Here is a 53,080-nt window from a genome sequence, read left to right as displayed (position 1 = left end):
TTAATAAACCTAGACCAAACTCTAGCTGCTTCAAGAAATCTAGAGTATTTCCTAGAAGTAGGAAGGACTCTAGATACAGCAATAGATCATGTCTCAAACTTAGAGAATAAAGCATCAACACTTCATACACTCACACTATCAATGGAGAGTGCAAAACTAAATCGCCTAGCAAGAGTAGCTAGCATTCATGGGAGTGCTAGTAGCTATATAGCTATGCAAAACTATCAAAAGAATTTAGAAGCAGCATTAAAAGAAGCAGAGAAACTAAAACTAGCAAGTCTAGATTCTAATACAAACACAAGAATAGTAGCTATTAATAACATAGTAAGTGGTAATACAAATAGTAATGCCGTATATAGAAGCAGTGTAGCTACTCTAGCAAGTAGCTCAAATCCTAATGGGGCAACAGATATACAAACGGACACAGGGCATGGGGTGCAAAATAATACACAATATGCTATGCAAAACACACAAAATGCAAACAATGGAGTAACAGATATACAAAGTGATATAACAAGTGATAACAACTCAAATGAAGTATGGTTTGATACCTTAGCAGATTTAATCATGAGATTTAATAATAGAGAAGAATATCCAAATCATGCTTGGGTTAATATGCTAGGTAATCTTAACTTCTCTAAAACAGGGACGGCTCAACTCTATGGATTTAATGCAGGGTATGATTATTTTGTAGATAGTCTGCAAACTGCATTTGGTGCGTATGGTGGTTATGGCTATGGCACATTCAATGGAAACAATAATGGCTTTACTTCAAATAACTCAAACAATATGTTTGCTGGAATCTATACAAGAACTTTCATTGAGAACCATGAAATAGATGTAACGCTTAATACTGCCTTTAGCTTTACAAACGAGAGACAAGGATCTCCAATTAAGAATATGGATTTACTTGCTCTCTTTGGTGATGAGTATAGCTATACACTCTCTAATATAGATTTAAATGCAACTTATGGTTATGCCTTTTTAATGAAAAAGGGCTATATAGTAAAACCTTTTGCAGGATTATCTTATTATGTATTAGGTTCAAGTGGCTTTAAAAGAAAAGATAATGGCAATCCTATATTTGCTATGAATACAGATGATAATATAAGACAAACTATAAGTGTAAATATAGGCATAGATGGTCGTAAATACTTTGCAAATCAAAGCTATATCTTTATAGTCGCTCAATTAAAACAAGATGCAATCATTTTACAAAATAATGTAGATTCTAGTGGGACTACAACTACAAGTATAGGTAATATAGGTGATTCTGTAAATAACTTTAATATGAGATATAAAGCTCAAGGTTATAAGTCTTATGTATTCCTTACAGGTGGTGGAGAATATAGCTTTGGTAGATGGTATTTAAATGGCAGTCTTAGCTTACAAAGCAGTGTATTTGATAAAAACTTTGGCTTAGGATTTAATATTGGTGGTAGGGTTGTGTTTTAGGGGATATCTTAGAATCTAAACTTTGAAATATAGGGGAGGATAGGGGTAGAAACTAAGTGTGGTAAGACTAAAACTTCTTTTTTAGAGTTTATAATTCTACATGAGATTCTATATAAGGAGTAAATATGAGACTTTATATCCTTGTGCTTTTATCGCTTACGCAGTTTATATACGCACAAAACAAGCAAAACTGGAGTTATAAAGATAATACTGCACCGCAGTATTGGGCAAATCTTAATCCACTCTATTTGGGCTGTGCGGAGGGCAATCAGCAATCACCCATAAATATCGTTACAAAAAATGTAAGCAAGGGTGCAGCACAATTTGAGCTTAAATACAGCGTGGCAAAGGGGGTAAATCTCATGCTTTCTAATCACGCTTTTAAAATGATTTATCCGCAAGGAAACTTTTTAGAAATGAATGGCAATCGCTATCAGCTAAAAGAAATATATTTTAAAACACCCGGTGAAAATGCAATCGATTCACTTCGCGGCATACTTGAAGCACAATTTTTGCATGAAGATTCTAAAGGACATAAGGTAATACTTGCCGTCTTTTTTGTGGAAGGGCGATCTAATCCTATCATTGAATCTTTAGTGAAAAACCTACCCACACAACCAGATAAAGCAAACTTTATCGCAAATATTGATATTCATAAGCTACTACCAAGCGATCTTACTTCATATCAGTTTGATGGCTCACTCACAACACCACCATGCTCACAAGGTGTGCGATGGATTGTGCTTAAGCAAACGATGACCATAACACAAAGTCAAGTTGATTTTATGCGTGATATTACAGGCTCAAATGCGCGTCCATCTCAAGAGATTTTTAATCGTTTGATTGTGAATTAATGCTATTTTTAGTCGCCTTGCAAGGTGGTTATGGAAACTTTAGATTCTGTTTTATATGTCAAGATTTGTCATTGTTTGAGAAGCCAGTTTTATAATACCATTAAATCTAGCATAAAATAGACTATAATTACACACATGAAACTAGAAGGAATACTATGCAGACCTTACCACATACAGCAAACGATGCCTATACAATCGCACATAGCCCCGATGCTGATGATATTTTTATGTATTATGCGATTGCTTTTGGCTGGGTAGATACGCCTTATAAACTCATTAATAGTGCGCTTGATATTGAAACTCTTAATGTTGCATGTTTGCAAGGTTTATATGATATTAGTGCCATATCATTTTCACTTTATCCGCATATTTGCAATGAATATGCGCTATTACGCACAGGCATGAGCTTTGGTGAGGGCTATGGACCAAAAATGGTAAAACGCAAAAATGCGAAACTAAAACGCAATTTTAAAGTAGCCTTAAGCGGAGAGCATACTACAAATGCCATGCTTTTTAGAATCCATTATCCAAATGCACGCGTTGTATATAAAAACTTTTTAGAGATTGAGCAAAGTGTGCTATCTGGCGAGGTAGATGCCGGGGTGTTAATCCATGAATCAATCCTTAATTTCTCTAATGAGCTTGAAGTAGAAAGCTACATTTGGGATATATGGCAGGATTTATGCAAAGATGATTTGCCCTTGCCACTTGGTGGCATGGCTCTGCGTAGGTCCATACCGCTAAATCGTGCGATTATGCTAGAAGAAGTTTTAACTCGTGCGATACAAATAGGGCTAAAACACAAAGATATTTTAACAAAAATGCTGCTTGAAAATAACCTTGTAAGAATTAATGCTAAAGAACTTGATATATATTTGCAACTCTATGCAAATGAAAACTCACATACTTTAAGCACAAAACAGACACAAGCATTAGAAAGATTATATGAAATAGGCTATAATCACGGAATCTATAAAAATCTAATCAAACTTGAAAAATACCTTATCCCAAAAGAATACACACAAGTGCGGTATGGTTAGAGTATCATTTCAAATATTAGGTGGTTGTAGGGTTTATGGGATAGAACAGAAACTAGTTTTTACGCTTAACTTTAGGTAAATTTTAAATCTTAGTGAAACAAACACGCATGTTCTAGATTTCAACAACTTCAAATGAAGTTAATCCACAATAAACAACCTTAGAATCTAAACTCATAGTTAAAGAGAAGTCGGGGTTTGTCGCCATATATTTTTGAGTGTCTTATACCAAGTTCGAGTGCATTATAGCGGTTTAGTAGGAATGTTACTCCATAGCCAAATGCCATGCCTTTATCTGCATAGATGACTTCTTCCTTTGAGCTTGGGAGAAAATCATTGCCAACAGAGAGCATTTCATAGCCAATATTTATATGTGGTAAGACATATTTGTATCCCGCATGGATTTGGAAAAATGCCCCACCACTGCGAAATGCCATCGTATTTTCACCAAGAGATTTCACGCCGACTTCATAGGATAGCTGTATTTTATAGCCTATATTTACACCTAACATATAATATTGCTGTTGAAAGCCTACGCCAATCATAAATGTCGGGATAGTAGATTCTGTAATTGTGCTATTTTTTTGTGCTATTTTTTCTGTATTAGCCGCACCCATGCCAACTTGTGCATGAAAATAGGGCAATATATAAAGATCGTGATTAAATACTTCTATTTTCCTATCATCTTCTGGTATGCCTATTAAGCCATTTGCCTCTGTAATTTTTTCTTGTGAATTTTTAAGCCCTTTTTCAGTATCCTTTGCATATATAGATGAAAAAGTGCTTAAGAGTAATATGAAGAGTAGGGCAAGTATTTGAGAGATTTTATTCAAGACTCTATAAAAAGCATTTGAAAAAGCATTTAACTGAAAGCAATAGCTTTTATAGAATCTTAGATGATTAAAAGATTGTGTAAAGAAATATGATAGCTTCATATTTGCTCCTCATCGTAATTAGATTCTAATATGGTTGTATGTGTAAAATCTTCTATATGTCCTAGTTTATAGGCTTTGTTTCGAATCTTTTGTAGCAAGCCTTTTTGAGTTAAATCTTTAAAGCATTGTGCCACAGTTTGTCGTGTCGTATTTAAATGTTCGGCAATCTCATCATGTGTGCCATAAAAGATTTGTTCATTATCACAATGTGTGAAGAGATACTGCACGATTTCTACCTTTTTACCACCAAAAAGTGTATTTAGGGCTAGAAGTAATTGATTTTGCATTTCAATAATTTTATTTTGTGCAAAGGGCAATACCGCATTATGCAGCGTATCTGTCAGCTCATCTATTTTTATAGGTTTTAATAAATAGCCATTGCAACCAAGCTTAATCGCCTCAAGAAAGTAATGCGTCTCTGTTAAAGCACTAATAAGCACGATAGGTATATCTTTCTTTGCATTGTAGCGAATCTGTCGCATAAGTTTTATACCATCAAAGCGTGGCATGACAATATCTGTCAAAACAATATCAATATGATTTGCCTGAAATATCTCCCATGCTTCTAACCCATCTTTTGCAACCATAACATTGCCAAAATAATCCTCCAATATTGAAGCAAGTGTCTGCCTTGCTGTATAGTCATCTTCTGCATAAAGGATTGTGAGCTGTTTTAGAATCTCAATCTCTTTTAATCTCTCGTTCATTGCCGACTTCTCCCTCCATCGTGTCACTAAGCTGCAATTCTAGCACAAATAATGCCCCTTTACAATACTCGCCATTATAATTAAAGGTGATGTTTTTAGCATGGATATTGCCTTGTAAATATTTTGTTAGCATTTCTTTTGCCATATAGAGTCCTATGCCTGTTCCCATCTTTTTTGTTGTAACATAAATATCAAAGATTCTATCAATAATATGTGGATTAATCCCACCCGCATTATCATATATATCTAAACGCAGGATAGAATCTTTTTTTCCAAGTGTGATAAAGCAATATGGATTTTTTATCTTTCTTTCAGCAAATACATCTTTTATATTGCCAAGTAGCACAAGCACAATCTGCATAAACGCATGTTTATTGCCAAAGATTCTATATTCTTCTTGTGTATCATATTCGATATGTATCTGTATGTTTAAGGCTTGTAATAATGGCTCATAAATAATGACTACTTCATGAATTGCGTCTTTTATGTCAAAGTGCTCAAAACTATTATCTAAGCGGAAGAAATTGTGAAAAATATCAATGGTATTACTCATATTATCTGCGAGTGCTAGAGAGGTTGTTATATGCTTATTTAATATCTCTTTTGTAAGAGAGTTTCTATTAAATTTTTGTTGTATATCCTGCATGACTAAGCCTAGCGAGTTTAGCGGATTTCTCCATTGATGTGCGATATTTTGCACCATTTCTCCCATTGCTGCAAGTTTTGATTGCGCATAGATTGCTATATCTTTTTTGCGTATATCTTCTACTTTTTTTGCGATTTCATTTTGCAAATGTGCGTTTAGACAGCGTAAATCTGCCGTTGCATTATTAAACTGCTCTTCTAAATACTGATTTAATCGGCGGATAAAACCAATCACAACAATATCAATACATACAACAATAATAAATACAAGCAGCGTTATCATACACAATAGTCCTATTGTTGCATTATGAAAATGATCTGTTACCTCTTTCTCAAGTGTATGCAGGGCAACTTGTGTATTAATGATATTTGCACTAATGCTATTTACCTTTTTTGCATGTTCGTATAAGAGATCTCTATCTGCTTTTAGGATATTTGCTGCTTCAAGAGTAATGGTTTTTTCTACTTCTTCCACTAATTGTTGTTTTTTTCTTTCGAGTGATAGAATCATGTCGTTTTGCTTTGTTAAAAAAGTAGTTTTATAAATATGTCTTAAAAAGCTAAACACACCCCTTTGCTCATTTAAAGATTGTGAGAGATTTTTATAAAGACTCCATTGATAAAAGCTTGTAGCATAGGTTTTAGTCCCTTTTGGATTATCTTGTAGTATATCAATTGTTTCAAGCATATATTGACTTTGAAAGTCATTTAATAGGCTTAATTCACTCAATGGTTCTGGCACACTCCCATCAAAATCATCTTTTAACCCCTTAATCGACAAATATGCGACAAGAAATAATGTAAAAAGCCCGATAGAAAAAACAAAAGGCAGAAACTTCGCATAAAAGGTAAAACCCAAACGGCTATTATCCATATTATTTGCTATACCAAATTGATTATGACTTTGCATATTGCAACCCTATTTTAAGCTAAAACAAAACTATAACATATTATAATGTAGATTATGAGATTTTACTAAAAGGGTATGGCTATGGCAAAAGATTCCATGAATAATAAGGAAAGCACAGAAACTAAGGACAAAGGCACAAAAGAGATTCTAAAAAAAGAAAAAGTAGCACCAAATGAGTTAGGTAAGGATAAAAAAGACTTAAAATCCCCAAAAGATAAAAAGCAAGATTGTAAAGTTAAAGATTCTAAAATCAGTGATAAAAAGACAAAAATTGTTGAAAAAAAGGCTTTACCAAAAACACTTGATTTTGATTTAAACGCACTTTTTAAAGATGAAGAATCTTTAGAATCTTTCGCAAAAGAGCTTGATAAAAAACTGCAAAATTTTAATGATAACTATGCAGGGAAGCTATCTACACTAAAGACTGAAGAGTTTTCTAAAGCATTGCAAACTTATGATTCACTTAGTGAAGGCTTAGGCTCTATTATGACATATGTCTTTTTAAAATTTGCCATAGATAGTAAGAAATACGGGGCATTATATGCTGATTATGAAATGAAATGCAATGCTATGTATGCAAAGGTTATGTTTTTTGAGCTTGAGTTTGCTGACTTAGATTCTACTAAAATGAATGAATTTATAAAAGCAAATGAAAATTACGCCTTTTTCTTACAAACCATTGAAGCAAATAAAAAGTATAAGCTAAGCTTAAAAGAAGAGCAAATATTGCTGAATGTATCGCCTGTTGGCGTTGATGCTTTCTCAAGATTATTTGATGAAAGTTTTGCAAATATGCGTTTTAAAGGCGTATTAAATGATGAAGAGATAGGCGAAGAAGAGATACTAGGATTCCTACATGTAAGGAATAGAAAGCTAAGAAAACTCGCGCAAAAAAACTTTACAAAAGGCTTGCGTAAAAACTCGCATTTATTAACTTACATTTTAAATATGGTGCGTAAAGATGTAGCTATAACACAGAATCTAAGGGGCTATGAAAAGCCAGAATCTTTCCGCCATATTAGCAATCAAACGACACAAGAAAGCGTTGATAGCATGATTGATTGTGTCAATGCGAATATGAATCTCGTGCATGGATACTATCGTGTAAAATCCCAACTCTTAGGACATAAGCTTAAAGATTATGATCGCTATGCACCATTAGGACTTACTAAGGAAAACTCTAAAAAAGCGGAAGTCGAGTTTCAAGACGCCTTGTATGATACATTAGAATCTTTTTATAAATTTAGTCCAAGATTCTATGAGATTGCAAAAGAAGCTATCTTTAATGGCTGGATAGATTCTCACCCAAAACCCGCAAAAAGAGGCGGTGCATTTAGTCATGGAAGTGTGCCAAGTGCCCACCCCTATGTTATGCTAAACTTCACAGGCAATAGACGCGATGCTTTTACAATCGCACATGAATTAGGACATGCAATCCATCAGGAACTAAGCAAGATTCAAGGCACACTCAATCACGACACACCGCTTACAACCGCAGAGACTGCTTCAGTATTTGCTGAAATGCTTTTATTTGATAGCATGAAAAAGACCTTAAAAGGCAGAGAATTGCTTGATATATATGCAGGTAAAATTGAAGATATTTTTTCAACCTTATTTAGACAAATTGTAATGACAAATTTTGAAAGGGCAATCCATGAAAGAGAGGGAGAGCTAAAAAGTGAAGATTTTGATAGAATCTGGCTTGATGAAAATAAAAAAATGTTTGGGGATAGCGTGCATTTGACAAAAAAATACGCAAAATGGTGGAGCTATATCCCGCATTTTATCCACTCACCCTTTTATTGCTATGCCTATTCTTACGGACAGCTTTTAGTTCTAGCTCTTTTTGGACTTTATAAAAGAAGTGAAGATAAAGAAAAGTTTATACAAACCTACATAGATTTCTTAAGTGCTGGTGGCAGTAAAAGCCCAAGAGATTTAATCCTTACCTTTGGATTTGATGTCAATGAAAGTGCATTTTGGGAAATTGGTATGAATGAAGTAAAAAATCTTTTAAGTGAATTTGAAGATTTACTCAATAGCACGAGACTATAACATATAAGGGAGTATTATGCTTGTTGTTTTTGATTTTGATTCAACGCTTATGGATGGCGAGAGTATTGACATTTTTGCAAAGCGATATAAGGTAGAATCTGCTGTTGCCTATATCACTAGAGAGGCTATGGAGGGCAGACTTGACTTTTTTGAAAGTCTGTTAAAACGAGTGGCACTTTTAGAGAATATGCCTTTAAGTTTGGTGCAAGAGAGTGTAGAAAAGGATTTTCATCTCATGTGCGGGGCTATTGAATGCGTAAAAGAGCTAAGAAAAAGGGGGCATATTGTCGTTTGCTTTAGCGGTGGATTTCGCATTGTTACAGAATATTTTAAGCCAATTTTGGGACTAAATGCTACTTTTAGCAATATCTTGCACCATAAAGATTCTAAGCTTACAGGAAGAGTTGGCGGGGATATGATGTTTGCAGATTCTAAGGGCAATATGTTGCAGAACTTGCAAGGTGTTTTAGGCTTAACTTCTAAAGATTGTGCGGTCATTGGCGATGGTGCAAACGACTTATCTATGTTTGCCTATGCTGATACAAAGATTGCATTCTGTGCGAAAGATATATTAAAAAAGAGTGCTACACATTGCATTGACACAAAAGACTTAAGAGAAGTGCTAGAGATTATAGACTAGATTCTATCCTGCATTTCTAGTAACTTGCGATGCTTAAATGGTTATGCTTGTAGAATCTGGAGCGACTCGTCCATTCTTGCTTAAACGCAGAATGATAAAGCGTGTTGTTTATGCTTCTTTTTTATTCAACTCTTTTCTTAATTCCTTAATTCTTGCGGCTTTACCTCTTCTATTACGCAAATAATAAAGTTTTGCACGGCGGACTCGCCCAATACGCAACACTTCTATTTTCTCTAAGCTATCGCTATAAAGTGGAAAAATCTTTTCAACACCTATATTGTTAGCACCCATTTTACGCACGGTAAAAGTCCTATCCACGCCATTACCGCGTATAGCTATACATACACCCTCAAAGTTTTGCACTCTCGTTTTATCACCCTCTTTTATCTTAATCCCAACACGCAGAGTATCACCTGCTTTAAATTGTGGCACAGACTTATTCTCAAGTTGTGCTTTTTCAAATTGCTCGATATATCGATTTTTCATGATTTCCTCACTTATGATGTTAATAAATCCGGTCTAAAATATTGCGTTTTCATCTTAGACATGGTAAGTTTTAAATCGCTGATTATAGCGTGATTTCCATTTAAATATGCTGAAGTTGGTAAATTTTCTTGATTTTTTTTAGCAAACTGCTTTGATTTTGTGAAATTTGGTGCTTCAAGCAAACCAGATTCAAAGCTTTCACCCTGCAAAGATAGCTCATTGCCAAGCACACCATGTATGTGCCTAGCAATAGAATCTGCCATACATAATGCCCCCAACTCGCCACCACTTAAGATAAAATCGCCTATGCTAAAAATCTCTGTCGCATGTAGCTCAATACTTCGCTCATCAAAGCCCTCATATCGCCCACACACAAAGCTAATATGGCTATATTTGCTAAGGCGGACAGAATCTTTATGACTAAATTTCGCACCACAAGGGCTAAGAAATATAATGCGTGAATCTCTTGCCTGTTGTAAAGCACAATCAAGCACAAATGGATCAAGTAGCATTCCTGCTCCACCGCCAATAAGGGCATTATCCACTTTTTTATGCTTATTGAAAGCATAATCGCGGATATTTATACATTCTACTTCAATCTTTTTATTATGTATAGCATTTCGCATAATGCTATACCCAAAATAAGGCATAATTAAATCTGGAAAAAGGGTAAAAAAACTAAAACGCATAGGTTACAGATGACATAAGATAGCTTCTATCAAGGACATGACGACCATTTAGGGCAATATCTTGCTCATTCCACGCATCATTTTGCATGATATGTGTGTAATAGTTAGCAATTAAGCCCAAACTTACAGAATCTATAATCTGCCAATCGATAATAAATTTCAATGAATACTCTGTCGCACTCGGGGCAGTGGTATATCGCCCATCAAGCCCGAAGGCTAGAGATTCTATAAATTTTGCTAATTTTTCATATCTAGCTTCTGTGAAAAGCAAAACGCTAAGGGCATCAGGGGCTACAGAAGCATTAAGCGATCTGCCTGTGCCATACACACTATTATCCCAAATATCTATGCCGATAGGATTACCAAACATACCCATTCTAGCATTTGCGTTACCTATATTTTTATAGACTCCAAGTGCGATTTTATAAGTATCATAAATGTCAATATCTTGTCTCACAAGAATGCTTGAAGTAAAGCCGGTGGGATCTTTAAAGTCAGCGAAAAAGTGATTACCTATATCAAGAATGCTTTTACTATGTATAGGGAAAAGTGCGACTAGCTTTGTAGTATAGCTAACACTCTCTTTATCGCCAAAACTAGCACTCACACTAAGCCCCGGTGCAACATACTCTTTTGCACCATAATACACATAAGCCTTTGCATCTAAAAAGTCGTTATTATAGCCGACTTCAGCATTTAAGATTCCATAAGTAGAATAAGTAGTGCTAAAATCTGTAAGCCAACCATTACCTACAAGTGCCACTGTGCTTGAGCCAAAAAGCTTTACATGAAAGTTATCCGCAAATTTATACACCGCATTTATACCTTCAGCATAGCTATCAAACCAATCATCATCTTCTTGCTCAAATCTCCCTGCTTTAATATTTAGAGAATCTGTTTGATAGTGTATATAAGCATTATGCACGAACGCATTATGGGTATTGTCCGCTGTTGCGTCTTTGTCATTGAGATAGCCCGGATATGCCCCCACATAGTTATAACCTAAACCTTTTGTAGAATCATAAGTAAGCCCAGCAGCAACCGCTCCAATCATAACCTGAAAATCATTATATTTATACCCCACGCCTAATTGCCCTAAGGCGTAACCATAGCTATTATTTGGCAATGCTTGTTTCGTGCTAAATGCAGTCTTATTAAACACTTCTAAACCACCATGTAGAAATACACCATTTTCTTGCTCTATTGTAGATTCTGTGTTTTTATGCTCTTGCTCCATGATTGCAATCTCATTCTGCCTTGCATACAGCATAGAAAGGCTGAGTGCAGAAAATATGAGAATCTTATGTAATCGCATGATAACTCCTTGTGCTATTTTGTCCTAATAAGACATTGTGAAAAATAATGAAAATTATATGATATTTATGTTTGTTTTTGTAGATATTTTTGTATGTGATTCTATAAATATTTCATGTTTTTAGCGTGTATTTGGTGTAAAAATACATTTCAATGCCACATATAACAAAAGATAAATGAAGTATCCTAGAATCAAAGCAAGAAAATTAACGCCCTAAGAGTTAGTTGTAGCAATAATTTACAAATATTTTACAATCTAGTTGTGCGATTTTACATACATTTTTTACACTTTCAAGCAAATTTTCTAATGATTAATAAGGGATAAAGATGAGAAGAGATGGGCTATCTAGTCTATTGTTTTGGTGTATGCGACTATCTATTTTTAGCACACTTGCTATATTTTGTATTTTAATTGGCTTTATTTTTATAAAAGGTGTTGTCTATCTCACACCAAGCCTTTTTGAATGGGAATATAATAGCGAAAATGTCTCTATGATGCCAGCTATTATAAATACCATTAATATGATACTTTTCTCCCTTGCTATTGCCATGCCTTTTGGAATCTTTGGGGCGATTTTTCTCACAGAATATAGCAGTAGTAAAAATAAACTCATCGCTGTCATTACAACCGCAGCTGAAACGCTTGTAGGTATCCCATCAATCGTATATGGGCTTTTTGGCTTCCTTGCATTTGTCGTATTTTTTCAATTAAAGTTTAGCTTTTTAGCAGGTAGCCTTACCATTACTATTATGATTTTACCTGTAATTTTGCGTAGCGCACAAGAGGCATTAAAGTCTGTGCCTTTAATGTATAGAGAGGCAAGTTTTGCACTTGGGGCAGGGAAACTTAGAACTATTTTTGCGATTATTCTACCTGCTGCTACACCCGGAATCTTAGCAGGAATAATCCTTAGTATTGGTAAGATTGTAGGTGAAAGTGCCGCATTGCTTTATACCTTTGGCGGATTTGCTCAAGTTTCTGGACTATTTGATTCTGGTAGGACTCTTAGTATGCACATGTATCTTATATCAAATGAAGGGCATCATATCAATGAGGCATATAGCACGGCAATGATTCTCATTGTGATTGTGCTAATCATCAATCTTTTATCAAACTACATAGCAAAAACTCTCACAAAGGCATAAAATGGATAAAAAAGTATGTTTTAGTATTAAGGATATGAATCTTTACTATAATGATTTTCATGCGTTAAAAAATATTAATATGCAGATTCTAAAAGGCAAAGTAACTGCCTTTATCGGTCCTAGTGGTTGTGGTAAATCCACTTTTCTAAAAAGCCTTAATCGTATGAATGACTTAGTAGAAGGCTGTAAAATTAAAGGCAAGATTCTATTAGATGAAGTTAATATCTATAAAAAATATGATGTAAATATATTGCGTAAAAAGGTTGGCATGGTCTTTCAAAAACCAAACCCATTTCCTATGAGTATTTATGATAACATGGTATTTGGTCCAAAAACACATGGGATAAAGCATAAGGATAAGCTTGATTCTATCGTAGAAGAATGCTTAAAAGATGTTGGCTTATGGGGAGATCTTAAAGATAGATTAAAGCAATCTGCCCTAAGCCTTAGTGGCGGACAGCAACAAAGACTATGTATCGCAAGGACATTAGCCGTAAATCCTGAAGTAATCCTAATGGACGAACCTACAAGCGCACTTGATCCTATCTCAACACTAAAGATAGAAGAACTCATTAATAAACTCAAAAAAGAATATACGATTATTATCGTTACGCACAATATGCAGCAAGCTATGCGTATATCTGATAAAACTGCTTTCTTTTTGCTTGGTGAAGTGATAGAGTTTGATGACACTGAAAAGATCTTTTCAAAACCAAAGGATAAGAAAACACAAGATTATATTGCGGGAAGATTTGGGTGATTTTTATTCCATTGCATTTAGATTCTGTTTTTGAAGTATGAGTGTAGGCGTTTTCTTATTGTATAACAAGATTTAGACAATCTTTTTCAATCTTAGATTCCCACAAGCAATTTGTAATTATATAGTGTTTGTGGAGTTGCTGTAGATTTTGCCATTTACTTAATTTATATTTTTGTTACACCTGTCTTTAGTGAATCTTTTGTTTGCAAATCTTTTATAGCATAACCGATTATAGAATCTTATTTACAAAATCCCAAGCAAAGATTCTAAGATATTTGCGCTGCTATATTCTGTCCTTATGAGTCCATCTCGCTTTATTAATTCTAACTTATTTTCAGCAAGTCTCTTACCTACAATTAAGGCATATTCAAAGCCGATTAACTCAAAATCAGCGATTTTACTCCCAAACCTCTCATTCCTATCATCAAGTATGACTTCAATGCCCTTCTCTTGTAGTTGTGTGTAAAGATTTGTAGCAAAAAGCACCTCTTCTTCATTTTTCATATTTGAGATGATAATATCAAGCTTAAATGGTGCGACAGCTCCCCACACACAGCCTTTTTCATCTGCCTTTTGCTCTAAAATCGCTGATATTAGTCTGCTTACACCAAGCCCATAGCAACCCATAGTAAAAGGCATGCTAGAGCCATTTGAAAGAAGAAAATTAGCCTGCATAGGCTTTGAATACTTATCCTCTAGTTTAAAAATATGCCCCACTTCAATGCCCTTGCTATAACGCAAAGTCCCACCGCACTTAGCACAAGAATCTCCCTCTTGCACAGCCACTAAATCACGATAATATAAATCATCAAATTCTTCTAATTGCACGCCAACATAATGATAGCCATGCTCATTTGCCCCACATATCAAATCCTCTCCGTTTTCTAATTCCTTATCAAAAACAATAAAACGAGAATTTGTCAAAGTACGCAAATGTATAGGACCAATAGAGCCTTGTGGCAACTTATAAGATTCTAAAAATGGCGTATCCGCATCGGCTATATCAAGCACAGAGGCATCGATTGCCTGAAGTGCATTTAACGCCTTAGTATCCTCTAGCATATCTTGACCGCGCATAAAAAATATAGCAATATCGATGCTATCTTTAAAAATCACTTTTTTTACAACCGCTTTCATAAGATAGAATGGATTGACTTTAAAAAACTTGCTTAACTCATCAATGGTTTTTACATTTGGCGTTTCAAATTTATGATAATTGCTTGTAGCTTGTGGGGCAATCTCATCGCATGTTTTTGGCTTACGCACTGCTGCTTCAATATTTGAAGCATAATCACATTTAGCACAAGTTACGATCGTGTCTTCACCGCATTCAGCAAGCACCATAAACTCACGACTACCACTCCCGCCAATCGCACCAGAATCCGCCTCAACAATGCGAAAATCAAGCCCTAAACGACTAAAGATTCTCACATAAGTATCACGCATATTTATAAACTCTTTATTCAAAGATTCTAAAGAATCATGAAAACTATACGCATCCTTCATAACAAACTCTCTAGCGCGTAAAAGCCCAAATCTAGGACGCAACTCATCTCTAAATTTTAAATGGATTTGATAGAGATTAAGTGGCAGTTGCTTATAGCTTTTGATATAGGTTTTTGCTATCTCTGTTACACACTCTTCATGTGTTGGACCAAGCACAAAGGAAGCCCCTTTTTTATCGGTAAAAAGGGCTAATTCGCTATATTTTTCATATCTTCCACTTTGCTCCCAAAGGCTTGTTGGCGTTAGAAATCCCATAGTGATTTCATTTGCCCCGGCTCTATTCATCTCTTCTCTTACTATGGTTTTGATTTTATCCATTACAATTTGTGCCAATGGCAAGAAGTTGTAAATACCGCTGCCTATTTGATGAATGTAGCCTGCCCTAAGCAAATAGATATGGCTTTTTAATACTGCATCTTTTGGTGCTTCTTTAAGTGTTGGTGCAAAGAAAGTTGAAAAACGCATGATTTTCCTTTTTTATGAGTGATGGTTATAAATTCTGTATAAATATCTTACAGAATCTTGTATATTACACAATCAAAGAGCGCAAGTCTCTTTGAGCCTAAAAGTGCTTATTATAGCCTAAGTTGTTGAAGATTAGATTCTAAATGTTTGGTGTATATGCAAACAATAGGCATTAAATATGCTCCTCTCTTAAATTGTAAATTTTACCCCTGTTTCAAGCATAAGCAAATGTTTCTTAATATCAAGTCCTGCACGATAACCGCCCATATTTCCATTACTATTTATAACGCGATGACAAGGGATAAAAAACAATATTGGATTCTTTTTACATGCACTACCAACAGCGCGCATAGCATTTGGCTTTCCAATCTCTTTGGCAATATCTTTGTAACTCCTTGTTTCACCATAGGGAATGCGTAAGAGTGCATTCCATACATCTTTTTGAAACACACTTCCATTGAGAAATAATTGCAATGAAATATTACTTTTATGCTGCATATCAAGTGGAATCTTACCTGATAGATAAAGTGTTAAAGCCTTGATTGTTTGTTTGCTTATGGGATTTTCTTTTAAATTCTTATATGTTTCAATGCTATGCAGCGGTTTTGCGTCTTTAGCAAAAATCTCTATATTCACAATCCTATCTTTATATATCATAATGCCTATATCGCCAATTAAGCTTTTATATAGTCCGCCATAGTGATTTAGCATACTCTGTCCTTTTACGCTACAATTACATTTTAGATTCTAAATAATAGGTAATATATGCAAACAATTAATAATATCGGCATTTTTGATAGTGGTGCGGGGGGGCTAACCGTGCTAAAAAGTCTCATTGAAGAAGTTGGCTTTAATCACATCGTATATTATGGCGATACGGCGCGTGTGCCTTATGGTAATAAGGATACAGAGACTATCCGCCGCTTTTCGCTGGAGGCTTTGGAGTTTTTTTCAAATTTTGGGCTTGATTTACTTGTGGTGGCGTGTAATACCGCTTCAGCCCATGCCCTGCATGCGATGCAGGAATGCTCTAAAATCCCCATTATAGGCGTTATAGAATCTGGCATTGCCGCACTCACGCAGCAGCACATAGCAAAGGATAAGCACATACTTGTAATAGCCACAGAAGCCACGATAAAATCAGATAATTACGCGAAAAGTCTGCGGAATCTAGGCTACACAAATATCACAAGCCTTGCGACAAATCTTTTTGTAAGCTTAGTTGAAGAGCATGTATTTAGCGGTGAGGTTGTAGATTCTGTATTAAGACATTATTTCCCACCGACTTTAAAGCCTGATGTGGTGATACTAGGTTGCACGCATTTTCCACTTTTATTGCTGCCCATGCAAAAATATTTTGGCAGTGATGTGAAGTTTATCCACTCTGGTGAGGCGATCGCATGTTATGTAAGAGAGCATTTCAAAATAGAGAAAAACTCAAAAAATCTCATTGACTTTTTTGCAAGTGATAATGTAGCAAGGCTAAAAAGCACTGCAAAACTATGGCTTAAAGAAGGCACATATATAATGAATGAGAGATAATCAAGTAGCAATGAAAAGGCGATTAAAAATCTATCAAATAGCAGAGGGCTATTGCTATAATAGCGATAGTTTGTTTTTATGGGATTTTATACTGCCACACATAAAATCTAGGGCAAAAGTGCTTGAGCTTGGGAGTGGCAGCGGTATAATCGGGCTGCTTTGTACGAGATCAAAAGCTATAACGCTGTATTAAATTGAGAAGCAAAGAGAATATGCACTTATGAATGCTAAAAATGCACAGATAAATCATATAGATTCTATCGTTATCCATGCTGATTGCAATATGCTTATCCAATCTAAAGATCTATTAAAAGAACTGCATGAAAATATGCTTTACAATAATAAAAAGTCAGAATCTATGCTAGTAGAAACTCAGTTTAAAGAAGTTTTATCGTTAGATTCTTTATCTTTAGAAACACCGCTTTTATGTTCTAAGATTAAGGATTCTAAAGCTTGTCATGTTGAACGAAATAAAACATCAAATATGGAATCTAAAAGAGATTTTTCAACAATAACTCAAAATAAGAATAATCTAAATCCCACTCAAAGTCAAGTAAGCCACCATAATGAAGACACAAAACATGTAGCACCACAATATGCAGATATCACTTCACTGCCTTATTTTGATCTTATTATAAGTAATCCACCCTTTTATCACACACAGACTTTGCAATCAAACAATCCCTTTAAAGCACAAGCCACACAAAGCCACTTTTTACCGCTTTCTACAATGTTAAAACTCGCAAAAAGAGTGTTAAAACCACACGCTAAATTTATCTTTTGTTATGCTCCTGCTATGCTTCCAGAGGTTTTAGAATCTTTAAGGGCTTTTGGTTTTGGAGTTGAATCTTTGCGTTTTGTATATCCTCGCATGGAAAAGGATTCTACCCTTGTGCTTATTTGTGCAAGGCATAATAGCAAAGCCCAAACACGCATTTTACCCCCATTAATCACACACAAAGGACTAGCCCAGCAAGATAATACAGATGAAGTGTTGTCTATTTACAAAGCTGCACATACACAAAGCATTAAGGTTGCTTATGATGATATTGTATGGGAAAATTTATTGCGTTATATATAGATAAATAGAATCGCCGCATTGCAAGTATGTATGGTTTTTAGAATTTAAAAAGCATGAAAGACTAAAGCTTAAAGAGATTCTATAAACATAAAATCTCTTTAAGCTTTAAGCAATTCTTAGTTTGCTTTTTGTGCTATGGATTGAAGTGGGTTAGAATCTAAAATTCACCCCTAAATGAAAGCTAAAGGGGCTGTTTAATTCTACCGTATGATATTTCGTTTGTTGTCCCATAATGTTTGGTAGATAGTTTGAGCTTTTCTCTGGTATATCATAGATTAAATAGCGGATTCTAAATTCAAACTCAAGAAAGGATAAGGCATAAGCCACCCCAGCATTAATGCTACCACCAAAGGCATTCATATTGCCAAGGTGTTGAGTATGAATAATATTATGAGCTAGTCCTGCCCCAGCAAACGCACTTAGTCCCCCTGTGATAACAAAGCGATAATCCGCATTAAGTCCAATTGTGTGCATGTTATATGAACCAAGTGTCCTTTCATTGCTATTAAAGTATGAGTTCATATAATCAATATAGATTCTTACACCATGACGAGTGAGAAAATACATATCATAGCCAACTTTTGCTCCATAGCTTGCCCCAAACAAGCTTTTATCATGATCGCCGGGTAAATCATCATAGGGGCGAGTTGTGTTGTAATATTCTGATGACATTTGCATAAGACTACCACCACCAAAGATCCCTAGCACAATTTTATTTTGATTTTCTCCGTTAGTATCAGTAGAATCATTGCTTTCATCTGCATAGGTTAGCATTGATAAACACGCACATATACTCAATGAAGCAAGAAGCTTTTTCAAGGTATTTACACTTACAAGTGGTTTTGTATCACAAACCTTCATATCACTCTCCCAAATGTTAAAAATGTTAATGAAAATACGGCGGTGATTCTACCATATCATAATAAATAACATATTAATGACAATTTTTATATAGTTTTATTACACAACATATTGTAGTAAAGATTCCAAATTTCTACAAATTCTACTCATTATCATTTTTAATAGTAAAATAAATTTTAGCTAAAACGAGATAAAAAACAATAATTACATATCGTATTTATAAAAATATGCTATTATTCCAGCTTTTATTTATTGTATTTAAGACCCTATAAAAATAGATTAGAGCGATTAAGGCACAAAGTGATTATACTAAAAGATATTACAAAGACTTATGCGAATGGATTCCAAGCGATTAAACCCTTAAATCTTCAAGTAAAAAAGGGGGATATTATGGGGATTATCGGCTATTCTGGTGCGGGGAAATCCACACTCGTGCGTCTTATAAATAAGCTAGAGACACCAAGCACAGGCGAAGTAATAATCGATGGGACAAATATCTTAACGCTAAAAGAATCTAGTCTGCAAAAAGCAAGGCAAAAAATAGGCATGATTTTTCAGCATTTTAATCTTTTAGATTCTAGAAATGTATTTGGCAATGTAGCCTTTGCCTTAGAGATAGCGAAGTGGAAAAAGACTGATATTAGATCGCGTGTGAGTGAGCTTTTAGAGTTAGTGGGCTTAGAAGATAAAGCAGACTTTTATCCAAATCAGCTAAGTGGCGGACAGAAGCAAAGGATAGCGATAGCAAGGGCATTAGCAAATCACCCAAAGATTCTATTATGCGATGAGGCTACAAGCGCACTTGATACTAAAACTACACAATCCATTCTGCAACTTTTACAGGATATACAAAGGAAGCTTGGATTAACCATTGTTATGATTACGCACCAAATAGAAGTGGTGCGATCAATTTGTAATAGCATGTGTGTGATGAGTAATGGCGTGATTGTAGAAGAAGGGCAAGTCGAACAAATCTTTGCAAATCCAAAGCATGAAGTAACAAAAGAATTAATCTCTTTTCTCCCTGCATTATCACAAGAAGAAATCTTGCAAAAATCACATAAGAATGCGTATAAAATCTCATTTGTTGGCGAATATATCCACGAGCCTTTAATTGCTGAAATTATTAGAAAATTTAATGTAAATGTAAATATTTTAGCAGGTAATATTGAAGCACTTGCAACGGCTGAAGTGGGGCATTTAATCGTTGATTTTGGTGATGACCTACAAGCAAGAGAGAGAGCGATTGAGTATCTAAGAAGTAAGGGCTTAATTATAGAATCTTTGCAGGATTTAGTTAAGAGTAAGGCTAAAGATATACAAGATTCTATAATAAAAGACTAAAATATAAGGGATTACTATGCAAGAAGCACAACCATGGATTCTAAACTTTTTTCAACTACCACAAGCCTTAAGTGATGATGAAGTCAGCTCATCACTACAAGTGCTTTGCTATCTACTTTTTAGTGATGAAGATACTGCGGCAAGAATATTTGATGTGATAGATTTACTTATGGAAGGCACATTTGAGACATTATATATGGTGTTTTTATCAAGCTTTTTTACAATCTTATTTGGGCTTCCTTTAGGTGTGATTCTTACTATTACCAAAAAAAACTCTCTTTTAAGTGCGCCAACTTTTAATAAGATTCTAGGCATGATAGTAAATACTATACGATCGTTTCCTTTTATTGTGCTAATCGTTGCCTTGCTGCCTATCTCAAAAATGCTAATTGGGACTAGTATAGGACCTGATGCGGCTTCTTTTGCCTTATCTATTGCTGCTATACCATTTGTAGCGAGACTTTTTGAGGGGGCATTAGAGGAAGTCAATCATGGCATAATAGAGGCGACTTTAAGCATGGGAGCGAGTAAGCTAGAAGTAATCTTTATGATGATAGCAGAATCTCTTCCTTCACTCATTAATGCTGCTACAATCGCAATTATTGCGATTATCGGCTTTTCTGCTATGGCTGGTAGCGTTGGTGGTGGTGGTTTAGGCGACTTGGCTATTAAGTATGGCTTTTATGATTCTAGACTTGATGTATTGTATTCCTGCGTGATTGTGCTAATTATCATGGTGCAATGTGTGCAAAGCATAGGCGATTATCTCTCACGCATTTTACGCACTCATCAATATGGAATCTTAACGCCTATCGTGCATTTTGTATATAGGATATGTGGTAGAACGCAAAAATAATGTGTTTAGTCTTAATATGTATTTTATATAACTTCATTTGGTTATATAGAGTTTCTAACCACTCAAGGACTCCATAAGAAAGATTTTATTCATATTTTTAATCATGTTTCTGCGTTATACATTCACTTTAGATTCTGTATAAATGTTACTTATTGTATTTAATCCACTTTTTTCGAAGACAAATAGAAACAGATTTAACAACTTATACTATTATGAAGTCTTAATGCCATGAAAATTAACTTTATATAGGAGATATTATGAATACACTTGAAGTGCAAAGTCTAGGCTTCCCTATTTTTGCTACTTTTGGCTTATATGCTGTGGTAATGATAGGTATTGGATTATATTTTTGGCGAAAGACAAAAAATCCTGAAGAATTTTTCCTTGGTGGAAGAAGTATGGGTCCAGCGGTGAGTGCCTTATCTGCTGGGGCGTCTGATATGAGTAGTTGGCTACTTATGGGTCTGCCCGGGGCATTGTATGTTGCAGGGCTTTTAAACGCATGGATTGCCATTGGGCTTAGCATTGGCATGTTTTTAAACTGGCTTTTTGTGGCAAAAAGACTTAGAATCTATACAGAAGTCATTGATAATTCAATCACTATCCCGGATTATTTTGAGACAAGATTCTCTGATGATAAGCATATTTTGCGACTTATTTCAGCGATTGTTATCCTTGTGTTTTTTGTGTTTTATATCTCATCTGGGCTTATTGCTGGGGCAAAACTTTTTGAGCAAACTTTCCATATTGATTATCAAATATCACTTATGATTGGTGCTGGAATTATCGTTATTTATACTTTTTTTGGTGGATATTTGGCGGTTTGCTGGACTGATCTTTTGCAAGGTGTGCTTATGATGTTAGCCTTAATTGTAGTGCCTATTGTTATGCTAAATCAAATCGGTGGCTTAAGTGAGGCAAAAAGCTATATACAAAAAAGTGATGAAGTCCATAATGAAAAAGTATTAAAGACACAGCAATACCTTGATACCGATGTCAATACAATTTTAGATGAAATCAAACAAGCACAAACCAATAAAGATATTGATACTATCAAGCAGAATCTACCCATGCTTATAGAATCTTTAAATACTCTAAGCGAAATCAGCAATAACTCTAAAGACTTTAGCACACTTGCAAATGAAGCTAGTGAAATCAATGCAACTCTCTCAAATCCACCAAAAGATGTTGATAAAAAGATTCAATCCTTGCTTTCTAGCATAGATTCTGCTATTACTGCCTCTATGGAAGAAAAAGCACACTTTTCTTTTTTTCAAGGGGTTACGCTGCTTAGTGTAATATCTGCTATTGCTTGGGGGCTTGGCTATTTTGGACAGCCACATATTATTGTGCGTTTCATGTCTATCCGCTCTACAAAGGACATTCCAACAGCGACTATCATAGGTATGTCATGGATGATTATAAGCCTTATTGGTGCGTGTTTTGTGGGTATGTTGGGCTTAGCTTATGCTACAAAGTTTGATATAAGCTTTAGCGATCCTGAAAAGATATTTATCATTATGTCCCAAACGCTTTTTAATCCATGGGTTACTGGAATCTTACTTTCTGCCTTGCTTGCTGCGATTATGAGCACAGCGAGTAGTCAGCTTTTAGTATCTGCTTCAACTGTGGCAGAAGATTTTTACAAAAAGATTCTAAAGACTGATGCGACACCAAAGCAGGTTATGTTTTTTAGTAGAGCAAGTGTTTTAGTCGTGTCATTTGTTGCGTTTTTCATCTCTACAAATAAAGATTCTAGCATTCTTAGCATTGTGGCGTATGCCTGGGCTGGATTTGGTGCGAGTTTTGGTAGTGTTGTGCTATTTTCTCTATTTTGGCGGCGAATGACTAGAATGGGTGCTATTGCTGGTATGATAACTGGTGCGGTAGTCGTGGTATTGCATAATAACTTCTTTTACACATATTTTCCTATTTATGAGATTGTGCCGGGCTTTGTATGTGCGAGTATTGCTATCATTCTTGTGAGTTTAATGCAGCCTGTGAGACCGGGGACTAAAGAAGCATTTGATAAAATGATGGTAGAAATGAAAGCAGGGAATATTTAAGCTTAAGTATCGTTCTTAGCATATTTTTTGTATAATCTTAGGCTATTGCAAATAAAGGAAGTCAATGCAAAATAAAGATTTAAAACCCATGCTTGCAAAACATGCAAGAGAAATTATACAACTACTTATCAGTCAAAATATCCACTTTTCTGTGCAATGTAGTCGGCATAGAGTGCAGTTTGACCCGGAATTACCCGAAGAGATTTCAAGTCAGTTTCACCCTATTATAGATTTTATACTTGCAGGTTTTACCTTTGAAAGCATTGAAATATGGCAAGATGATATGTCATTTGAAGCAGGTTTTGGTAAAGATAACTTTCCAAGCCTTGTTGTTATCCCTTTTGCAAGTATTATACAGATTACTATCCCGGTAAATAATAGTGCTGTGCGTGATATATGCGTATTTATGAATGCGATGAATGTGCTAGAGTTAAATATCTTTGGGCAATCAAATGCAATGCAAGATTTTGATGAAACCAAAACACAAGAGATAAAATCAAACGAAGAAGACGCATTATTAGAAAGCTCTAGAAATGCTATCCTATCAAACCCAAATAATAGATTCTAAAACAATATAAAGAGATTAACCCAAATTATGTAGAATCTAGTCATTATACATTCCAAAAAGATTCTATAACACAAGCTATAAGCTAACATATTTTGAGCACTTGTCAAGTTACAATATTTTTCAAAGTTTCATAGTAATTTATATAAAGTCTTAAAAGTTTGGTTAGAATACATTTTTCAATAATACACAGCAAGACGAAAGGGCATAAATGGGAAACAAGCAAGGCATTGTTATCGCTATCACTTCAGGTAAAGGTGGTGTTGGCAAATCTACTGCTACTGCAAATATCGGTGTTGGTTTAAGTGAGAGTGGTAAAAAAGTCATTGCAGTAGATTTTGATATTGGCTTGCGGAATCTTGACATGATACTTGGACTTGAACGCCGCATTGTCTATGATGTGATCGATGTGATGGAGAATAAATGCAATCTTTCTCAAGCCATAGTCAATCACAAAAGGGCAAAAAATCTCTACTTTCTACCCGCAAGCCAAACAAAAGATAAAACAATACTTGATAAAGATAAGGTCAAAGAGTTGCTTGAGAAGCTGAAACTAGAGTTTGATTATATTTTGCTTGATAGCCCTGCAGGTATTGAGAGTGGTTTTGAGCATACGATATTTTGGGCTGATAGGGCGATCATTGTGGTAACACCTGAAGTTAGCTCAGTAAGAGATAGCGATCGTGTTGTTGGAATCATAGATTCTAAAAGTGATAAGGCAAAGCAAGGCAGTGAGCTAGAAAAACATATTATTGTAAATCGTTTGCGACCAGAATTAGTCGCAAAACAAGACATGCTATCATGCGATGATGTTTTGCAGATCTTAGCCTTGCCTTTGATTGGTATCGTGCCAGAAGATGAAAAAGTGATTGGGGCTACAAATAGCGGTGAGCCGACTATTTTTTCAAAAACAGAGAGTGGTTTAGCCTATGAGAGAATCTCGCGTAGAATCTTAGGGGAAGAAGTGCCATTTGAGACCTTTAAGCAATCAAATGGTTTTATCAGTAATTTAAAGAAATTTTTTGGTTTTTAGGGGGCTATTATGTTATTTCTTTTTAGAAACAAAAGTGAAAGTAGTGGCACCGCCACACTTGCAAAAAATAGACTAAATAATGTGTTAATGAATGAAAGAGGTTTGCAGATTACCTATCTTGATAATCTCAAAAAAGATATTGCAAACCTCATGAAACAATATGCCAAAACACCACATATCGTAGTCAATGCAACAGCACATAGGGATAATACCCTTGATGTTAAAATTTACATTGGAAAAACGGAGTAATAAGAATCTTCGTGGTAAAATTTTCATGAGATGATGCAACATCTTAATAGCCATAGCTTATGCAAAGTGCATATTTTGTTTGATCAAATTGTGCTATCTTGTCGTTTGTTTGCGTGATTATGACTCTATTTGTATTGCCACTCATTATTATTTCTAGGAATTTTATCTTTATCATAAGTTTCAATTTTTGTCCCATTGACATAAAGATGAAATAAAAAAACGCAGGAAAAGTGCAATTGCAATGCCCTGTGGTAATTTATCTATTTTAGAGGTTTTGGTATTTTTTACCCTATCTTTCACTCAATACGCTCATCACTTAGATTTAATACAACTTGTTAAAGCAATATTTTTAGACCACAAGAAACACGGAAACTTTACACATAAGGCACACATTTTGCTTTACTGCATGTTGATAAAACGCATATATGGAACTTATATGAAGAACAAATATCTTTTAAAATCAAATATCAATAACGCACACAGAGTGATTTGTCAAGATAATCATGAAGTCATCTTAGAGAAAATAGATTCTGTGTTTGCAAAAATGCTTTATCCACAGACTAATACAAGCGGTGAGCAAAATCAAGGGCTATTTGCTTCTCATGTGAAAGGATTGAATCTTTTAAGCAAAAAAAGTTTATCAATGAACTATGCAGATGATGAAGCCATAAAAAAATACAATCAAAAAGCAAATGTGCAAACCACACAAAAAGATATTAATGACGCTATTTTACACACACAAAAGCAAAACACACAAATACTATCAAAGCATCTAAAAGCAAAGCATAATAATACAACACAGCATAATGATGATTTCTTTAATGCAGCTGCCTTGCGAGAGCAAAAAAATTGCTTACTAGAAGATAAACTAGCTCTAAACTCAAATTTAGATAGCCTAAAAAATCTCATCGCACCCATGCAGATAAAACAAGATAGAGAGACAACACAAACAAAAGAAAAAGCAAAAGAGAGTGAGCCTATGGTATTAGCCCTTGTGAATCCTTATAAATTACGCGATTATTCCTTTATGATACCAGAGTATTTAACGCTTATTTTACATATCACAAAAAAAAGCAAGTTGCTTGTGTATTGTCCGCTTGATTTAAATAGCCCTTTAGAATCTTCAGAAATCAACTATCTTTTTCCTATTATATTTAATACAGAGACAAAGTTTGCCGCACAGATTCCATTATCAATTATGGATTATCCGGATTTTAATAAGCAGAAATTAAGGGATTTTCTATAAAGGATTTTTATGCAGCAGACTTCACATTTAAATAAAAAGCTTTTAGAGAGAATTTTTACAAGTGCATCTATTAGAAGGTGGAATGATAAAGCCGTGCCGCTTGACTTTGTAGAGCTAGATAAACAAGCACATAAGGTAATCCTTGCCTATATCTTTGCAAAGTATGAAGAAAATGAAGGCAGAAGTATTAATTACACAAAGCTAATACGACAATTTTTATTTGAGTTTTTTGAACGCATTGTGCTAACAGATATTAAACCACCTGTATTTCATAAGCTAAAGAGTGCGCATGGCAAAGAGTTAGCAGCATTTGTAGCACAAAGCCTTGCAAATGAATTGCAGGGTTTTGACTTTTTTCACTCAATGCAGAGTTATCTTGCTGAAAAAAATGATGATTTAGAGACAAAGATTTTACAAGCAGCGCATTTTTATGCGTCTAAATGGGAGTTTGATATTATCTATCATTTTAATCCAAAACTCTATGATATTGAGAATATTAAGGCAATTATAGATTCCCAAACAGAGGGCTTTTATGATTTAGTCGGTATGAAAAATCTCTATCTCTATCAAGATATAAAAGAGCTTGTTGGCATGTTTGCAGAGCTTAGATTCCAAAAGAGATGGAGTCAAACACCGCGTATCCCGCAGACTTCAGTCTTAGGACACATGCTAATGGTGGCAATCTGTGCGTATCTTTTGAGTGTGAATCTTAATGTATGTGAGAAAATGCAGATAAATCACTTTTTTGGTGGGCTTTTCCATGATTTGCCTGAAGTTTTGACAAGGGATATTATCTCGCCGATAAAGCGGTCTGTAAAAGGGCTTGACTCTTTTATTAAAGGTATTGAAAAAGAAGAAATGGAGGCAAAGATTCTAAGCAAACTCCCGCATTTTATCCGCAATGACCTTATCTATTGGACTGAAGATGAGTTTGCAAATCGCTATAAAGAACATAATAAAGTGGTATTTGCTAGTGATATAAATCAGCTATTGATTCAATTTAATCACGATAAATACATGCCTGTATGCGGAGAATTGCTAAAATTTTGCGATAAATTAACCGCCTTTCTTGAAGCAAGAATTTCTATCGCACATGGTGTAAGTAGCCCTGATTTAGTCAATGGAGCAAAAGCATTATATGGAGATTTACTGCAAAAAGAGATTCTGGGTGTAAATATTGGGCTTATTGTGCAGGATTTTATGTAAAAGTGGTTTAGAAGCGTGTATCAAAAATTTATGATAATAAAAATATAAAGGACTTGCGTAGTCATATCTTTAGGTCAGAATCTAGTGTTATTGAGATTCTATAATTTTACAAGTGAGTTTAAAAGAAACATATTTTATTGCATATAGTTACCATTTGGTATATAAAAACATAATGATTATAATTTTCTTAAAAAATGTTCGTTATAATCGTGCTTCACATTGTTTTACAAAAGGGAGATTCTATGAGTAGTTGGGTTGTCATGCTGATGCTTGGCGTATCACTATGTATGGGATTTTTAGGCTTAATTGCTTTTTTATGGGGGCTAAGAAGTGGGCAGTTTGATGATAAAGAAAAAATGATGCGTGGTGTGCTTTTTGATAATGTTAGCGACCTAAATAACATGGCAAAACAAGATAAAAAGGATAAAAAACATGAAAATTTATGATGTTGTAATAGTTGGGGCTGGACCCGGTGGTATCGCAAGTGCGATTGAGTGTAAAAAGATGGGTATTGAAAATATTGTGTTGCTTGAGAAAACAGATAATATTTCTGCGATGATACGCGAGTATTACAAAGATGGAAAGCGGGTTGATAAGGATTATAAGGGGCAGGTGGTAACACTTGCTGGGCATATACCCTTTAGCGATGGTAATAAGGAAAGCACACTAGATCTTTTTTCAAAACTTTTAGATGAAAATAGCGTTGAGATAAAACTGCAACACGAAGTCGATAATGTCAGCAAAAAAGATTCTATATTTATCGTAAGGACTACAAATAATGTGGAATTTCACGCAAAGCATGTGATTATTGGTATCGGAAAAATGGGTAAGCCAAATAAGCCGAGCTATCCACTGCCTACAAGTTTGCGTAAAAAGATTAACTTCAATGTCAATGATTGTGTGGCAGGTGAAGAGATCTTAGTCGTTGGCGGTGGTAACTCGGCGGTTGAATACGCCATTGCCCTAAATGCGATGACAAAAACAACGCTAAACTATCGCCGTAAGGAATTTAATCGCATTAATGATGAGAATGCAAGAGAGCTTGAAAAGAGTTTGCAAAATGGCTTAATATCAAAGTTTGGCATTGATATTATTGCAGTTAGCGATAAAGATTCTAGGCTAGAAGTAACTTTTAGTGATAATAGCACGGGTATTTTTGATAGGATTGTGTATGCTATTGGTGGCGTTGTGCCTGTGGATTTTCTAAAGAAATGCGGTATAGAGCTTGATTCTAATGGCGTAGCACAATGCAATGAAGTCAAAGAAAGCAATATTGCTAATCTCTTTGTAGTCGGTGATATTCTCTTCAAAAATGGCGGCTCTATTGCCCTAGCTATGAATGATGCTTATACCATTGCAACAGAGATTTCGAAAAGATTACAAAAATAGTAGAAATAATAATATGTGTTAGATGAGAGGATAAAGGGTAGATATTTTTCTGCTGCTAAACTACCGATGATTATGCCAATCTCTTAACTCATCAACAGCCTTTACAAAATTTACATTTTTTCATTTTTATGTAAAGTTTTCAAAGTTTTCTTGTATCCCCATCATTCCCATAACCAAAGTAATACGATAGGTTTTTGTGTATTGATTGGGAAACTTGTCTATTATCCCAACAAACATTTTAAAATATAGAGTCCAACAATGCAAACATAAAAATTTGGAATCTAAAAATACCCAAGTTTTGTTAGCCCATACACAAGAAAAAAGCCGCCAATACAAAGCAGAATAAATAGTATAAAAGCAAGCATGAATGCCCCACCACCAGCGGATTTAAACTTCTTAAAATCAATCTGCAAACCCAAAGCACTCATAGCCATAGTGAGACAAAATGCCGATACAAACTTACACGCCATAACAATATTATCCGAAAAATCCACATAAGAATGCAAGATAACCACACCCAAAAATCCAAACGCAAACCATGGGATATGTAGCTTCTTACCACCACCATCTTGAGTTTTACTGCATAGCATAGGGACAATTAAAAGCAGGGGTATAAGCAATATTACGCGTATCATTTTTGTGATAAGGGCGAAGTTTGCGCATTCATCACTGATAGCCCCACCAGCACCAACGACATTTGCGACTTCATGCAGGGTTAAGCCGATGTATAGCCCCTCTTGCGTGTGTGTGAATGGGATAATGCCGCTTGCATACAAAATGGGATAGGCAAACATCGCGATTAAACCAAAGATTACCACAGTGCCAACGGCGATAACGCCCTTATAGGCTTCTGATTTCAAAGAAGATTCTAAAGCAAGGATTGCCGCTGCCCCACAAATCGCACTACCACCACTAACTAAAATCGCAATATCTCTATCAAGCTTCAGCCACTTTATGCCAATCCACACACCAAGCCCCATGATACAAACCACGACAAACACACACGCTGCAATGCCGATAAAGCCTACTTCTCCAATCTCTGCTATTGAGACATTAAAGCCATACAGGATAATTCCAAATCGAAGTATCTTTTTTGCACTAAAAGTTACGCCAAGCCCAATAGAATCTTGTTTTTTGTGATAAACAAATGAGAGTAAAACCCCAAGCAAGATTCCAATAATAAGTGGTGAAAGAGAAAGGGCGGCAATGGAGGGGATTCTAACAATAGTAATGCTTAAGAAAGCAAGCAAGGCTACTGCCACGACGCCTAAAATGTAATTTTTTGCAATGTTTACTTGCATAAAGTTCCTTTCAACCTAGAATACGGGCTATTTACAACAAATCTAAGTCATAGTGATAGCCTTTGCAAGCGTTATTGTATAAGACTAGCATAACCAAAGATACAATACAAAATATTTTTACAAGATAATTTTACATAGAGTTACGAAATATGCATTTTAGATTCTAAGTAAGACAAAATACATATATCTACATTCTATCTAACTCAGATTATCCACATTTACGCCCTACAACATGGAATCTGGATTATAAGATTCTAAAAAGTGTTTGTTTATTCAATACAAATGAATATATTATGAGAATTCTTCTAGTTATCGCAGTAAAATAGCAACACCGCATTCATGCAAAATCTTGCTTGTTTAATAACCCCCCTTCAAATAAAAAAGCTGATGGCTTATATGAAGTTTTGCTATCTTGCTTTGCATAAGAGAGATAGAGATACTCTTTTGCCCTAGTTAAAGCTACATAAAAAAGCCGTCTTTCTTCTTCAATGCTTCCACCTCTTGCTGCAAGCTTATGGTTTGGGAATCTACCATCCATTAAATCCACCACAAATACACATGAAAACTCCAATCCTTTACTCGCATGCACGCTTAAAAGATTTACCCCATCTTCCTCATTTATATCACTACCACCAAGCACCATTGCATTTAAGAATGACTGAATATTTGAGTAGTTTTCACTGATATTACACAGGATATTAAGACGCGATAATAGCCTTTTTTTAGAATCTTCATAGAGTGTGTCATCTTGTTTTCCATCTTTAGTTTTTGAGCGATCTTTGAGTAGAGATTCTGTATAATTTTTATAAAGTGGTGTTTCTATTAGATTTTGTAATAGAGACCTTGGCGTGAAAATAGCATTATTTTCCTTATAAGCAGTAAAAAAATCATTAAAAAACGAGGCTGCTTCTCGTTCAATTTTAGGATGTGAGAAAAGCGGGTGTGAGTGAAAATCTTTGTGTAAAAGGTTATTGAATCTAGAGCATTCCTCATGGCGAAAAAAGTCATCAAATAGCCCCAAACCGCTATTTATAGCCTTTTTTGGATAGCACTCTTTTGTTCTATCTGGTGTTAATAAACCCTTTTTACAATTCCCATGCCCTAGAATGATTAAGGCTTCAAAAATATCTTTTGCAATGCTATTCCCAATACCTTTTGCATGGCTTAATATATGAATATAGCTCATCATATCCCGCTCATTTGTAAGCACACTGCATAAACATAGTAAAAACTCAATCTCTTTAGAATCAAAAAAGCTCCCACTCCCCTTTCTCTTGCTACCAATATGAAGCGCTCTTAATGCTGCTTGCAAACCATCGGCACTGACATTATTACGATAAATAATAGCAAAATCATTATAGGGCAGCCCCTCTCTTTCATGTATCTCTTTTATCCGCTTTGCAATACCACTATATTGTGAAAACATATCTTCATACACAAGCACAGAGGGCAGGTGTGCTACGCCGCTTTTTATCACCTCAAGGCTTTTTGGATAGATTCTAGGATTATGTGAGATGACTTTATTTGCAAGGTCTAAGATATGTTTGCCTGAGCGATAATTTTTACTCAAAGAAAACACATTTGCATTTGGATAATTCTCCACAAAGTTTGTAATAATGCTAATATCTGCCCCATTAAACGCATAAATGCTTTGGTCATAATCCCCCACACAAAAAAGGCTTTGTGGTGAAATCGCACGAATGATAGAATCTTGCAAGGGATTAGTATCCTGATATTCATCACATAGTACTTCAATATAGGGTATCTCGCCATTCTCTTTTAATCGCACTAACTCTTCTCTATATAAAAGCAATAAGTCGTTATAATCCGCATAAGCATACTCTGCCTTTAGATTCTGAAACTCATCAAAAATATCTTCATAAATGTCTATAAAATCCATCTGTTCTGCGTTTTTATTGCTTAGCCATTCTCCATAGCTTTGATCTATTGTGCTGTTTTTATAAAGCGAGTAGGAATCATAGAGATATTGATAGGAATAGGGTGCTTTATCAAACTTAAACTGCCGTCTATCATAAATGCTTTTAAATAGAATCTTTAGCTCTCGTGGCTGCTTCAGTGTGATTTTTTTATGCTCTTTTAGATAGCGATAAGCGACACTATGAAATGTCCCTGCTTCAATCTTATTTGCTAATGTTTTATCAAATATCTTTCCCACTCGCTCAATCATTTCATGTGAAGCTTTATTTGTAAAAGTAAGCAGTAAAATCTCATGAGGTTTAATGCTCCGCTCAATTAAGGTTGCAATGCGTCCTACAATCGTTGAGGTTTTGCCTGTCCCAGCACTTGCTATTACAAGATTATGCCCTAAGGGGGCATTACATGCTTTGTATTGCTCTTCATTTAATTTCATAATACGCCTTTGTTGATTGTATAATTTTTATTTCTCAAATACTTTTTAGCATTAAAATAATACTTGAATAAAATGATAAACTAGGCAATAATTAAATTAAATGATAGGAATGATAGCGGTTTGTTGTGGGGTTTTTGATCCTTGATAAGTTAAATTTTAGTTGTCTTACGCTTTATCTGTGGTAGTCGCCAAAGATTCTATATGAGATGGGCTTGTGGAATCGTTTATCGCTTCATTTGGATTTAGCTCATCATAGTGTTTGCAATAAGTTTCAAACATATCTTTTTCAAGCTTTTCATACCAATTCGTATTAAAATCCGGGGTAAATGCAGGCATACATACCACTCGTGCGACATTTGATTTTACACTAATTGGATTGCTATCATATACCTTTCTAGTATTTACAAATACGATTGGTTGCACCCTTAGATTAAGCTTTTCAGCTAGGATTTTAGCTCCCGGTTTAAAGGGTAGAAACGCCCTTTTTCCCGGTCCCCTTGTGCCTTCAGGGAAAATAACAATAGGGCGTTTTTGACTAAGTCTATCTTTTGCTTCCTTTAAAAGCTGGATAATCCCCTTTTTATCTTCTCTATCAATAAGTATCATTTCAGGTAGTTTCAAAGCATAGCCATAATATGGAAGTTCGCCCAATTGCTTTTTTGCTACCCAGCAAATATTTAAAGGGTGATCTCCCTCAAGGCATATAATATCTGATGCGCTTTGATGATTGACTACAATAAGTTGTGCATCTAAGTCATAGTCCCCTACTTTCTCCATTTTTAGCCCATTTGCAGGGAAAAAGTATTGACAATATCTTCGTGCTAATCTCCCATTCTCTCTTTTTTTCAACAAATAAATCCCAACAATAATACATGCAAGCCCAAGTGCTATAGTGAAAGTGGCAAAATAACCTCTTAATTTTTCCATATCTATCCTTTCTATATGAATTTCTAGAATCTAACGCTTATTTGTGTCATTACGGCTAATCCAACCCACTTTAGAATCAATATTTACCTTATAATAGTCATTCTTTTTATCTATTGCTTCAAGCTTTGTTGGATTTGTGATGACAAATAGCTCTGTTGAATTATGCGTTGGCTGTATCAGCACTCGTGCATTTGGCAGTGTTTTAATGCTATAAGTGTTTGAAAAGATTCTATACACAATAAAGCCAAGCAATAAACATGAGATAATGGCAGCAAAATATGAACGCTTTATAAGCGTGATTAATAAAAAGATTCCAAGTATGATAAAGAGTAGTATGTTTGTAATTTTTAGAAATGAGCTTTTTGGATTAAGATCTTCTTTTATCTCATCATCAAAAGATTCTATATTAATCGCATTTTTAATGCTTAGTGGTATAAACTCATGCTTATTAATATCAAAGTAGCTAAACTCAATAGAATCTAGCTCTTTTGGAATCCCAGCAAGCACATTAACCCGTGCAATTTCATCGCTAAATTTTGTGCCTTGACCAAACTCTTGGTCCTTAATATTTGGCAATCTAAAATCTTCTAAATTACTCCCATTTCCTTCCAATTCAATCAGTATCATATTGTTATTATCATCATAGCTCTCAAGCGTATAGTCAATGATTTTTAAGCTATTTGCCACAACGCCGCTATATCCTTGCGTCTTATTTAGGGCTTGTGCTTGAAGATCTATAGAATCTGTTTGCATAGAATCTTGCAAATAGTTATTTTGCACATGCACTACAAGTGAGGGGATAACTACCTTTGGCTTTATAATCTTAAAGGTATATGTCGCGGTGTAGTAATCGCCTTCTTTTTGCCATTCGCTTTCTTTTATGAGTTGCACACTTTGGGATTTAGCACTTTTATCTTGTGCTTCAAGCGATGGGTTAAATTCTGTATAAACAATGCGTGCTTCATCTAGTAGCACAAGGCGATAAGTAATGCTTATGTATTGCCCTACATATAGGGTTTGCTCTCTTAGGTTATCTATATCTGTTAGCGTTGTGATATTTAGAATCTTTGCTTGTTCTGTATTATCTGTTGAAGTTATGGCTTCATCATTTTCATCATTATTTAAAACACTATTAGCGATATCGCTTGGAATCTCATCTATCGCAAAAAGTGGATTCATACACAATAGCACAAAGCATAGCATAATGCCCTTTAGATAGTTGAAAAATGTAGTTTTTGTAAATATAGAATCTAATATCGCATAAAAGCGTGATAGCATTTGTTGTGTCCTTTATGTGTTGTGTATTTGTAAAATCCCGCATTATAGCATATTGTTAGCATTAAAGCCCAAAAACATTTGTTTTTATATCTGCTTTTTATATGATGTAAAATGTTACCACAATATACACTTATTTTAAAAAGATAAATTTATATGTAGAATTTTTACAATTTTGCATAAATTACAGACTATACTTTGTGCTTGTATAAGGCATAGGTGTTATTACCTTATATGTGTTTATGTATTGCATTTTACTTCAATTTAGTATTTATTTTTGTTTAGAGTAAGGAGCAGGGCAATGAAAGAGTATTTAGGATTTGGTATCGCAGGTAATTTTGCAAACCATTTAGAGCAAGCGGGCGAGGCGAGTGATTTCGTGCATGTTGTAAGTGATGAAGAGGGCGCACCAAAGGGCATATTTCCATTCTACATTCCAAAGGATAATACATTTTTAGGGCGTTACTGCATTGATAATAAAAAGATTTTGTTACCAAAAGATACAGGATTACGCGCACAAGCAGAGCCAGAAATAGGGCTTGAATGTGAGGTGGTATATGAGCAAGGAAAGGTAAAGACGCTTATCCCAAAGTTTTTCATGGCATTTGATGATACTTCAATACGAAATGATAGCAATGCTACAAAGATTAGTCAAAAAAAGAATTTTTCAGCCGCTTCAAAGGGTTGTGGTTTAAGGCTTCCTATTGATAAATTTGAAAAAGGTGGGATTTGTGATGATTATTCCTTAACTTCGTTTTTAATCTGTGATGGTAAAGCCCATCAATATGGCGATAATGCAAAACTAACAAATTATAGTTACTTTTATCAAAAACTGATTGATTGGATAGTAAAAAAACTCAATACGCAAGAGGACCATGCTGTTTTAGAGAATCTTGACGAGATTATTAAAAGGGCTGATTATCCATCAAAAATACTTATAGCTATTGGTGCGACAAGCTATACAGAGTTTGCTGAGACTAGATTTTTGCAAGAAGGCGATGAGGTATGTGTAGTTACCTACAATCATAATAAATATAGTAATGAAAAAATTAAAGACTTGATAGAGCAAGGCGTATTAAGCCTTAAAGATGCTTCAATCGTGCGTCAAGAAGTCGTGCGTAGTGTGGATTGATATAACTCAGTTTAGGGTTACTTAAGAGTTGCGTTACATAATGGAACATATTGCCGATTTTTTGGAATCTACTGCCTAAAAGCCCTTTATATTTTCCGTTGCGGTTGTGTTTGAGTCGTTTCTTTCGGTAGCGGTGGGTTAAGCTCAACTTTTAATTTTGGAACTTATTGTGTTGTGGGGGTAAATATTTGGCATTGTAGTAAATCGCTTTAACGCGAAATATTTTGCCATCACTTGTTATGCAGTTTTTAGCTATTCTTAAGTGTTTTTTAGATAGAATCCAGCTTATTGTTTTTATAAAAAAGGATAGACATGGAAGAAAGACTCTTTACATTTGCGGGGTTAATCAGCACCGACCATGCGTTTATTACAATCTTTTACACTATTTTATGTGCGGCTATAACTATTGGCATTAGCATGTTTGCCGTGCGAAAGCTACAAGCTGTGCCGACAGGTATGCAGAACTTTTATGAGTGGATTATCGGCGGTATGCTTTACATTGGTAAGGATTCTTTAGGTGAGAAGTTGGCACGCAAATATTTTCCTTTAGCTGGGACGATAGGCATTTTAGTGTTTTATTGTAATATTATAGGTATGATTCCGGGATTTGAAGCACCTACCGCAAGCATTAGCTTTACTTTAGTTTTAGCGCTAATAGTGTTTTTTTACTACCACTTTGAGGGCATTAGGGCAAATGGTTTTGGTAAATATTTTGGACATTTTGCAGGTCCTATAAAGCTACTTTCACCATTGCTTTTCCCTGTTGAGATTATCTCACATTGTTCTCGTATTATCTCGCTATCATTCCGTTTATTTGGGAATATACGCGGTGATGATATGTTTTTACTTGTAATGTTGCAACTCGTCCCTTGGGTCGTGCCACTTTTACCATTTGGAATCCTTATGTTTATGGCTGTATTGCAGGCATTTGTATTTATGATTCTCACTTATGTATATTTGGCAAGTGCTGTTTTATTGGATGATGAGCATTAAAAGCTACAAAGACAATGTATAAAACCGAAATGAGACGCTTTTTAGCGGCGATGGAGTTTTGTTATGGTTTTCTCTTTGGTGTAGCACTTTTTGGGGCAACTCTTACCTTTCTTATTACACCTGATTTGTTTCCAGCAATATTATTTGCTGTATGTGTTTTTGCTTTTTTTATTTTCCTTGCCGCTATTGTGCGTTGTTGTATTATGCGTATAAAGATTGCTGATGAAATGTTACGCATAGCTTTAGAAACACAAGATTTACAAGAGCAATATTTGCAAAATAGAATCCCACAAGATAGCATTTCGCAAGATGGGCTTTTGCAAACCACACAAGCAACATATACGCAAGATGTGGAAAAATAGGTATATAGAGTCTCATTGTGTGTGGTTATGTGAAGTAAGCATTTTTTAGTTATATAGCAAGGGGTTGGGCTATGAAAACAAAAAAGAAGGATAAAAATACACAGCATATTGCGATCTTGCATGACTATCTAGCATTAATGCCACAAGACCCAAGTAAAAGAATGCAAACTTTTTTTAATCTACTTTATGTGCAAGATTCCCCACACTATATACTTTTAGAAAATCCTTTGCAAATGCTAAAAAATGCTGAAGAATTAAAAGAGTGTGATATATATGAAGCTGCTAGTTTATTGCTTGCGTGTAATGAGAATAATCTCAATACTTTTATGATGATTCCAAGCTTTCTTACACTTTGCAAAGTTTGTTGTAAAAAGTTTGTGTCTATGCCCACAAAACATTATTTAAACTACATTAAATATTTACAAGCAAGCATTTTGTATCATATTGATTCTAAAGGTATAAAGCAAGTCATAAAGCATATAAAGCTATTGCGAGAACATGGTATTATAAGCTTCCATGAGCAAAAATGTATCGAGGTATTAACCCAGAGCGATATTACAGAATCACAAGAAAAGACAAGCACAAATAAAGCATTTGCAAACTCTTTTATACATTTATCCCCAGATAAAATGCCACTTTTTAATCAATTTAATGCCATAGCAAAAGTAAAGAAGATTCTAAAAAAACTCTCATGGACTAAGAATCTAGTCTTTCTTTGCGAAGAAGATTTTACTAAAAAAGTTGTAGTTTTAGGCGGACAAAAAACAGGAAAATCAACACTTCTAGCAACCATGCTTTATGATGGTAAAAAATCTACTGAATCTAACATGCCATTGGAAGCAAAAGCACCCATTGAATACCATTATGGTAAAGGTCTGGCTAGTGTAGTCTATATGCACTTAAATGATCTACAAACCCTGCAGGAATCGCCCATAATAGACACCGCAAAACATTATAAAAACTTGCAAGAAACCTTTCATGATTGCTTAAAAAATGGGAGTGAAAAAATAAAATATGAAAAAATCTATGATTCATATTTTAAGAATAATAAAATCGCTATTGTAGATCGCATTATTGTCCCACAGGATTATGTGTTGTTGCAGTTTATGAGATTTATTAATACCCCCTCACTCATACCCCAGACTTTTCGCCATTTGCAAGTGTATGACTATACCGCAAAAAGCGATATGATTCTGTATTTAGCTAATCTTAATGAGTTAAATGCGGTATTATCTTTTGATAAAATCATTGCTATATTACTGCGTTTAGTAAAAAAGCAGAATATCTCTCACATTCATTTTATTGTAACGCATATTGACAAGGCAAATATGACCTTGCGAAAAAAACAAAGCCTTTGCCAAAAAATACAAAATGCACTAGAAGAGCGGTTGAAACACGCACAAAAAGAAAGACAAAAAAGTCTTGCAAAGCTGCATTTTCACTTCATTACCGCAGGGGTAGCCCACTCAATGAGATGTGGGGCAAGTGCTTCTGAAAGTGGATTTGACATAGCAACGAGTGGGATTTTAGAGCTAGAATCTATGCTTTTCACACATATATTTAACACCCCATCAACACATTTTAATATCCAAATGCTAGAAAATATATTAAAGCTTTGCAAACTCCCTACAGAATCTAGGCAAATAGATTCTATAAACAAAGATGAGATAAAAACACAAATAAATCACATAAAATCCCTATGCAAAGAAGTTTTAAAAAGACTTCCAGCACAATACTATTCCTTTTATGACGCATTTGTAAATTTGCGTGATAATCTGTATTCACAATTCATACAAGCCCTAAATTATGAAACAAAAAAGCGTGGAAATATCGACATACAAAAGTTAAAAACTTCTATGATACAAAGCCTTATTGTAGGACTAAGGGAGCTTGCTAGAATCTTGCAGGAATACTTTTTTGCTATTAAAGAATTACATGAGATAACAACTCTATTGCATCCAAATAATACAGATTCTATTGCAAAGTTTGCACAAACAAAAGAGCACAAAAAGATTCTAGAGCTTATTTTCATGCGATATACAAGCAGCATTAAAGCAGACTTTTTTGATGATAGCAACGCCATTGTAGTAGAACACCTTTCCTATCGCCTTGATATTTTATTGCCCAATACGATTAAAAAGGCAGATATACAAGAAGATTCTGTCATAAAGCCTTTGAAAGAAAATTTTGATTACTATTTCTTATTGTTAGAACAAAATATCAATACGCTTTTTCATAATAAAATAAATCTTTTTAATACCCAATTAGAGCGACTTGAACATATCTTAGAATCTTGCTTTATCCACTATTTTGAAGAATATAAAGAACAAGAGAAAGAAGACTTTGATACACTCATTTCAATGCTTGTATATGGAGGGAATAAATGAGCTTATTAAAGCAATTTATACAAGAATATGATGATTTATATGATAAGAATCTTAGCAAGGAGGGCACAGGCGATATACTGCAAGAAATAAAACAAGCAGAAAAAATCATCAATATGCCAAAATTGCACCCCACACAAGAGATAAAGCAGTGCTACAAACAGCTAAAAGAACAATATAAAAGCCCTTTGACAATGCAGCTTGTGGGCGATTGCCATCTTAGTATGATTGCCTTTTTAAATGTGCTTTTTAAAGATTCTCTTATACCCTTAAACAACTCTTTAGCACAGAAAAAATTTATCATTCGTTTTTCTCAAGTCTCATTTGCAAGGGCATATTACAAACAAAATAGTGTTAATGTGAATCTACACACGCTTGATTGTTCTTCTAGTAATTTAGAATCTATTGAGTATTTTGAAGTCTTTGTGAATGTAGATTTATTGCAAGAATGCGTGATTATAAAAGAGAGTGATTTTAGCAGTAAAAAAACGCTTAATGCAATAAAAGATTCTGATTGCATTCTATGGGTATTAAATAAGCCAGAAAAACTCAAAAAAGAAGAGTTATTAAAAATCATCAAGAAAAAGCCAAGTATAGCTATAATCGCCTATGATAAAAAAGAGAAAGAAGAGCATGAAATATTAGAGCAAGTATCCACACATAGAAAACAACTCATCTCTCAATACAATTTGCAATCTATCCATGACTTGCATTTATGGAATCTACTTGAGTTTTACAGGCTTGATGAGAAGTTTGCGTTATGTAAAATTCTTAATAATCTCGCCAAACAGCAACTATCAGGCAAGATAAAAACACCAGAAAATATCCTATCTGCACTCGACCAAACAAAGATTCTAATAGAATCTTTTTACGCCCAAAAAGACACGCTAAAGCAAGATTCAGCACAAAATACAATCATGCAAGATATTTTAGAGAACATACAAGCAGTCTTGCAAAGGGCAAAGCTAAAAAGGGGAAATGCTATCCTTAAAATAGCACTTGAAAAAAATAAAAATATAGATAAGCATTACAAAATCATTTTTCAGCATTATAAAAAGCTGGATTTAGCCTATGATAAGGCAAGTAAGCACTTTATCACTAGGCTAAATAAGCTTATTAGTGATTATAATTATGAAATTTTTGTTAGCATCGCAAAGGGCTTAAAAAGGTATTTAGACAGCATTGTAGAAAGTGTGTTAGATAACTTAGAAACAATTAAAATAAAGACTAGACCAAATCAACCAAAATTCCTTGATATATTGACGAATCGCCGCATTGTATATGAGAGCTTTCAACTCAACAAAGATGAACTACTAAGAGAAATAAAAGATTCTAAAAGCCTTTTAGCAAGAAAACATAAAAATTTATTACAAAAGCTTATGCGACTTGATTCCTATATCAAGCAAAGTATGCGAGATATTATGCAAAACTTTGAGCGAGTATTACAAGAATGGGTAGAAGAATCTCATCATATTATCCTGCAAAAAAAGCCAAGCTATATTAGCACGGATAGCTATATAAACCTTGAAGAATTCCAGCTAAAAATTTTCCAAGATTTTACGCAGCAATATAAAGCCATGATAGATGATTCTCTGTTAAAAATGCACACAGACATTACAACTATAAGTGTATGGGTAGAAGCTACAAAAACCATATTGCTTGAATGCTTAATATTGCGTATAGACCAGAAGTTTCACGCAGACAAAGCCTTAGTAAAACAAGATAATAAGATACATGCAACCCCACTTGATAAAGTATTTTTACAAGATTGCATTTTAGAGTTTTTACCTGAAAAAATTGAGCAAATTTTTTGTTCCCTGCCTATCTCACACACAATTTTTGATTCTATCCCAAAACAACTTTCACAAATCACAAAAGAGAATGAAAAAACTATCCGCAACAAAATACGAGAAATCATGGACTTGCGTCAAACACTTAAAAACGGCACAAAGATTTTAGAAAACGCCATTGAGAATGGAAGTGAGATAAACATAAATAATGAATAATTAAGGACTATGTAAAAGATTTAGTTGATAATCCTTTATCTTAGAAGCTAAAGTTTATAATATGGATATGGACAATCAAGGAAGATGTAGCAATCCACACCTTGAATTTTTACATCAATTATTGAATAACTCAAAAAGTCACAAGATCTTTCACTAAATGGCAGAATCGGTAATTTTATAAAAATGCAAATAAATGCCGCAAAAAACTTTATAAAGCAAGTCTAGACTGCATAGAATCTTACTAAAACTTCTTACTATTCACATCATCTAAAATTTTTACTGCGACATTATCTAATGCGGTGCTTATATCGCGTGAATGATTGGCAATTTTTACATTTTGCTGCGTGATGTCTTCAAGTTGCGAAATAGTATCATTGATTTGATTGACACCTTGTGCTTGTTCTTTAATAGATTCTGCCATATCGTTGATACTCTGTACCAAAAGATTTGTATTTGCTTCAATTTCACCCAAACTTCTTTGTGTGCGTTCGGCAAGCTTTCTTACCTCATCAGCAACAACCGCAAAGCCCCTGCCGTGTTCTCCTGCCCTTGCGGCTTCAATAGCGGCATTCAAAGCTAAAAGGTTTGTTTGATCTGCAATATCGCGTATGATACCGATGACATTTTTGATATCTTCACTTTGTGCGATGACTTCATTTGTGCGATCACTTACATTTTGCATAGATTGGGCAATCTCTTCTGTGAGAGTGGCAGTTTGTGCAAGTGATGCACTTTGAGTGTTAGCACTCTCTGTAAGCTCAAGGACAGAAGATTCTAACTCTTTAGATTTTACTTCAAGTTCGTTGGCATAGTTTTTAGAGACTGAAAGCATACTCACCATAGAATCCCCCAAGCTATTTACGGCATTTTCAAGTCCTCTAGGATTTTCTATCCTGTCAGTAAAGTCGTTATTTTTATACGCATCAAACACTCTTGCGGTATTCTTGAGATTCTCGCCGACAAGGTTTAAAAGCGTGTGCGACATTTGATTTATCGCATCTTTTAGCTCATTGATTTGCGGATTTAGGCTTGTATTTTCTATCACAGAGCCAAATCGCCCCTCTTTTGCCTCCGCTACGACATCTAGCACATCACGCACAAGGTTAGAATCTTGTCTTAGTCCCTCTTGTGTGCGTTTGACATTCTCATCAATCGCCTTTGCCATACGCCCAATCTCATCTTTAGAATCTAGTGGGATAGAATCCATTGTTTTACTCTCGTGATTAAGATAGGCAAAAAAGGCAAAGACATTGTGCTGTAAGTTTAAGATTCCACGCAAATGTGTGCTGTAAAAGAGCCACATTGATGGGAAAAAGATAAGCAAAAACGCCACCATTGAAATGGCGATATTGCTGTATATCGTTTGAGAGATATTACTCAAAATCCCCTGTGAAGTGGCGTGTGTATAGGTGTCTAGCGTGTCGATATACACACCTGTTGCAATCCAAATATTTGCGGTGTTGGGGATAAGCTGTGCGTAAGATACTTTTTGTGCATCAACAAACTTTCCATCTGGCAGGGGCTTAGGGAAAACATAATAGACAAATTTACCCCTTTTGCTCTCATCTTTTGCACTCTCAAAAAGATCCCGTATGAAATAAGTGCCATTAATATCCTTTGTATCCCACAAAGACTTGCCTATAATGTCTGTTTGATGCGGATATGCTAAAGCAACCCCTTCTTTATACACAAAATAATAGCTTGATTTATCATCTTCAAAATACATCTTGCTAATGGCTTTAGAAATGATTTGTATTTGCTCCTTTTCATCTAATCCCTTGACAATCTCACCAAGCGCACTCGCCATAGAATCTGTGCTAAGCTTGATTTTTGCTTCAATCTCTTGTTGTAGCATTGCGACAATTTGGGCTTGTGTAGCTTTGGAGGACTTTGCTTCTCCTAGTATTGTCAGCACCAAAAATATGACAAATGCTATAAGAAAGCCGATAACAAGGCTTAGGAATTTTGATTTAAGTGAGAGATTCTTATAAAACTTCATTATAATCCCTTTTGTAAGTTTCTAATATTCTAATATATTATCATAAAAATTACAAAATAATTCAAAGAGCGGGATTGTTACAACTTTTAAAAGAATTTGAAAAGTTAAGAAAAACTAGGCGGGTATATTTTGCTGTTTTTATCTTCAAGGCAATATATAAATGGGCGTGTTGATACTAATCACTTCATATAATTCTTTCATGCTTGCATTATCAAGGGCTATGCAGCCATCAGTCCAATCGCCATATTGTTTAAAAAGTTCTTTTGCAATATTCATGCCATTTGGTAATCCGTGAATCTTGATATCGCCACCCGCATTTTTATTGTGTTTTTTAGCATTGGCAATATCTAGCTTATTTGGATAACTAATGCCAAGATTGAGAAAATAGCGTGATTTTGGGTTTTTAGAATCAATATAATACAAGCCCTCAGGCGTTTTACTATCACCTTCAAACTCTTTGTGTCCTTGCGGATTTTTACCCAATGCGATATGCGGATAACTTTTTAATAGCTTATTTTTATCATCGTAGAGTTCTAATATTCTTTTTTGTTTATGCACGACAATCTTTGCTACCCTACCTTTTAAGCTTAAGTCTATGGGATATTCTTGTCCTCTTTCTGTCGCAATGCTTATTTGATAAAGTAAGGTTAGGATACAAAAAAGTAGCAAAATTACTATAATAGCTTTGGTAAGACTTTGTTTCATTGCTTCACTCTAAAAATGCTAAATCTATCTGCCTAATACATGCCTTGTCTTACATAAAAACACTTTGTATATAAAGTCGTTCCTTTATATACACTAAGCACATTATGGTTATTTTATTTTGTAATTACTTCTTCTTTGCGGTTGTTGCTTTTGTGCTTGTAGCCTTTGTGCTTTTGGTAGCTCTAGGTTTTCTTGTAGTGGTTTTTGCTGAAGTGGTTTGATCGCCTATTTTTTCTCCAAGTGTTTGAGTGTCTAAGCCCTCAAGTGCTGATGCGAATATATCAAGCATATCACCTGTTGAGGTCATTTCGCTACTTTGCTCACTCACATTTTTTGGCTCTAGGTTGTAGATGATATTATATGCTCGTTTCAAAAACGCTTCATTACCTTTTGAAAACTGATAAAAGCATAAAGCTTCTAGCCCTTTTGTTCTCACTTCACTTGCTAAAACGCCAAACTCACGATAGTTTGACGCGATTGCAATGCTATCGTAGTTGCCAGAATAAAGTGCTTTTGACACATCTACACTTAAACGCATATTATTGTTTGCTTGACTATTGCCTATTGAGATTCTAAAATAATGCCTATCAAGCTGACTATACCATAAGTCAAGATTGTCTTTTGTGATATATGCGCGTTTTACACAAATATTGTAACCCTCATTTTGCAAATAATCAAAAATAAGTGTCATAAACGCCGCTTCGAGTCTATCACAATCAATAAACAATGCTAAATTCTTTGCCATACTATCTCCTTCAAATAGATTTAAGCGATATAAAAATCTTGGTATATAGATACCATCTTTTTTGTGTAGTCATGTTTTGGATTTGACATTATAGCTTGTGTATGTCCATATTCGACAATTTTACCTTGAAATATGACTGCTACATTATCGCATAAATTTGCAACAACGCCTAAATCATGCGTGATGAGTATATAGCTCACATTATAAGCTTTTTGCACATCATGCAAGAGTTTTAGCGTATTTTTCTGCACGAATTTGTCAAGTGCGCTTGTAGGCTCATCAAGGATTAGAATCTTTGGATTTAGCACCATAGAACGCGCAATGGCTACTCTTTGCCTTTGACCGCCACTTAGCTCACTTGGATAACGAGTAAGCAAACTTCTATCCAAATCTAGCACATTAAAGATTTTTTCAATCTCTTGCATAATAGATTCATCACTCTTTTTTTGCAATTTTAGCCCCTCGCTCACTAAATCTTTTACACGAAATCTTGGATTAAGAGAACTCATAGAATCTTGAAAAACGACTTGCATGTTTTTTCGCATTTCTTTTAAATACCTTTTATCAACTTTTCCATTGTAAGATAAAGTCTGATTAAAATATGAATCTATGCCTTGTGTATCCATGAGATGTAATATACCTTTTGCTAAGGAACTTTTACCACTACCGCTTTCCCCTATAATACCCAAAGTTTTACCTTCTTGCAAGGTGAGATTAACATTTTTTGTAATTATAGATAGTTTTTTGTGAAAGTATTTACTTTTTTTAACGCCTACACTAAAATCTTTTAGCTGCATTATAGTTGGTGTTTGTGTGGTGTTGTATTGTTTTGTTTCAAGAAAGTTTGCTTGAAAAAGCTTTTGCGTGTAGCTGTGTTTTGGTGTGGAATGAAGTGTAAGGGTTTCTATAATGTGTCCGTTTTGCATAATGATATAGGTATCACAAAGAGCGCGTAAAATACCTAAATCATGTGTGATAAAAAGCATTGCAACGCGGTGTTTTTTTGCAATTTGTTTCAGCAAGTTTATCACCTGCATACTTAGCGACATATCAAGGGCGGTTGTAGGCTCATCACAGATGATTAACTTTGGATTTGCAACAAGGGCTAGAGAGATTGCCACCCTTTGCCTTTGACCGCCACTTAGCTCATGTGGATAGCGAGTAAGTAAGCTGCAATCAAGCCCGACTTCATTACAAATAGATTCTATATGTGCTTTTCTTTGTTTAGAATCTCTCATAAGATTATGTATGATAAGCGTTTCTTCAATCTGTTTATATACTTTATGGAGTGGGTTGAGTGAGCTTAGCGGGTCTTGTGGTATGTATGAGATTTCTTTGCCCAAAATATTTTGCATTGAGAGATTTTGCGTTGTTATGGTTTTAGATTTTCTCTCTTTTTGTAATTGCAATAAATCATAATTACAGAATCTTATCTCACCTTTGTGTATGTTGATATTTGGTTCAAGTCCCATTATAATTCTTGCAAGCAGGCTTTTACCACTTCCACTCTCACCCGCAAGTCCTAGAATCTGCCCTTGCTTTATTTCTATATTGATATTTTGTAAGCAAAAGTGATTGCGTGTAGATTCTAGAATCTTGTCATTTTGAGCCATAGGCGAAAAATCTTGTTTAGTTTTTACATTAGATACTTCGGCTAACGTCTCAGTATGACAAGCGGTTGGTTTAGAATCTAGATTCTGTGTCAAATCTGGGTGGGTTAGGGGATTTGAGGTATAAATTTTGGAATCTAGATTCTTATTATCTGTATCCCATATTGCGTGTCTATTAGATTCTATATGGGTTTTATGAGATTTAGAATCTTTTGTGCTTGTGCTAAATGAAGCATACAAACCTTTGATAGATAAAAGTAAATCTTTTGTTGTATCTGCTAATACACCTTCTCTATTCATCACTAAATCCTAAAAATCATAAAATTCTAAGGCACATAAGGTTTGTAAGCATCATTTTGGCACATGATTAACCTCTATCCCATTACGCAATATTGTCGCATTATAGTTATCTGTGATAAGAATGTGTCTTGCTGATTGTGGCAAGTCTATCTTATATGTTGTTTTAGAATCTGTAAGCATAATCACATCAAGTGGATTCATAGCGTTGTCAAAAATAAGGATTTTTGGATACCATGCTTCTGTGTTGTCTTTTGGTGTGATTTGGATTGTGCCTGTGGTTATGGCTGTAAGCCAGTATTTGCCATTAATTTGTGTAAGCGTATTTGTGCCTTTTGCAAGGACTTTTGCTGCTGCGATATTTGAGTTTAATAAGCTTATATCATATATCCAGTGTGTAGCGGAGTAGCGATTGACATCAATGATTGCATAACCTCGCTTAGTTAGATTTGTAGCCATAACGATTGGATCGACACTAGATTCTGCATTGAGCGTGTATGTGAGTTTTATTTTTTCATCTTCTTTTGTTGCTTCGGTTACATAAAAATATGAGTAGCCAATACTGCTTAAAATATTACTTGCACTATACGCAAGGAAAGTAAAGCTAGGCTCTCTATCAGTCTGCTTTTGTGCGTTAAGGCGGAAGGTAACAGATACATTGCTAGGCTTTGTGAGTTTGAGAGAGAGTAAGCCATTGCTTTTTAATGCACTAAGCACCTTAACTACATTAAGATTACCGCCTTGATAGAATGCCTTTTCATTAGCAAAGATTTTTTTTATAAATTTCTCATTTGCTTGATAGCTATTTTTTGTCATTAGTTTTTGCACTTTTTGTTGTAATTCACTTGCGATAAGCATATTACAAAGTAGCAATGCGGTTATACAGATTCTAAATATATTCATTATTTGCCCCCTAATGCTTTGTATTCTTTTTGTGTGATGAGTTTCATGCCGCTTTCTTTATCATATAACATGTAGGTTACCCCTCTTTGATTGTATTCAAAGGTTTGTCCATTTGCTTCTATGCTTAAGACTGCATAGCCAAAATGAAATATCGTAGGATTTTTAATCGTAAGGGTAATAGGTGTTTTCTTTGTGTATTTTTCTCCACGCACTTTTGTGATAGTATCCACCCATGCAAACCATACATCTTGCTTCGGTGTGATTGTAAGGGTTATTTCTTTTGTATTTTTGCTCTCTTGTTTTACTTCTTGTTGAGCTATTTTAGAATCTTCTTTTATGTCTTGTTGTTTAGAATCTTTTCCTTGTGTTTGGTCTATATTTTTTGCTTCATTGTTTTTTGTGGCTATTTGCTCTCTTTTTTCTTCATTATCATTTAATGCGTCATAAAGAGAGATTGTAGGATAGGCTTGTTTTATATCTTTTTCAACAATTCTTTTTTGTGTGTTGTTTTGTTCTGCCACATGACTTGCCTGCGTATTATTAGAATCCACAAAGTAGATTCCAAAAGCCACAAGTAGCACAACGCTAACGCTAGATACTGCAATAATCAGCGTTTTATAGGATACTTGTTGCTTTGGCATGCTGATTTCTATATTCATGCTGCTTAGTTGCTGCTTATTGTTTGTTGTTTGTTGTTTTGATTTTGGAAGTTTTACTTGCTGTGTGTTTATAGGATTCTCTTTATCTGTATTTTCTAGTTTAGAATCTTTATTTCCAAAATCTTGTCTAGAAGAATTTTGTTTGGAAACTTGCGGACTACTTATTTTTGTGTTAGTAGAATCTGGTTGTAGTTTTTCTGTTTGCATGGTATCAGATTCTAAAACATTAGGATCTTTTTGAGTATTTATTTGCTTATATTCATCATACTCCTTTACCCATTCGCTTAAGTCAAGTTGCAATTCACGCTCTAGAATCTTTATAAAGCCATGTGCTCTAGTTGGATCAATATTATCAAATTTTTTATCCAAAATATCATGTAGTCTTACTAGCGTAATCCTTGTTTTACGATGAATTTCTTCTATATCCATTTGTTTTAGTTTGTCAAAATCAGCCATAATATTCCTTTTTTATGTGTTGGATTCTATCAATGAGTATTCCTGCTGCAACACTTGCATTTAGAGAATCAAAGCCATTACACATAGCAATATGCAAGGCGTAATCAAGCTTATTTAATAGCTTTTGTGGCAGCCCTGTATCTTCCCTGCCGATAAAAATAGCCCATTTGTTGGGTGTAGATTCTAAAATATTTTTATTATTTTTACCTGCTCCAATGAGTGTAAATTGCTTCATTTTTGCTTCATTGGCAACACTAAGGCTTGATTTATGAAAAGAAAAGGGCATATTGAGTAATGCCCCACTGCTTGATCTAAAAATCCCCTCTAATGCCTGCGTGTTTAAAGTGTCTCTATCGCTGATTACAATCCCCCCAATGCCAAGTGCATAAGCTGTTCTCACAATAGCCCCAATATTTCCAATATCACTCATGCCGCATAATACAACTAGGCTTGAGAAATCAAGTAGGGCTTTAAATGGGGTTTGCTCGATGGGCTTGATTTTTGCAAATACGCCTTGATGATTTTTCCCCCGTGCAAGACTTTGTGCTTTTTTATTATCTATCCTAAGGATTGGCACATTTAGCCTTTTTAGTTTAGCAAACAAAGGCTTTTCTATGTCTTTTGCTAAATAAATCTCTTGAATATGCGTAGGTGCATGATGTATCACATATTCAAAACATTGCTTCCCAAAAATAATCATTACTAGAATCCACAGCTACTAATTTTTTCTGTAATGCTACCATAAAAAAGCTAGAGTTTTACTCTAGCTTATCGAAATAAATATTTATAAATAAAGATTTTTGATGATATATGTTATTAGCCGTTTAGAATCCTTTATTCAATCTTTGACTAGAAGTATTTGTAATGATATAACTTTGTAGAATTGCCCATGTCCATACACCAGAGACAATATATCCTAAAAATTTGTAAATAAAGAACAAATAGGCATTGTGTGTAAAAAGGCAAACTATACGCAGATTAAATCTTACAATTTACTTCAATAAAAGAGATAAAAGTTTCATCTAGCTAATTGCAAACTAGAGTTTAGATAAAGTCATCTTCATCTATCTCTGTGATACTTACGCCATTATAATAGAATTTTTCACTATTACCGCAAAGCCATTTTCTATCGCTTGGAGTTTCTGCTTTTAGATAGATCACTTGCGATGTAATGCCAGAGTTTCTTACATGTTTCGTGCATTTAATAAGCACATCATCGCCCCTTTCAGAGCAACATACACCAATCCCACCAACTACTTGAAAATTTTTGTCTAAAATCAGCATAATCATTCCTTATTATTTTAATTTCAACTAAATGGGCTAAATTATAGCAGATTCTAATAAATTTTTACTCTCAATGTGTCAATATGCCTAAAGTATGAGTTATAACTCATTTTGTATTGTTATAAAGAACTTGTCAGAAAATATATACAATTTGGTTTTGATTTTATAAATTTATGAGAATGCTATGCGATATTTTAGTGGTTTTGGTTTGTATGGTGATTATGCTTTATTTGAGTCGCTTTTATATGATTTTGGTTATGTGCCAAATCATTATGACATTATAGGTTTTAGCTCTGGGGCATTGTCTGCTTTACAATATGCTATGCAAAGGATTGTCAATAAACAAAGGGTTGGCAGAGTCATTCTTTTATCACCACTACTTTATACGCATCATATTTCCAACAATTCTGTGTTAAATATCGCGGGTTTAGATTCTAATCTTATCAAGGCGGGGCATTTTATGCAGGATTTAGAGAAGCTGGAATCTCTACCAAATCTGGGTGGGCTACGGGGTTTAGGGCGTAATTTTTGGAATCTAGATTCTAAAAACAATACACAAATCATAACCCATGTAAGTTTTGAATCTTTTGCCAGAGAATTTTCTCATATTAATATTTACACATTATGGAATCTGTTTAAAAAAGCATGTATTCATTCATATAAAAAGGACAAGCTAAAATATCATACTATGCTGTATAAGCAACTTGGATTTCACATAACAGACGATATAATGAGCTTAGATTCTCATAATAACAAGGAATGTAGAGTTTTTACACAATTTGAAAAACTCACAACCTTAAGGAATCTATGGGATATTCATGCTATCGATTTAGAGAAAATAGAGAAAAAATCGCAAAAGTTTGTGGTATTTATCGCAGAAAATGATAGAATAACAAACTCAAAATTAATAAGCAAATATTTATCGCAGTTTGGAATCTGCTATATATTAAAAGGTCGAAACCATATTTTACAGAGAGTAGCTAACAAAAGGGCATAATAACGAATATGAAAAAAAGAGCATTTTCAGGTATCCAGCCAACAGGCAGTCTGCATTTAGGTAACTATCTTGGTGCCATCAAGCAATGGGTAAAAAATCAAGCAGAATATGAAAATATTTATTGTGTTGTAAATACTCATGCTATAACGATACACCAAGACCCAAAGGTTTTGCAGCAAAATACTATGGAACTTTTTGCTATGCTGCTTGCGTGTGGGCTTACAAGCGAGAATACAAAGCTTTTTGTGCAAAGTAGAATTGACTATCATGGTGCGCTTGCGTGGATTCTAGATTGCAATATCGGTATGGGTGAGATGAGTCGCATGACTCAATTTAAAGATAAGTCACAGAAAAATCCGCAAAATATAAATGTCGGACTTTTTAATTATCCAGCGTTAATGGCGGCTGATATTTTATTGTATCAAAGCGATTTTGTGCCAGTTGGAGAGGATCAAAAGCAGCATTTAGAGCTTACAAGAAATGTTGCCATGAGGTTTAATGAACGCTATGGAGAATGCTTTAAAGTGCCAGAGCCCTTAATCGCAGAGGTTGGTGCTAGAATCATGTCGCTTGATGATCCAAGTGTAAAGATGAGTAAGTCAAATAAAGGTGAATATAGTGTGATAAATCTGATTGATTCTAAAGATAGCATTATAAAAAAAGTCAAAAAAGCCACCACAGATAGCCTTAATGAGATTGTGTTTGATAAGGAAAGGGCAGGGCTTTATAACCTCTTGTGTATTTATGAATGTATCACAGGTAAAAGTCGAAATGAGATTGAAAATAGTTTTAAGGGCTATGGCGAGTTTAAGATCGCACTTGCTGAAGCCATTTTTGCAGAATTAGAGCCAATACAGCAAAAATATCATCAATTCATGCAGGAAAAAACTTATATTAATGATATAATCACGCGTGATGAAACATACATTAGAGACCTAGCCCAAAGCACTTATGATAGGGCAAAATCTTTAGTGGGTTTAATTTAATTTTATTTTAAGGAGACAGCGATGGATGACATTGTAAAGGAAGATATTTCTACGATTATAGAGCAGATTCAAGATTCATTAGATGAGCTTGAGAGCCACTTTGAAAAGCTAGAATCTAAGAGCGCGAAAAACTCAGAAACAATCAACAATATGATTGAAGAGATGCGATTAAATCTTGAAACCTTGCGTGATTTTCAGGATGCTTAATCTTTAGTTTGTTGTTTCACAAAAGCTTTTATTCGTTTGGAGTGTGGCTAGAAAATAGTTCATACTTTCCATGATCTAATCCACACAATTTCTACACAAGTTTTTTCAAACTTAGCGATTTCTATGTCTTCATATATAGCATTATGTATAGGTTTCATATTGATTCTTCATTATTTTGTGAGTAGTATTAAATATGAGATTTGATTCTATATTTTTCAATCATCGAAAGAAAATCGTGTTGCGAGAAATATTACTCTTAATAAGATAAATTAATAATGAGTGTTTGTTAATTATCTTGAATATGCAACTACAAGCGGTATGAATTCAGTATTAATGAAAATTTTATGTAGGCTTGAATAATCTTTCAATTTGATTGAGATTGGCGAAAAAGTCTTGTTGCATTTATTGTTAGAAATAAGTGTTGTTGCTATCACCTATA

The 53,080-nt window shown here is 34.6% G+C and carries 49 protein-coding genes and 2 pseudogenes; 29 read left to right on the top strand and 22 right to left on the bottom strand.

Going from position 1 to position 53,080, the window contains the following annotated elements:
• From C6H17_RS07775 to C6H17_RS07765, 3 genes are all read left to right on the top strand, one after another.
• On the top strand, nucleotides 1-1,455 hold a 1,455-nt coding region (locus tag C6H17_RS07775), incomplete at its 5' end, for an autotransporter outer membrane beta-barrel domain-containing protein (protein ID WP_199768867.1).
• A gap of 125 nt (nucleotides 1,456-1,580) precedes the next feature.
• Complete coding sequence (locus tag C6H17_RS07770; protein WP_005217194.1) at nucleotides 1,581-2,309, top strand: carbonic anhydrase family protein; 729 nt, start codon at nucleotides 1,581-1,583, stop codon at nucleotides 2,307-2,309.
• A 155-nt stretch (nucleotides 2,310-2,464) separates the two neighbouring features.
• Nucleotides 2,465-3,349 carry a menaquinone biosynthesis family protein gene (locus tag C6H17_RS07765; protein WP_005217196.1) on the top strand — a complete coding sequence of 295 codons (885 nt, stop codon included), beginning with the start codon at nucleotides 2,465-2,467 and terminating at the stop codon, nucleotides 3,347-3,349.
• A 158-nt stretch (nucleotides 3,350-3,507) separates the two neighbouring features.
• Here the strand turns inward: C6H17_RS07765 and C6H17_RS07760 are convergent, their stop codons facing one another.
• The 3 genes from C6H17_RS07760 to C6H17_RS07750 are packed head-to-tail and all read right to left on the bottom strand — an operon-like array spanning nucleotide 3,508 to nucleotide 6,543.
• The gene (locus C6H17_RS07760; protein ID WP_005217198.1) at nucleotides 3,508-4,281 is read right to left on the bottom strand and encodes a hypothetical protein; all 774 of its coding nucleotides are present in this window, start codon (nucleotides 4,279-4,281) and stop codon (nucleotides 3,508-3,510) included.
• Nucleotides 4,278-4,988: a response regulator gene (locus C6H17_RS07755; RefSeq protein WP_004088607.1), complete on the bottom strand. Its 711-nt coding sequence runs from the start codon at nucleotides 4,986-4,988 to the stop codon at nucleotides 4,278-4,280. The genes C6H17_RS07760 and C6H17_RS07755 overlap by 4 nt, the downstream gene beginning before the upstream one ends.
• Nucleotides 4,963-6,543, bottom strand: a complete 1,581-nt coding sequence (locus C6H17_RS07750) for a sensor histidine kinase (protein WP_020995522.1) — start codon at nucleotides 6,541-6,543, stop codon at nucleotides 4,963-4,965. The genes C6H17_RS07755 and C6H17_RS07750 overlap by 26 nt, the downstream gene beginning before the upstream one ends.
• An 81-nt stretch (nucleotides 6,544-6,624) precedes the next feature.
• On the opposite strand from C6H17_RS07750, the gene C6H17_RS07745 reads away from it, so the two are divergent.
• Together C6H17_RS07745 and serB are read left to right on the top strand one after the other, a co-directional pair.
• Nucleotides 6,625-8,598: a M3 family oligoendopeptidase gene (locus C6H17_RS07745; RefSeq protein WP_020995523.1), complete on the top strand. Its 1,974-nt coding sequence runs from the start codon at nucleotides 6,625-6,627 to the stop codon at nucleotides 8,596-8,598.
• Nucleotides 8,599-8,614: 16 nt separating this feature from the next.
• Nucleotides 8,615-9,238 (top strand): phosphoserine phosphatase SerB, encoded by a 624-nt coding sequence (serB, locus tag C6H17_RS07740; RefSeq protein WP_005217205.1) that lies wholly within the window; start codon nucleotides 8,615-8,617, stop codon nucleotides 9,236-9,238.
• A 108-nt stretch (nucleotides 9,239-9,346) separates the two neighbouring features.
• On the opposite strand, the gene rplS is transcribed toward serB, so the two are convergent.
• Genes rplS through C6H17_RS07725 form a run of 3 tightly spaced genes read right to left on the bottom strand, consistent with a single transcriptional unit; the run spans nucleotide 9,347 to nucleotide 11,728 of the window.
• Nucleotides 9,347-9,724, bottom strand: a complete 378-nt coding sequence (gene rplS, locus C6H17_RS07735; protein ID WP_004088603.1) for a 50S ribosomal protein L19 — start codon at nucleotides 9,722-9,724, stop codon at nucleotides 9,347-9,349.
• 11 nt (nucleotides 9,725-9,735) lie between these two features.
• On the bottom strand, nucleotides 9,736-10,413 hold the full coding sequence (trmD, locus tag C6H17_RS07730; RefSeq protein ID WP_005217207.1) for a tRNA (guanosine(37)-N1)-methyltransferase TrmD: 678 nt from the start codon (nucleotides 10,411-10,413) through the stop codon (nucleotides 9,736-9,738).
• Entirely contained in the window at nucleotides 10,403-11,728 is a 1,326-nt protein-coding gene (locus C6H17_RS07725; protein ID WP_005217209.1) for an outer membrane family protein, read from the bottom strand. Before C6H17_RS07725 ends, trmD begins: the two co-directional genes overlap by 11 nt.
• Before the next feature lie 326 nt (nucleotides 11,729-12,054).
• On the opposite strand from C6H17_RS07725, the gene pstA reads away from it, so the two are divergent.
• Together pstA and pstB are read left to right on the top strand one after the other, a co-directional pair.
• Nucleotides 12,055-12,873 carry a phosphate ABC transporter permease PstA gene (gene pstA, locus C6H17_RS07720; RefSeq protein WP_004088598.1) on the top strand — a complete coding sequence of 273 codons (819 nt, stop codon included), beginning with the start codon at nucleotides 12,055-12,057 and terminating at the stop codon, nucleotides 12,871-12,873.
• Between the two features lies 1 nt (nucleotide 12,874).
• Nucleotides 12,875-13,633: a phosphate ABC transporter ATP-binding protein PstB gene (gene pstB / locus C6H17_RS07715; RefSeq protein ID WP_004088596.1), complete on the top strand. Its 759-nt coding sequence runs from the start codon at nucleotides 12,875-12,877 to the stop codon at nucleotides 13,631-13,633.
• Nucleotides 13,634-13,876: 243 nt separating this feature from the next.
• Here pstB and C6H17_RS07710 read toward each other — a convergent pair whose 3' ends face one another.
• Together C6H17_RS07710 and C6H17_RS13455 are read right to left on the bottom strand one after the other, a co-directional pair.
• Nucleotides 13,877-15,604: a proline--tRNA ligase gene (locus tag C6H17_RS07710; protein WP_005217212.1), complete on the bottom strand. Its 1,728-nt coding sequence runs from the start codon at nucleotides 15,602-15,604 to the stop codon at nucleotides 13,877-13,879.
• A 189-nt stretch (nucleotides 15,605-15,793) separates the two neighbouring features.
• Nucleotides 15,794-16,315, bottom strand: coding sequence for a methylated-DNA--[protein]-cysteine S-methyltransferase (locus C6H17_RS13455; RefSeq protein ID WP_005217215.1), 522 nt, complete (start codon nucleotides 16,313-16,315; stop codon nucleotides 15,794-15,796).
• A gap of 54 nt (nucleotides 16,316-16,369) precedes the next feature.
• On the opposite strand from C6H17_RS13455, the gene murI reads away from it, so the two are divergent.
• Genes murI through C6H17_RS07690 form a run of 3 tightly spaced genes read left to right on the top strand, consistent with a single transcriptional unit; the run spans nucleotide 16,370 to nucleotide 18,227 of the window.
• The gene (gene murI, locus C6H17_RS07700; RefSeq protein ID WP_005217217.1) at nucleotides 16,370-17,146 is read left to right on the top strand and encodes a glutamate racemase; all 777 of its coding nucleotides are present in this window, start codon (nucleotides 16,370-16,372) and stop codon (nucleotides 17,144-17,146) included.
• On the top strand, nucleotides 17,136-17,339 hold the full coding sequence (locus C6H17_RS07695) for a hypothetical protein (protein ID WP_104731392.1): 204 nt from the start codon (nucleotides 17,136-17,138) through the stop codon (nucleotides 17,337-17,339). The genes murI and C6H17_RS07695 overlap by 11 nt, the downstream gene beginning before the upstream one ends.
• A gap of 27 nt (nucleotides 17,340-17,366) precedes the next feature.
• Nucleotides 17,367-18,227: a hypothetical protein gene (locus C6H17_RS07690; RefSeq protein WP_104731391.1), complete on the top strand. Its 861-nt coding sequence runs from the start codon at nucleotides 17,367-17,369 to the stop codon at nucleotides 18,225-18,227.
• Between the two features lie 150 nt (nucleotides 18,228-18,377).
• Here C6H17_RS07690 and C6H17_RS07685 read toward each other — a convergent pair whose 3' ends face one another.
• Nucleotides 18,378-19,088 (bottom strand): outer membrane beta-barrel protein, encoded by a 711-nt coding sequence (locus tag C6H17_RS07685; RefSeq protein WP_005217221.1) that lies wholly within the window; start codon nucleotides 19,086-19,088, stop codon nucleotides 18,378-18,380.
• A gap of 300 nt (nucleotides 19,089-19,388) precedes the next feature.
• On the opposite strand from C6H17_RS07685, the gene C6H17_RS07680 reads away from it, so the two are divergent.
• From C6H17_RS07680 to C6H17_RS07655, 7 genes and pseudogenes are all read left to right on the top strand, one after another.
• Nucleotides 19,389-20,432, top strand: a complete 1,044-nt coding sequence (locus C6H17_RS07680; protein WP_005217223.1) for a methionine ABC transporter ATP-binding protein — start codon at nucleotides 19,389-19,391, stop codon at nucleotides 20,430-20,432.
• 169 nt (nucleotides 20,433-20,601) lie between these two features.
• A complete protein-coding gene (locus C6H17_RS07675) occupies nucleotides 20,602-21,288 on the top strand; it encodes a methionine ABC transporter permease (protein ID WP_051053870.1) in 687 nt (228 codons plus the stop codon).
• Nucleotides 21,289-21,545: 257 nt separating this feature from the next.
• Nucleotides 21,546-22,232 (top strand): annotated as a pseudogene (locus tag C6H17_RS13450) (sodium:solute symporter family transporter); the annotation flags it as partial.
• A 321-nt stretch (nucleotides 22,233-22,553) separates the two neighbouring features.
• Nucleotides 22,554-23,354, top strand: a pseudogene (locus C6H17_RS13445) (sodium:solute symporter family transporter); the annotation flags it as partial.
• A gap of 64 nt (nucleotides 23,355-23,418) precedes the next feature.
• On the top strand, nucleotides 23,419-23,922 hold the full coding sequence (locus tag C6H17_RS07665) for a hypothetical protein (RefSeq protein ID WP_005217231.1): 504 nt from the start codon (nucleotides 23,419-23,421) through the stop codon (nucleotides 23,920-23,922).
• Between the two features lie 208 nt (nucleotides 23,923-24,130).
• Complete coding sequence (gene minD / locus C6H17_RS07660; RefSeq protein ID WP_004088580.1) at nucleotides 24,131-24,952, top strand: septum site-determining protein MinD; 822 nt, start codon at nucleotides 24,131-24,133, stop codon at nucleotides 24,950-24,952.
• Nucleotides 24,953-24,961: 9 nt separating this feature from the next.
• On the top strand, nucleotides 24,962-25,201 hold the full coding sequence (locus C6H17_RS07655) for a cell division topological specificity factor MinE (protein WP_004088578.1): 240 nt from the start codon (nucleotides 24,962-24,964) through the stop codon (nucleotides 25,199-25,201).
• A 43-nt stretch (nucleotides 25,202-25,244) separates the two neighbouring features.
• Here C6H17_RS07655 and C6H17_RS12195 read toward each other — a convergent pair whose 3' ends face one another.
• A complete protein-coding gene (locus tag C6H17_RS12195) occupies nucleotides 25,245-25,385 on the bottom strand; it encodes a hypothetical protein (protein ID WP_155243499.1) in 141 nt (46 codons plus the stop codon).
• Between the two features lie 252 nt (nucleotides 25,386-25,637).
• Between C6H17_RS12195 and fliW the strand changes: the two genes are divergently transcribed.
• The 4 genes from fliW (at nucleotide 25,638) to C6H17_RS07635 (ending at nucleotide 29,042) form a co-directional block, all read left to right on the top strand.
• Nucleotides 25,638-26,447, top strand: coding sequence for a flagellar assembly protein FliW (fliW, locus tag C6H17_RS07650; protein WP_020995525.1), 810 nt, complete (start codon nucleotides 25,638-25,640; stop codon nucleotides 26,445-26,447).
• 9 nt (nucleotides 26,448-26,456) lie between these two features.
• Nucleotides 26,457-27,653 (top strand): HD domain-containing protein, encoded by a 1,197-nt coding sequence (locus C6H17_RS07645; protein ID WP_005217236.1) that lies wholly within the window; start codon nucleotides 26,457-26,459, stop codon nucleotides 27,651-27,653.
• Nucleotides 27,654-27,895: 242 nt separating this feature from the next.
• Nucleotides 27,896-28,099 (top strand): cbb3-type cytochrome oxidase assembly protein CcoS, encoded by a 204-nt coding sequence (gene ccoS / locus C6H17_RS07640; protein WP_020995526.1) that lies wholly within the window; start codon nucleotides 27,896-27,898, stop codon nucleotides 28,097-28,099.
• Entirely contained in the window at nucleotides 28,086-29,042 is a 957-nt protein-coding gene (locus tag C6H17_RS07635; RefSeq protein WP_005217239.1) for an NAD(P)-binding domain-containing protein, read from the top strand. The genes ccoS and C6H17_RS07635 overlap by 14 nt, the downstream gene beginning before the upstream one ends.
• A 281-nt stretch (nucleotides 29,043-29,323) precedes the next feature.
• Here C6H17_RS07635 and C6H17_RS07630 read toward each other — a convergent pair whose 3' ends face one another.
• From C6H17_RS07630 to C6H17_RS07615, 4 genes are all read right to left on the bottom strand, one after another.
• Complete coding sequence (locus C6H17_RS07630; RefSeq protein ID WP_005217240.1) at nucleotides 29,324-30,343, bottom strand: YeiH family protein; 1,020 nt, start codon at nucleotides 30,341-30,343, stop codon at nucleotides 29,324-29,326.
• Nucleotides 30,344-30,680: 337 nt separating this feature from the next.
• Complete coding sequence (locus tag C6H17_RS07625; RefSeq protein ID WP_005217241.1) at nucleotides 30,681-32,714, bottom strand: ATP-dependent helicase; 2,034 nt, start codon at nucleotides 32,712-32,714, stop codon at nucleotides 30,681-30,683.
• A gap of 165 nt (nucleotides 32,715-32,879) precedes the next feature.
• A complete protein-coding gene (locus C6H17_RS07620; protein ID WP_005217242.1) occupies nucleotides 32,880-33,641 on the bottom strand; it encodes a lysophospholipid acyltransferase family protein in 762 nt (253 codons plus the stop codon).
• A 30-nt stretch (nucleotides 33,642-33,671) separates the two neighbouring features.
• Complete coding sequence (locus C6H17_RS07615; RefSeq protein ID WP_005217243.1) at nucleotides 33,672-34,919, bottom strand: hypothetical protein; 1,248 nt, start codon at nucleotides 34,917-34,919, stop codon at nucleotides 33,672-33,674.
• Nucleotides 34,920-35,217: 298 nt separating this feature from the next.
• On the opposite strand from C6H17_RS07615, the gene C6H17_RS07610 reads away from it, so the two are divergent.
• The 5 genes from C6H17_RS07610 to C6H17_RS07590 all read left to right on the top strand — a co-directional run bounded on the left by C6H17_RS07610 (nucleotide 35,218) and on the right by C6H17_RS07590 (nucleotide 41,793).
• Complete coding sequence (locus C6H17_RS07610; protein WP_005217245.1) at nucleotides 35,218-36,048, top strand: DUF5718 family protein; 831 nt, start codon at nucleotides 35,218-35,220, stop codon at nucleotides 36,046-36,048.
• 312 nt (nucleotides 36,049-36,360) lie between these two features.
• Nucleotides 36,361-37,041 carry a F0F1 ATP synthase subunit A gene (locus C6H17_RS07605; RefSeq protein ID WP_005217248.1) on the top strand — a complete coding sequence of 227 codons (681 nt, stop codon included), beginning with the start codon at nucleotides 36,361-36,363 and terminating at the stop codon, nucleotides 37,039-37,041.
• 14 nt (nucleotides 37,042-37,055) lie between these two features.
• The gene (locus C6H17_RS07600) at nucleotides 37,056-37,403 is read left to right on the top strand and encodes a hypothetical protein (protein WP_005217250.1); all 348 of its coding nucleotides are present in this window, start codon (nucleotides 37,056-37,058) and stop codon (nucleotides 37,401-37,403) included.
• 71 nt (nucleotides 37,404-37,474) lie between these two features.
• Nucleotides 37,475-39,790, top strand: a complete 2,316-nt coding sequence (locus C6H17_RS07595; protein ID WP_005217251.1) for a hypothetical protein — start codon at nucleotides 37,475-37,477, stop codon at nucleotides 39,788-39,790.
• The gene (locus C6H17_RS07590; protein WP_005217252.1) at nucleotides 39,787-41,793 is read left to right on the top strand and encodes a hypothetical protein; all 2,007 of its coding nucleotides are present in this window, start codon (nucleotides 39,787-39,789) and stop codon (nucleotides 41,791-41,793) included. The genes C6H17_RS07595 and C6H17_RS07590 overlap by 4 nt, the downstream gene beginning before the upstream one ends.
• Nucleotides 41,794-42,034: 241 nt before the next feature.
• On the opposite strand, the gene C6H17_RS13440 is transcribed toward C6H17_RS07590, so the two are convergent.
• From C6H17_RS13440 to C6H17_RS07550, 8 genes are all read right to left on the bottom strand, one after another.
• On the bottom strand, nucleotides 42,035-43,792 hold the full coding sequence (locus C6H17_RS13440) for a methyl-accepting chemotaxis protein (protein ID WP_020995527.1): 1,758 nt from the start codon (nucleotides 43,790-43,792) through the stop codon (nucleotides 42,035-42,037).
• A gap of 144 nt (nucleotides 43,793-43,936) precedes the next feature.
• Nucleotides 43,937-44,497 (bottom strand): L,D-transpeptidase family protein, encoded by a 561-nt coding sequence (locus tag C6H17_RS07580; protein WP_020995528.1) that lies wholly within the window; start codon nucleotides 44,495-44,497, stop codon nucleotides 43,937-43,939.
• A gap of 124 nt (nucleotides 44,498-44,621) precedes the next feature.
• Nucleotides 44,622-45,242 (bottom strand): NYN domain-containing protein, encoded by a 621-nt coding sequence (locus C6H17_RS07575; protein WP_005217255.1) that lies wholly within the window; start codon nucleotides 45,240-45,242, stop codon nucleotides 44,622-44,624.
• Between the two features lie 20 nt (nucleotides 45,243-45,262).
• A complete protein-coding gene (locus C6H17_RS07570) occupies nucleotides 45,263-47,152 on the bottom strand; it encodes an ATP-binding cassette domain-containing protein (RefSeq protein ID WP_020995529.1) in 1,890 nt (629 codons plus the stop codon).
• A 51-nt stretch (nucleotides 47,153-47,203) separates the two neighbouring features.
• Nucleotides 47,204-48,052 (bottom strand): hypothetical protein, encoded by an 849-nt coding sequence (locus tag C6H17_RS07565; protein ID WP_020995530.1) that lies wholly within the window; start codon nucleotides 48,050-48,052, stop codon nucleotides 47,204-47,206.
• Nucleotides 48,052-49,167 carry a hypothetical protein gene (locus tag C6H17_RS07560; RefSeq protein ID WP_005217261.1) on the bottom strand — a complete coding sequence of 372 codons (1,116 nt, stop codon included), beginning with the start codon at nucleotides 49,165-49,167 and terminating at the stop codon, nucleotides 48,052-48,054. The genes C6H17_RS07565 and C6H17_RS07560 overlap by 1 nt, the downstream gene beginning before the upstream one ends.
• Nucleotides 49,160-49,867 carry a TrmH family RNA methyltransferase gene (locus C6H17_RS07555; protein ID WP_005217262.1) on the bottom strand — a complete coding sequence of 236 codons (708 nt, stop codon included), beginning with the start codon at nucleotides 49,865-49,867 and terminating at the stop codon, nucleotides 49,160-49,162. The genes C6H17_RS07560 and C6H17_RS07555 overlap by 8 nt, the downstream gene beginning before the upstream one ends.
• A gap of 344 nt (nucleotides 49,868-50,211) precedes the next feature.
• A complete protein-coding gene (locus C6H17_RS07550) occupies nucleotides 50,212-50,451 on the bottom strand; it encodes a hypothetical protein (protein WP_004088548.1) in 240 nt (79 codons plus the stop codon).
• Between the two features lie 184 nt (nucleotides 50,452-50,635).
• On the opposite strand from C6H17_RS07550, the gene C6H17_RS07545 reads away from it, so the two are divergent.
• Genes C6H17_RS07545 through C6H17_RS07535 form a run of 3 tightly spaced genes read left to right on the top strand, consistent with a single transcriptional unit; the run spans nucleotide 50,636 to nucleotide 52,641 of the window.
• Entirely contained in the window at nucleotides 50,636-51,448 is an 813-nt protein-coding gene (locus tag C6H17_RS07545; protein ID WP_005217264.1) for an alpha/beta hydrolase, read from the top strand.
• Between the two features lie 8 nt (nucleotides 51,449-51,456).
• The gene (gene trpS / locus C6H17_RS07540; RefSeq protein ID WP_005217265.1) at nucleotides 51,457-52,434 is read left to right on the top strand and encodes a tryptophan--tRNA ligase; all 978 of its coding nucleotides are present in this window, start codon (nucleotides 51,457-51,459) and stop codon (nucleotides 52,432-52,434) included.
• 21 nt (nucleotides 52,435-52,455) lie between these two features.
• Entirely contained in the window at nucleotides 52,456-52,641 is a 186-nt protein-coding gene (locus tag C6H17_RS07535) for a hypothetical protein (RefSeq protein WP_004088541.1), read from the top strand.
• Nucleotides 52,642-53,080: the final 439 nt, after the last annotated feature.

Origin of the sequence: Helicobacter rappini (assembly GCF_900198625.1) — a bacterium.
GTDB lineage: Bacteria > Campylobacterota > Campylobacteria > Campylobacterales > Helicobacteraceae > Helicobacter_A > Helicobacter_A rappini.
This window is presented reverse-complemented; position numbering and strand designations above follow the sequence as displayed.

Bases quoted from the DNA above. Each gene is read 5' to 3' on its own strand.
- C6H17_RS07770 (WP_005217194.1), top strand. From the start codon at position 1,581: ATGAGACTTTATATCCTTGTGCTTTTATCGCTTACGCAGTTTATATAC.
- C6H17_RS07765 (WP_005217196.1), top strand. From the start codon at position 2,465: ATGCAGACCTTACCACATACAGCAAACGATGCCTATACAATCGCACAT.
- C6H17_RS07760 (WP_005217198.1), bottom strand. From the start codon at position 4,281: ATGAAGCTATCATATTTCTTTACACAATCTTTTAATCATCTAAGATTC.
- C6H17_RS07755 (WP_004088607.1), bottom strand. From the start codon at position 4,988: ATGAACGAGAGATTAAAAGAGATTGAGATTCTAAAACAGCTCACAATC.
- C6H17_RS07750 (WP_020995522.1), bottom strand. From the start codon at position 6,543: ATGCAAAGTCATAATCAATTTGGTATAGCAAATAATATGGATAATAGC.
- C6H17_RS07745 (WP_020995523.1), top strand. From the start codon at position 6,625: ATGGCAAAAGATTCCATGAATAATAAGGAAAGCACAGAAACTAAGGAC.
- serB (WP_005217205.1), top strand. From the start codon at position 8,615: ATGCTTGTTGTTTTTGATTTTGATTCAACGCTTATGGATGGCGAGAGT.
- rplS (WP_004088603.1), bottom strand. From the start codon at position 9,724: ATGAAAAATCGATATATCGAGCAATTTGAAAAAGCACAACTTGAGAAT.
- trmD (WP_005217207.1), bottom strand. From the start codon at position 10,413: ATGCGTTTTAGTTTTTTTACCCTTTTTCCAGATTTAATTATGCCTTAT.
- C6H17_RS07725 (WP_005217209.1), bottom strand. From the start codon at position 11,728: ATGCGATTACATAAGATTCTCATATTTTCTGCACTCAGCCTTTCTATG.
- pstA (WP_004088598.1), top strand. From the start codon at position 12,055: ATGAGAAGAGATGGGCTATCTAGTCTATTGTTTTGGTGTATGCGACTA.
- pstB (WP_004088596.1), top strand. From the start codon at position 12,875: ATGGATAAAAAAGTATGTTTTAGTATTAAGGATATGAATCTTTACTAT.
- C6H17_RS07710 (WP_005217212.1), bottom strand. From the start codon at position 15,604: ATGCGTTTTTCAACTTTCTTTGCACCAACACTTAAAGAAGCACCAAAA.
- C6H17_RS13455 (WP_005217215.1), bottom strand. From the start codon at position 16,315: ATGCTAAATCACTATGGCGGACTATATAAAAGCTTAATTGGCGATATA.
- murI (WP_005217217.1), top strand. From the start codon at position 16,370: ATGCAAACAATTAATAATATCGGCATTTTTGATAGTGGTGCGGGGGGG.
- C6H17_RS07695 (WP_104731392.1), top strand. From the start codon at position 17,136: ATGAGAGATAATCAAGTAGCAATGAAAAGGCGATTAAAAATCTATCAA.
- C6H17_RS07690 (WP_104731391.1), top strand. From the start codon at position 17,367: ATGAATGCTAAAAATGCACAGATAAATCATATAGATTCTATCGTTATC.
- C6H17_RS07685 (WP_005217221.1), bottom strand. From the start codon at position 19,088: ATGAAGGTTTGTGATACAAAACCACTTGTAAGTGTAAATACCTTGAAA.
- C6H17_RS07675 (WP_051053870.1), top strand. From the start codon at position 20,602: ATGGAAGGCACATTTGAGACATTATATATGGTGTTTTTATCAAGCTTT.
- C6H17_RS07665 (WP_005217231.1), top strand. From the start codon at position 23,419: ATGCAAAATAAAGATTTAAAACCCATGCTTGCAAAACATGCAAGAGAA.
- minD (WP_004088580.1), top strand. From the start codon at position 24,131: ATGGGAAACAAGCAAGGCATTGTTATCGCTATCACTTCAGGTAAAGGT.
- C6H17_RS07655 (WP_004088578.1), top strand. From the start codon at position 24,962: ATGTTATTTCTTTTTAGAAACAAAAGTGAAAGTAGTGGCACCGCCACA.
- fliW (WP_020995525.1), top strand. From the start codon at position 25,638: ATGAAGAACAAATATCTTTTAAAATCAAATATCAATAACGCACACAGA.
- C6H17_RS07645 (WP_005217236.1), top strand. From the start codon at position 26,457: ATGCAGCAGACTTCACATTTAAATAAAAAGCTTTTAGAGAGAATTTTT.
- ccoS (WP_020995526.1), top strand. From the start codon at position 27,896: ATGAGTAGTTGGGTTGTCATGCTGATGCTTGGCGTATCACTATGTATG.
- C6H17_RS07635 (WP_005217239.1), top strand. From the start codon at position 28,086: ATGAAAATTTATGATGTTGTAATAGTTGGGGCTGGACCCGGTGGTATC.
- C6H17_RS07630 (WP_005217240.1), bottom strand. From the start codon at position 30,343: ATGCAAGTAAACATTGCAAAAAATTACATTTTAGGCGTCGTGGCAGTA.
- C6H17_RS07625 (WP_005217241.1), bottom strand. From the start codon at position 32,714: ATGAAATTAAATGAAGAGCAATACAAAGCATGTAATGCCCCCTTAGGG.
- C6H17_RS07620 (WP_005217242.1), bottom strand. From the start codon at position 33,641: ATGGAAAAATTAAGAGGTTATTTTGCCACTTTCACTATAGCACTTGGG.
- C6H17_RS07615 (WP_005217243.1), bottom strand. From the start codon at position 34,919: ATGCTATCACGCTTTTATGCGATATTAGATTCTATATTTACAAAAACT.
- C6H17_RS07610 (WP_005217245.1), top strand. From the start codon at position 35,218: ATGAAAGAGTATTTAGGATTTGGTATCGCAGGTAATTTTGCAAACCAT.
- C6H17_RS07605 (WP_005217248.1), top strand. From the start codon at position 36,361: ATGGAAGAAAGACTCTTTACATTTGCGGGGTTAATCAGCACCGACCAT.
- C6H17_RS07600 (WP_005217250.1), top strand. From the start codon at position 37,056: ATGTATAAAACCGAAATGAGACGCTTTTTAGCGGCGATGGAGTTTTGT.
- C6H17_RS07595 (WP_005217251.1), top strand. From the start codon at position 37,475: ATGAAAACAAAAAAGAAGGATAAAAATACACAGCATATTGCGATCTTG.
- C6H17_RS07590 (WP_005217252.1), top strand. From the start codon at position 39,787: ATGAGCTTATTAAAGCAATTTATACAAGAATATGATGATTTATATGAT.
- C6H17_RS13440 (WP_020995527.1), bottom strand. From the start codon at position 43,792: ATGAAGTTTTATAAGAATCTCTCACTTAAATCAAAATTCCTAAGCCTT.
- C6H17_RS07580 (WP_020995528.1), bottom strand. From the start codon at position 44,497: ATGAAACAAAGTCTTACCAAAGCTATTATAGTAATTTTGCTACTTTTT.
- C6H17_RS07575 (WP_005217255.1), bottom strand. From the start codon at position 45,242: ATGGCAAAGAATTTAGCATTGTTTATTGATTGTGATAGACTCGAAGCG.
- C6H17_RS07570 (WP_020995529.1), bottom strand. From the start codon at position 47,152: ATGAATAGAGAAGGTGTATTAGCAGATACAACAAAAGATTTACTTTTA.
- C6H17_RS07565 (WP_020995530.1), bottom strand. From the start codon at position 48,052: ATGAATATATTTAGAATCTGTATAACCGCATTGCTACTTTGTAATATG.
- C6H17_RS07560 (WP_005217261.1), bottom strand. From the start codon at position 49,167: ATGGCTGATTTTGACAAACTAAAACAAATGGATATAGAAGAAATTCAT.
- C6H17_RS07555 (WP_005217262.1), bottom strand. From the start codon at position 49,867: ATGATTATTTTTGGGAAGCAATGTTTTGAATATGTGATACATCATGCA.
- C6H17_RS07550 (WP_004088548.1), bottom strand. From the start codon at position 50,451: ATGCTGATTTTAGACAAAAATTTTCAAGTAGTTGGTGGGATTGGTGTA.
- C6H17_RS07545 (WP_005217264.1), top strand. From the start codon at position 50,636: ATGCGATATTTTAGTGGTTTTGGTTTGTATGGTGATTATGCTTTATTT.
- trpS (WP_005217265.1), top strand. From the start codon at position 51,457: ATGAAAAAAAGAGCATTTTCAGGTATCCAGCCAACAGGCAGTCTGCAT.
- C6H17_RS07535 (WP_004088541.1), top strand. From the start codon at position 52,456: ATGGATGACATTGTAAAGGAAGATATTTCTACGATTATAGAGCAGATT.